The organism is Actinomycetospora termitidis, from assembly GCF_030286555.1.
In the GTDB taxonomy this organism is placed as follows: domain Bacteria; phylum Actinomycetota; class Actinomycetes; order Mycobacteriales; family Pseudonocardiaceae; genus Actinomycetospora; species Actinomycetospora termitidis.
Genome location: NZ_JASVWF010000008.1, coordinates 110,751 through 166,791 on the forward strand (window position 1 = coordinate 110,751; position 56,041 = coordinate 166,791).

Here is a 56,041-nt window from a genome sequence, read left to right on the forward strand (position 1 = left end):
GGGCGGCGCCCCACGAGATGCGGCGCAGGCGGGACAGGTCCCGGGTCGCGAGGTCGGGCAGGGCACAGACCGCCTGCCACTGGGCCGGCACCATGAAGCACGAGGTGACGCCCTCCTCGACCAGGGTCGCCACCGTCGCGGCCGGGTCGAAGCTGCCCGACGGCGGGATCACGACGGTGCCCCCGGTGATCAGCGCCGGCAGCATCCCCGAGAGCCCGGCGATGTGGAACAGCGGCGCCGCGGACATCCACACCCGGTCGTCGCCCTCGAGCCCGAGCGAGGCCATGGAGCAGAAGGCGTGCAGGTAGAGGTTGCGGTGGGTCAGCACCGCGCCCTTCGGAGCACCCGTCGTCCCGGAGGTGTACATGACGTAGGCCGCGTCGTCGTCGGCGACCGGCCGCTCGCGATAGGTGTCCGAGGCCTCGGCGAGCACCCCGGCGAGGTCGTCGCCCAGGGAGACGACGACCCGCACCTCGGGCGCGCTGCGGCGGGCGTCGTCGAGGACCTCGGTGAACGCCTCGTCGCAGAGCACGGCGACCGCCCCGCAGTCGGCGAGGACGTAGGCGATCTCGTCGGCGACCATCCGGAAGTTCACCGGCACCGCGATCCCGCCGATCCGCAGCACCGCGAGCCAGGCCTCCACCACCTCGGTGCTGTTGCGACCGAGCACCGCCACCCGGTCCCCGGGGGCGACGCCCCGTGACAGCAGCGCGTTGCCCAGCCGGGTCACGCGGTCGTCGATCTCCCGGTACGTCCGTCGCGACCAGGCATCGACGAAGGCGAGGACGTCCGGCTGTTGCCGGGCGCCGCGGGCGACCATGTCGCTCATCGTCATCCCGCGCCCGGTGATCGATCCGGTCATCGGTCTCCTCGTCACCGTGTCGTGCGTGCGCTGCCATCCTGCTGCGCCATGGGCCCCGCCGACCAGTGTCAGGGTCGCCGGGCCCGTACGAGCCACGTCGCCGAGTCGAACAGCACCCCGTCCGGGGTGGCGTGGGCCTCGAACAGCACGCGGAGCCGGTCGAGCGCACGACGACGGGTGGCCTCGCCGTACCCGTCGAGCACAGCGGCGTGGTGGGTGACCACGAAGCGCAGGGCATCGTCGGGATCGGCCCCCGACCAGTGCGGGGCCCGCAGGTCCTCGAGGTCGACGTCGACGAAGCCCGCTGCGCCCAGGACGTCATCCTGCCCGGCGAGGAGCGCAGAGGGCGCTCGAGCGTTCCTCAGGCGCCGGGTTCGACCGGCCCGAAGTAGCTCCCGGGACGGGTGGCCCCCGCCTGATAGGCCACCGGACCGCCCGGCCACGCGAGGACCGCGGCCCCGAGCTCGTCATTGCCGGGGGGTGTGACGATCAGGGCCGTCGGGACGTACTCGCCCGCCATGGTGTCGTCGCCACCGGGCAGGTACGTGATCGTCGTGTGCGCCTGCCCGTTCGGGGCGAGGCGGGTCGACGGCGCCGCCCGGTCCTGCTCGCGCAGCGCGTACTGCGTCCCGGACTCCCACTCCTGCTCCGGTGCGGCCTGCAGGATTGCGTGCCCGTAGCCCGACAGGGTGCAGGTGCGGTCGGTCGTGTTGGTCCAGACGACCCGGACGGTGCGCTGCGAGGGCTGTTCCGCGGGGCCCGGTGCCGTCACGGAAGCCCGCAGCAACGCGAGATCGCAGCCGTCCGGGTCGGGCGTCGCGGTGCTCGACGGCTGCACCGCGGACGACGTCGGCGCGCGCACGGGCAGAGACGCCGCGGCGGGAGACGGGACGTCGAGCGGGGCGTCCGAACAACCGGCCGGCAGAGCTGCGACGACGGCGCCGGAGAGCGCCAGGGCGGCGACACGGGCGCGCGAGGTGGAGGACATCGTCTCGCACGCTAGATCCGATCCCGGTCCCGGAACGCTCGGCGTCGATCCGGGGGGACGGCCGGTGGGATCACCGCGGTCGCCGGTCGATGGCGCGCAGTCCTGAGGCGCCCAACCCGACTGGGCCCCATGAGTCGAACTCGCGCCGTCCGGCCGACGAAGGATCTGCATGTCGACCGACTCCGACCGACCGTCCCGGACCGTGGTCTCCGACCGAGCCGCGATCCCTACTCCGCTCGCCGCCGCGATCGGGGTACTCGCGGTGGGGGTGGCGCTCGGATTCGGCGATCTCGTCGCGGCGCTCGCCGCTCCCCCGTCGTCCCCCTTCCTCGCGGTGGGCGACCAGTTCATCCGGCTGACCCCGGAGCCGCTCAAGCAGTTCGCCATCAGTGCCTTCGGGACCTACGACAAGCAGGTCCTGCTGGGGAGCATGGCGGTCGTCATCGTCCTGGTCGCCGTGATCGGCGGGGTCCTCTCGCGCCGCTCCCCGCTCCCGGGGATCGTGCTGGTCGTCGTGCTCGGGCTCGTCGGGGCCTCGTCGACCCTCGCCTCCCCCACGTTCACCGCCGCCTACCTGCTCCCCCCGCTCGCGGCCCTCCTGGGCGGCGTCGCGACGTTCGTCGGTCTCCATCGCCTGGCCCGCCCCTCGAGCGACGGCCCCGGTGCACGGGACCCGCGTCGGCGGGTCGCCCTCGGGCTCGGGGCGGCCCTCGTCGGGGCCGGCGTCACGGGGGTGCTCGGGCGCGTGCTCGCCGCCGCGGGAGGCGCGGAGGCGTCGCGGAGCGCCGTCGGCCCGCTGCGGTCGTCCGCCGGGCAACCGGCGACCTTCCCTCCGCCGGGCGCCGACTTCGCCGCCTCGGGCACACCGACCTGGATCACGCCGAACGCCGACTTCTACCGCATCGACACGGCCCTGCAGGTTCCCCAGGTCTCCGCCTCGGACTACCGCCTGCGCATCCACGGGATGGTCGATCGCGAGCTCACCCTCGACTACGAGCAGCTGCGTGACCGGGCCCTGATCGAAGCGCCGATCACGATGGCCTGCGTCTCCAACGACATCGGCGGGGACCTCATCTCCAACGCGGTCTTCCTCGGCGTGCCGCTGCGGGACCTGCTCGCGGAGGCCGGCGTACGGCCCGGCGCCGACCAGATCGCCTCCACGAGCGTCGACGGCTTCACCACCGGCACGCCGGTCGCGGCCTGCACCGACGGGCGCAACGCGATGCTCGCGCTGGGGATGAACGGGCAACCGCTGCCGGTGGAGCACGGCTTCCCGGTCCGGATGGTCGTGCCCGGGCTCTACGGGTTCGTGTCGGGCTGCAAGTGGATCACCGACATCGAGCTCACCACGTTCGACTCGTTCACGTCCTACTGGGAGCAACGCGGCTGGGCGGAGCAGGCGCCGGTGAAGACCCAGTCCCGGATCGACGTGCCGCGCGCCGACGTGCCGGTCCCCGCCGGCCGGGTGACGGTCGCCGGGACCGCCTGGGCCCAGCACCGCGGGATCTCCCGCGTCGAGGTCCGAGCCGACTCCGGCCCGTGGCAGAACGCGGACCTCGCCACCGACGTCTCGATCGACACCTGGCGGATGTGGCGGACCGCGCTCGACCTGACCCCGGGCCCGCACACGCTCCAGGTCCGCGCGACCGACGCCACCGGTGCGACCCAACCCGAACCCGTCAGCCTCACCATCCCCGACGGCGCGACCGGCTGGCACACCGTGAACGGCATGGCTCGCTAGCTCCCGCCCACGAGCGGAGGCGGGTCGCCCACGGTGCCCGGCGCCGTGACGGTCGTCCGGGCGATGTCGTAGCCGTCGGCCGCGAGGTCGTCGAGATCGGGGACCAGGACGCGACCCCACCGACGGCCGGGCTCGTCGGGCAGCCGGGTGTCGAGTTCACGGAGGGTCGGGACGCCCGCGAAGCTGCCGCCGGGGTCCCGCCCGGTGGTGAGACCGTCCGCGCCCTGGGTCCAGCGTTCCGGGAGGAGGTCGCCGATCGGCCCGACGGCGGCGGTGCGCTCGCCGGGGATCGGGTCGTCCGGCCCCGTGGGGGCCGTGATGAACACGCCGGGGGTCTGTGCCACTCCCCCGTCCACCCGGGGCAGCGGACCGGTGCACGGCCAGGCGAGGGCCACTGCCCAGTCGACGAGCACGGGCCCCCGCCCGTCCAGCCATCGGGCGAGCGGGACGACCTCCACGATCCGGGGCCCGGTGACGGCGACCCACCCGTTCTCGTCGGTGCGGTCGTCCACGGCCACGAGACGGACCCGGTCGGCGCCGTCGGGGACCGAGGGCGGGTCGAGAGTGACGGTGCGCCACGCGGTGCGCGGGTTCGCCCGGTCCTGGAGTCGCGCCTGCTCGGCGTCGGCGGCATAGCCGCGGTAGCCGCGGTCGGGCTCGGCGACCTCGACGACCGGGCGCGTGTCGACCACGCGATCCCCGTCGCCGAACTGCCAGCTCACCGACAGGCCGTCGACGGTCCGCCCGGCCACTCCGACGGCGAGCTCCTGCCCCCCGCGCAGCGCCGGGAGCCCGAACCAGCCGGTGGTCAGGGTGCCGACCGAGCCGTCGCCGTCGGCGCGGCTCCCCCACGTGAAGCGGCCGTCGCGGGTGTCGGGCGTCCCGTCCGACCCGTCGGTCTGACCCGGACGCACCGGCGGCGGGTCGACGGCTCCCCCGCCGGTCACGAACCCCGTCGTCGTGGCGGCCGACCCGACGACCGGCCGCAACGGCCCGTCCGCCGACTCCAGCACCTGCACCTCGTCCTGCAGCCCGCAGACCGTCGTGGGCGACGGGTCCCCGAGTGCGGCCCGGTTCTGGGCCGCGAGCGAGTACCCGGGCCGGTCCCCCGCCGTCCGGAAGGCCGAGACCAGCAGCACCGCCGAGGTGAGCGCGACCGCCAGCGCGACGACCACCGGGACGCCCGGCGCCGCGCCGAGCACCGCCCCCCGCCGATCGGAGCCGAGCCGCCACCGCGCGAGCACGACGACGGCCGCAGCCGACAGCGCCACGACGACCCAGGGCAGCGGGGAGTCGAACGGATGCTGCGGACCGCTCGCACCGGGGACGCCGAAGCCCGAGTAGCCCCACCACGCGTTCGGTCCGGAGAACGCGAACGCCGCGGCCAGCACGAGGCCCACGGTGGTGACTCCGCTGACGCCCGCGACCACAGGGTCGCGGGCCCGCATCGCCCGCCGGAGCGCGACGACGGTGACGACGAGCCCGATCGCGCCGAAGCCCGCGAGCGCCCCGAAGTGGTGCGACCACTTCGACGGAGTCACGGCCAGCAGGGCGAACCCCGACGGAGCGAGTCCCAGCAGCAGCACCGACTCGAGGCCCACGAGCGCGTCCGGTCGCCGGCCGCGGGCGAGGAGCACCAGGCCGGTCACCGCGAGGAGCAGCCCGAGCAGCACCGGCACCCGCTTCGCCGCCGCTCCCCACGAGTCGTCCCCGAACAGGTACCCGTAGCGCAGCCACTCGGCGTACCAGGGTTGATTCGGTCCGAGCTGCTGGTGGATGTCGGTCGCGACCAGGAAGCCGTGCCACGACTGCCGGTCGAAGACGACGGTGACCGCCACGGCGGCGACGCCGGCGATCGCCGCCAGGTGCGCGACGGGCAGGACCGCCCGCGTGCTCCGGGCAGCGCGACCGAACTCCCGGGGCCCCCCTTCCCCGCACACCGCCCGGACCACACGGACCGGGCAGAGCAGGAACGGAGCGGCGGCGAGCAGGCCGGACGGGGCGACCGTGACCGTGAGGCCCGCGACGAGCGCAGCGACCGCGAGGAGCGCGGCGGGATGGGACACCCGTCCCCCGCCGGTCCCCGGTCGCACGGCGCGGAGCACCAGGGCGACGACGGTCGTGGTCCCGAGCGCGACCAGCGGCTCGGGTCGGGCGCCGAGGTCGAAGGGCAGCCACCACACCAGCAGGGCGAGCGCGGCGAGGCAGCGGACCGCGACGGAGCGCCCCGCCGGACCGAGGGCCGGGCCCAGCACTCCGCGGGTCACGACGAACCAGAGAGCCAGGCCCGCGAGCACGCTGGGCGTGCGGAGGGCGACCGGCGAGAGCCCGTCGTCGAGGAACGCCGCGAGCCACCGCTGGCCCGACGAGAACGGCACCTCCGACGCGTCGAACCACCGGTAGTAGTTGCCCACGTCGCCCGCACCGGCCTGGCGTGCGATGACCGCGGCGAACCCGTCGTCGTCGGTCATCGGCCCGACGACCGACCACCAGGCCAGGGTCACCGCGACCACGACGTCGATGACGTACCGGGCCGGCGCCGCCGTGGGACGCACCTGCTCGCGCGCGGCGCGCCGCCACCGCCGCGCCCGGGTCCGGAGGATCGCGAGCCCCCGAGGGCCCGCGAGCTCCGCCACGGCTCGGACCGGCGCCTCGGACGGGGTCAGCAGGCGCGCGAGGACCACCGACAGGAGCGCGATCGAAGCGAGCTGGTGCTGGGTGGTGACGAGCCCGGCCTTCTGCGGGGTCGGGGCGTTGTCGAACCAGGCCGGGGTCCGCGCCGTCAGCGAGAGGCCGGACGCGTCGGCGCCGCGGAGGTCGGTGGTCGCCGCGACGACCTCGGGGACCGCGAGGCCGGGCACGGTCACGGCGGGCGGTCCGTCCGCGGCGCCCACGGAGACGGCCAGCCCTGCGGCATCGGCCCGGATCGTCAGGCCGCAGTCGCTCCCGGGAACGTCCACCGGGACCCGCCGTCCGGACGCGAGGACCTCGATCGCCTCCCGGTCCGACGCGCTCGGCGCGGCCCGGACGGAGAGCCCCTCCGCCGGTCCGCCCACGACGGTCGCCAGGACCGTCGTCGCCTCCGAGCGGGCGCGGGCCGCCGTGATCGCCCGGCAGGGCACCACGACCTCGAGGGTGGCGGGTCGGTAGGGGACGAGGAGGAGCGTGGTGGGCTCCGGCGCCGCACCCGCCCGTGGCCACGAGACGGTCGAGGTGGACGACTCGACGGGTGCCGCGGGGACGAGCGCGGCCAGCACCACGGCTGCCACCCCGGCGACCAGCGCGACGAGGACGACGGCCAGCCGCGCGACCCGACGGGCCCGACCGCGCGCACCCGCCGGCCGGTCGATCTCCCGGACGTCGGGATGGTCAGGGGCGTCGGGCGGCACCGACCGGGGGATCGCCTGGGTCGGCTCGGTCGTGGCCAGGGGACGCTCCCGGGAATCGACGTCGGACGACGACATTCGTCTCGACCGCCGCCACGGTTCGACGTCACCGCGGAGACGCCGGAATTCCTCGCCGAATGTGTGTTCCGCGTGTGTCGCACCAAAATCGTTCCGAACCCCTGAACCGCGGGCTGCGGAGGTCGGGTGATTCCGGCGGAGTGGCCGGATGAATTCCGAGGGAGAAACTCATGAAGCTGCGGACCATCGCCCTGGCCGGTGTCACCGCGCTGACCCTGACCGGGCTCGGCTCGGGGCTCGCCCTGGCACAGTCCGGCCCGCCCCCGGTCGCGTCCATCCCGAGCCTGACCGGGAAGAGCACGTCGGTGAAGCTGGACAGCGGGTTCACCGACGCCCTGTCGTCCCTGCAGGTGACGCCCGCACCGACGGGTTCGGCGACCGTCGAGGACGGCACCGCGTCGTTCCCGATCACGGGCGGAAACGTCACGGTGTACAAGCCGGGCGAGGTCACCCCGTACGTCCAGGGGATGATCATGCACGACGGGTCGGGCCTGTCCCTGACCAAGGGCGACACGAAGGTCACCCTCGAGGACTTCGTGATCGACCCGGGCCAGCCCGCCACGCTCAAGGGCAAGGTCTCCGCGAACGGCGCCACCGTGGCCGACTCGGTCACCCTGTTCGACCTGGACGGCTCGACCCTGAAGCCGATCACCACGGACGCCTCCGCCGGCACGGCCACGCTGACCGGCACGACCGTCAAGCTCTCGACCGACGCCGCGGACGCCCTGAACAAGGCGTTCTCCACCGACGCCCTCAAGGGCGGGACCACCGTCGGGATCGCGACGATCGTGGTGAACCTGCCGGGGTCCGACGGCGGCTCCGGCATGCCGGGCGCCATGCCGAAGGGTGGCGCCGAGACCGGTGGCGGCAGCACCGCGACCGGCGGTGTCGACACCACGCTGATCGCCGGCGGCGTGCTCGCCCTGGCAGTGGCCGGGGGCGCCCTCGTGGTCGTCCGGCGTCGCGCCGGTACCCGTAGCTGATCCCTTCCCGACGACGGGTGCCCCCGGGGCACCCGTCGTCCGCCTCCGGAAGGAGCACACCGTGGCCACTCGCGCGCGTGCCCGGGCCGCCCTCGTCGCCCTGGTCGCCCTGGTCGCTGCGACCGGCGTGGTCCTGGTGGTCCTCGGCCTGACGGCTGGACCCCGAACGGCGGCGCCGGTGGCCGCAGCAGACGTACGCCCGCCGGTCTCCGTCCCGGCGACCCCGACCCCGGGAGCGCCCCCTCTGCCGGCGTCTCCACCGGTCCGGATCTCGATCCCCGCGATCGGCGTGGAGTCCGTGGTGAACCCGAGCGGGCTGAATCCGGACGGCACGCTCGAGGTGCCGGCGCCGGGGCCCCGCTACGACCAGGCGTCCTGGTACACCGGCTCCGCGTCACCCGGGCGGGACGGCCCGTCGGTGATCCTGGGCCACATCGATTCGGCCCGGAACGGGCCCTCGGTGTTCTACCGACTCGGGCAGCTACAGCCGCTCGACGAATTCACCGTGACCCGCGCCGACGGTGTGGCACTCGTCTTCCGTGTCAATTCTGTACAGCAGTATCCGAAGGACGCATTCCCGAGCCGGCAGGTCTACGGACCCACCCCGCGTCCGGAGATGCGACTGATCACGTGCGGTGGACCGTTCGACGACAGTGCCCGGTCCTATCGCGACAACACGGTCGTGTACGCGAGCCCGATCGGTGCGCCGCCTCCCACCGGACCGGCACCATGACGCCGTGGGCACCTCCGACCGGTGCCGCCGAGCCCTGCCCCCTCCCTACGGCGACTCGACGGCCTCCTGCACCAGCGCCCGGGCCGCTCGCCGCGCCGCCGGGACGGCGTCCGGATCCTGGCCGGCGGACAGCACGACGAACGCACCCTCGTGCAGGAGCAGCAACGTCGCGGCCCGCGCCGACGCGTCCGGCACGCTCCCGTCGGCGAGGATCCACTCGAAGCGCTCCCGCAACCACCGTTTCTCCTCGCGGACCAGCCTGCGGGCCGGGTGGTCGGGGTCCGGGATCTCGGCGGTGGCGTTGACGAAGGAGCAGCCGCGTCCGCTGTCGGCCGTCCACTGCGCCAGGACCTCGAAGACGGCGTCCACGCGGGAGAGCGGGTCGGACGGAGCCGCGTCCAGGGCGGCGTCGAGGCGATCGCGCCAGCGACGGTCGCGTTCGGCGAGGTAGGCGAGGACGAGGGCGTCCTTGGACCCGAACCGGTCGTAGAGCGTGCGCTTGGTGACGCCGGACTCGGCGGCGATCGTGTCGACGCCGACCGCGTGGATGCCGCGCTCGTAGAACAGGGTGGCGGCCACGTCGAGGATGCGTCGGGCGCCGGGGGTCAGCGTCACCTCGTCCTTCGTCGGCACGGCCACCTCCTTCACAGACCTGTGTACTCTAGTGCCGGTGCGAGGTTCACCGACCTGTGAAGGGAGTCGCGCGATGCAGGCAGCGGTGCTGACCGGGTTCGGCGGGCCGGAGGTCCTCCGGGTGCGCGAGGTCGCGAAGCCGGCTCCCGGGCGCGGCGAGGTCCTCGTCGAGGTCCGCGCCGCCGCGATGAACAACACCGACCTCTGGACCCGTCAGGGTGCCTACGGCCTGCCCGGCCGCCCCGAGGCCCTCGCCGGATGGCGCGGCCCGATCGCCTTCCCGCGGATCCAGGGCGGCGACATCGCCGGCGTCGTCCGGGAGGTCGGCGACGGGGTCGATCCCGCGTGGCGCGGACGGCGGGTCCTGGTGGACCCGGCGCTGTACGACGGTCCGTCCGACGACGCCCGCCCGGTCGGCCTGCTGGGGAGCGAGGCCGACGGCGGGTTCGCCGAGGCCGTGGTCGTCGGCGCGGAGCGCGTGCACGACATGAGCGACTCCCCGCTGAGCGACGAGGCCCTCGCGTGCCTGCCGATCGCCTACGGCACGGCGACCGGCATGCTCGAACGCGGCCGGATCGGCGCCGGCGAGACGGTGCTGGTCACCGGCGCGTCGGGCGGCGTCGGGCTCGCGCTGGTCCAGCTCGCCGCCGCGCGCGACGCCCACGTGGTCGCGCTGACCACGCCCGACAAGGCCGCCGCGGTCCGCGAGGCGGGAGCGGCCGCGACGGTGGACCGGCGCCGCGATGCGGACGACCTCGCGGCCGCTCTCGCCGAGGTCGCCCCTGGCGGGTTCGACGCCGTGGCCGACGTCGTGGGCGGCGCGGTCCTCCCGGCGGTGCTGCCGCTCGTCCGCGACGACGGACGGTGGGTGATCGCCGGGGCGATGGCCGGCCCGGTCGTCGAGTTCGACCTGCGACGGCTCTACCTGCACAACGTGGCGCTCATCGGGTCGTCCATGCACACCCCGGCGCACTTCGCCCGGCTCGCCGCCGACGCCGTCGCCGGGCGCATCGCGCCGCGGATCGCCGCCCGGTACGCCCTCGCCGACATCCACGCCGCACAGGAGGAGTTCGCGCGATCCGCCCACGTGGGCAAGATCGTCGTCGTGCCGGGCAGCGACCCGACGTCCTGAGGGCGACGGGGAGCGACGCCCTCGACCGTGTGCGTCGCGCACACGGTCGGGGAGGTCGGCGTACCGCCGGCGTGGCGTTGCGTCGCGCACACGGTCGGGGAGGTCGACGTACCGCCGGCGTGGCGTTGCGTCGCGCACACGGTCGGGGAGGTCGGCCTACCGCCAGTGTGGCGTTGCGTCGCGCAACGGGAGTACCGGGGAGTGCGGCCTGCTCCGGCCGTGTGCGTCGCGCAACGGGAGTACCGAGGAGTGCGGCCTGCTCCGGCCGTGTGCGCGGCGCAACGGCGACGTGGAGTTCAACGCGGCGGCGCCGAGGACTCCATGACGCGGACGGCTCCTGGGCCACTCAATCCGCGGTCGTGCGCTCGAGGCGGTGGACACCGAGCGACTCGGCGAGCGGTCCGACGTCCAGGTCGTGGGACAACCGGGCCACATAGCCGTCGGGACGCACGAGGACGAAGCCGTAATCGCCCAGTCCGTAGCGCCGGGCGAATGCCCCGGCGGTGTCGATCACGGCATCGGGCGGGGCATCCGTCAACGAGCTCCGGACGGGGACGACCGCGCCCAGGGCACCGAGCACGTCGCGGAAGTGGTCGAGGTCGCTCTCCTCGGCCCCGACGACCAGCAGGAGATGGCCGGGCCGACGGAGCAGGACGTCGAGGTGGGTCGGGTCGCCGTCGGCGGTGCGCAGATCGGCGACGTCCGGGGCGTGGTCGCCGGCCACGGGCGGCGATCCGGCACCGGGCCGCCCACCGCCGATCCGGTAGCTGACGGTCGTCTCGGTCATGTCGGCCATGAGGCGGCCGCCCAGGCCGGGGAGGTGCCCGAGCAGGCGCAGACCGAGGTCGCGGAGGTGCGCGCCGATCCCGTCGGCGGCGAGCAGGTCGTTCAGCCGGCTGGTCTGGGCGACGACGGCGGCACCGACGGGGTGCCGTTCGGCGTCGTAGGTGTCCAGCAGGTCGTCGTGGGCCCGGCCGGTGCTGACCAGGGCCAGCTTCCACGCCAGGTCGACCGCGTCCTGGATCCCGGTGTTCATGCCCTGACCCGCGGCGGGAGGGTGGATGTGGGCGGCGTCGCCCGCCAGGAGGACCCGCCCGTGGCGGTAGCGGGCGACCTGGGCGTGGTGGCTCTCGAAGTAGGTGAGCCAGTGCGCGGTGCCCAACCGCCAGTGCCCGCCCATCTGCTCGTCGACCAGGCGCTGGACCTCCCCGACCGTCGGGGTGGCCCCGGGCCCGGGGCGCGGGACCCGCGCCGCGATCTTGGCGCGGCCGCCGGCGAGCGGGAACACGCCGCCGCCGCCCCGGGGGTCGACGAACAGGCGCAGGGCCGTCGGCGGGAGCTCGGTCTCCACGTCCACGTCGGCGAGCACGGAGCACTCTCCCTCGAACTCGCCCTCCAGGCGCACGCCGACCGCGGCGCGGACCGCGCTGTGGCCCCCGTCCGCGCCGACGACCCAGCCGTAGCGCCGCCGCTCCCGCCCCTCCGGCGTCGCGAGGGTGACGGTGACGCCGTCGTCGTCCTGGTCCAGGCCCTCGCATCGCGTGCCGTACTCGACGACGACCCCGCGCTCGGCGACGACCTCGCGCAACGCCGTCTCCGTGTCGACCTGCGGCACGTCGAGGATGCGACGGAACCGCGAGTCCACGTCGTCGGTGGTCAGCCGCACGCGCGGCCGGGCCTCCCCGCGGACATGGAACTCCACCGCGGTGATCTCCTGCGCCCGGTCCACGATCCGGTCGAGGACACCCATCGCCGAGAGGTGTTCCTGGGTGCGCGGGTGCACCGTGATCGCACGGAACTCCCCCGACGGACCGTCCAGCGCGTCGACGAGCCGGACCCTCGCGCCCTGACGGGCGAGTTCGGCGGCGGCGGTCAGGCCGACCGGCCCGGCTCCGACGACGAGGACGGTCGTGGGCTCCGAGATGGGCTCCGAGGTGGGCTCCATGGTCTGCTCGCTTCCCGTGGGCGGCCCGGGTCCGGCCGCGGCGGCACGACGGTCGCGTCGACCGGTCCATCGCCGCTCCAAGCCCGCGCCAACGCCGGGGTGCGGCACGATGGGGTGATGGGGAGGCCGGACGGCGCGACGGTGCGCTTCCTGGACCTCGGCGAGCTGATGGTCGAGGTCGGCGGAGCGCTCCGCACCCCGGGTGGTCGCCGTCCGGCCGCCGCCCTCGCCGTGCTGCTGATCCACGCCGACCGGCCGGTCTCCGTCGACACCCTGAGCGACGCGATCTGGGACGACGGCCGGCCCCGCGCCGTGTCGACGCTCGAATCGCACCTGTGGCGCCTGCGTCAGGTGCTCGAGCCGGACCGGAAACCCGGGGAACCGTCGTCGCTCCTGGTCACCGTGCCCGGCGGCTACCGACTGCGCGCCGGGACGGACCAGGTGGACTCGCGGCGCTTCGCCGCCCTTGTCGAGGAGGCCGGGACGCTGCTCGGGCGGGGCGAGCCCGACCGGGCGCTGGAACGGTGCGGATCGGCCCGGGCGCTGTGGCGCGGGCGTCCGTTCGCCGCCGTGGCCGACCGGCCCTGGGCCGCGCCCACCGTGGCGCGACTGGAGGAGCTGGCCGCCCAGCTCGCCGAGCGGCACGTCGACGCGCTGCTCGACCTCGGACGTCCCGAGCAGGCCCTGCTCGAGCTCGAATCGGCACTCGGCGAGCACCCGCTGCGCGAGCGTCTATGGGCGCGGCGGATGCTCGCGGTGTACCGGGCCGGTCGGGTCGACGACGCCCTCGCCACGTACGGCCGGGCGCGCTCGTTGCTCATCGCCGAGCTCGGCACGGAGCCCACCGACGAACTCCGGGACCTGCACCGCCGCATGCTGGACGCCGACCCGTCGTTGCGGTCGGTGACGCCGGTCCCCTCCCCGCGGCACGCACCGGAACCCGACCTGCCCCGCTTCCCGAGTCGGTTGGTGGGGCGGGAGCGCGAACTCGAGCGGCTGACGTCGCTGGTCGGCCGGTCCGCACTCGTCACCGTGCTCGGCCCGGCCGGGGTGGGCAAGACCCGGCTCGCGACCGAGGCCGCACGCCGGCTCACCGACGACTTCCCCGACGGCGTCTGGCTCGTCGACCTCACCGGGGCCCAGGACCGTGACCAGGTCCTCGACGCGATCACCACGGCCCTCTCGCTCGCCGCCCCGGCCACCGACTCGTCGTTGGACGCCCTGCACGCCTTCCTGGGCGACCGCCGCGGTCTGTTGCTGCTCGACGACTGCGAACACCTCCTGGCCGAGGTCGCCGCGCTCATCGAACCGCTGCACCGCAGCGCCCCGCGGCTCGGCGTGATCGTCACCAGCCGCGAGCGGCTCGATCTGGCCGACGAACTCGTCGTGGACCTACCGCCCCTGGTGGTCGACGACGAGGACCACCCCGACGGGACGGCGCTCGACCTGTTCCTGGACCGCTGGGAGGCGGCCGCCGGGCCCACGGACCCCGACGACCTCGAGGACGCGCGCCGGGTCTGCCGCGCCGTCGACGGCGTGCCGCTCGCCCTCGAGCTCGCGGCCGCCCGGGCCGGGACCTTCACGCTCGCCGAGATCGCCGAGCAGACCGAGCAGGACCCGGGCGCCCTCTCCGCGCTCGGGCGCCGGCGGGCCGGGGCCCAGCCCACCGTCTACGCCGCGGTGGAACGCACCCACCGGCTGCTCGACGACGAGACGCGGCGCCTGCACCGGCGACTCGCGGTCCTGCCCGGACCGTTCACCGCCGCCGCGGCGGCCGCGGTCGCCGGGGTCACGCCCGTCGTCGCCGCGGACCTGTTGGCCGACCTAACCCACCGGTCGCTGGTGGTCGCCCGGGGCCCGGCAGGCCCGGGACGCCCGTCGAGGTTCTCGCAGCTGACCATCGTCCGCGCGCACGCCGCCCGGGCCCTGGCCGACGTGGACGACCCCGAGGCGGCCCAGGACCGACGGGACGCCTGGATCGAGCGCGTGGCGACCGGCGGCCGGCCCCGCCTGGGGACGCCCGAGGACCTCGCCCGCACCCGCGCACTCGGCGACGACGCCGCGGCGTTGCGGAGCACGTTGCAGCACACCCTGGTCGACAGCCCGTCACACCGCGGTGCGGCGATCATGGCTGGCCTCGGTGCGCTCTTCTGGTTCCAGCACGACGCGACGCTCGAGGGCACGCGGTGGATCGAGACCGCCCAGGCGCTGTGCAGCACCCTCCCGACCGGGGTCGGCCCGGTGACGTCACTGCAGCTGTCGGTGGGCGCCGCGACGGCACGGGCGTTCGCCCGACGCGTCGAGGATGCCGCACCACTCTGCGACGGGGCGCTCCGGGACATCGGACGGATCGACGTCGGACCCGATGAGGAGCTGGTGGTCGGCGACGCCTTCGTCGTCCTCTCGACGTCCCTCGGCTTCTCGGGCGAGGCGGACCGGGCCGCGGCCGCCCTCGGGGCAGTCGGCGCGATCGTGGCGCGCACCGCGGACCCCACGCTCACGCTGGTCCACCGGGTCCGCGCCCGGATGGCCGAGCTGGGCCACGGCGCCCCCGGCGCCGTCCTCGGCGGCCTCGCCGAGGTGTACCGCGAGGCCGCGACGGTCGACAACTGGTTCGGCGCCTGGGTCGCGAGCGTCATCGCACACATGGCCGCCCTGGCCGCCGGCGACGCGGAGACGGCGTTGCAGTGGTCCGACGCGTGCCTGGCCGTCGTCGACCGCACGGGCCGGCGCCAGGCTCCGCTGCAGCTCGAACTACGCGCCAACACCCTGGCCCTGCTGGGTCGGTACGACGAGGCCCTGCGCGTCTACGGCGCCGCCCGGGCCCAGATCGACCGCGCCGGCCTGCCCTGGCCCACCGCGGTCGGCACCGACGCCCTCCTCGAACGCACCCGTGCCGCGGTCGCGCCGGACGTGGCGGACCGTCTCGCTCGCGGCGCAGCGCGACTGACCGTCGCGGAGCTCCGGAGCCCGCTGGTCGCCGAGGGGCGGCCCGTCGGTCGGTGAGGGTCGTTGGCCCGGTCTTGGAGCCGACGTGGAGTGCCGTTGGAGGTGCCCGGTCCATCGTCCTCGGTGTCGCGGACCCCGCTCCCGGGGACCGCCTCGAGGGAGGGATTCCCGATGCCCGTCTACCAGGTCGTGACCAGCGGTGTGGATCTCACCGAGGAGCAGCGCACCGCGCTCGCCACCCGCTTCACCCACACCCACCACCACGTCACCGGCGCGCCCGACCCGTTCATCCGCGTCGTGTTCCAGCCGATGCCGCTGGGCCTGATGTACACCGCGGGGAGGATCGAGCCGTCGTTCATCCTCAACGCCGTATGTCGCGCGGGACGCTCCGAGCAGACCCGCCACGAGCTGATGGACAAGCTCTACGAGGTCATCCAGGACGTCGTCGACCTGCCGGCCGACCAGGTCGTCGTCGTCGTCAGCGACACCCCCAGCAGCTGGCTCATGGAGGCCGGGATGGTGCTGCCCGAGCCCGTCCACGAGGCCGAGGTGCAGTGGATGAGGAAGATCAACGAGCAGTTCCCCGGCAAGTACCAGCAGTACGTCTGACCGAGGGGGAACCGTGCCACACCTCGGCATCCTCGCCGCCAATCCCGACGGGGCCGCCCGGTGCTTCCTGCGCTACTGCCGCGCGGGGGCCGCGCAGCTGAGCGGCCACACGTACCCCGACGTCAGCCTGGACTACATCGGGTTCGGCCATCACCTGCAGGCCTGGCGGAGGGGAGACCTCGGGGCGGTCGCGACCTCCCTCGCGAGGAGCGTCGACCGTCTGGCTGCGTCGGGCGCGGACTTCTTCGTCTGCCCCGACAACACGGTGCACCTCGTCCTCGACACGATGGGATCCGACCTGGCCCTGCCCGGGATCCACATCGTCCAGGCCGTCGCCGACGAGGCCCGCGCGGCCGGTCGGCGGCGGGTCGGCGTCCTCGGGACGGCCTTCACCACCGGGAGCGACCTCTACCGGGACCGGCTCGGCGCCGCCGGGATCGAGGTCGAGACGCCCGCGCCCGAGGACGCGCAGCGGCTCGACGAGATCATCTTCGGCGAGCTGGTCGACGGCGCTGCGAGCGAGCCGTCCCGAGCCTGGGGCGTCGAGGTCGTGCGCGGTCTGGCCGACCGGGGGTGCGACGCGGTCGCCCTCGCGTCGACGGAGCTCCCGCTCCTCCTCGCACCCGAGGACAGCCCGCTCCCCGTCATCGACTCGACCACGGTGCTCGCCGACCGGGCCCTCGACGTGGCCCTGGCCGAGACTCCGCTGCCCACCTGGCGGGGAGGTCGGCACGCGGGTCTGCGGTCGGCCCCGACCTAGAGCGCGATCCTCGCGGCGGCGCCGGTGGTGCATTGCGTCGCGCACACGGAGGGGGAGGTCGGCGTGCCGCCGGCGTGGCGTTGCGTCACGCAACGAGAGTGTCGGGGCGTGCGACCTGCTCGGACCGTGTGCGCGGCGCAACGGTGTCGCGGGCGTCGGCCGCGGGCGTGGTGGACGGCGGCGCCGAGATCGACGTGACGCACGTGCGCGGGCCCGACGACGGGTCTCACGTAGCGCTCGCGAACGGTCCAGCGGGTGCGCGTTGACGAGAAGCAGAGCGGGCACCTCGGACCGTCCCTCAGGGTGCGTGCTGTACCTCTCGAGCCTCCGCGCCCGGAGTGATGGATCGTCAGCGTCGCGGCAGGGTCGGCTCCGGCGCCGGTCCGCCCGACGGGGTCCAGCCGGGCGGGCCGAGGACGTACCCGAGCCGGTCGCGCCAGCGCTGTGCCGCCCGGACGTCGCGGGCGATGTCGGCGTAGTGGCCGTACTGCAGCGTCATGACGTTGTAGGTCTCGACGGGAGTGGTCAGCCCGTACGTCGGGCGCCGCCGCTCGGCGGCGAAGGTGCCGAACAGCCGGTCCCAGACGATGAGGATGCCGCCGTAATTGCGGTCGAGGTACTCGGGGTCGCGGCCGTGGTGCACGCGGTGGTGGGACGGCGTGTTGAACACGAACTCGACGGGCCGCGGCAGCTTGTCGACGAGCTCGGTGTGCACGAAGAACTGGAAGACCAGATTGACGCCGAACGCCGCATAGAGCGTCCAGGGCGCGAAGCCGAGCAGCGGCAAGGGCAGCCAGAAGAAGAACTCGAACCACGGGTTCCACTTCTGGCGCAGCGCGGTGCCGAAGTTCATGAACTCGCTGGAGTGGTGCGCCTGGTGCCCGGCCCAGGCGATCCGCACCCGGTGGCTGAACCGGTGGTGTCCGTAGTAGCCGAGGTCGACCCCCAGGACGACCAGCACCCAGTACCACCACGTGTCCGTGGGCAGGTGGAACGGGGCGAGGTGGACGTACACGACGCTGAAGGCGAGGAACGTGACCACCTTGAACAGCGTCAGGAAGACCAGCGACACGACGCCCATGGAGATCGACGTCCGCGCGTCGCGCAGGGCGTAGCCGGTGACCGAGTCGTCGTGGTCGAGCCACCGCAGGGCGGCGAGCTCGACGAGGATCGCCAGCACGAAGAACGGGGCCGCGTAGGTGACCGGGTTCTGCATGGGGTCGAGCAGCGCGTCCATCCGCCCCTCCTTCGATATGACCGCTGGGTAAGTTACCTCGTGGTCATATCCGGCGCTAGGGTCTCGCCGTGGCCACCCGACCGAACGCCGGCACGAAGGGGGTCCCTCGCGCCGCGCGGGAGCAGGAGATCGTGCGGGTCGCGTCGATCGCCTTCGGCACCGACGGATTCGCGGGCACCGGCGTGGCGGACGTCGCGCGGGCGGCCGGCATCTCCAAGGCGCTCGTGTACAGCTACTTCGGCTCGAAGGAGGGCCTGCACGCTGCATGCCTCGCCGACGCGGGCGACCTGCTGGCCGGCGAGATCGAGCGGGTCGCGCGCGACGGGAGCACCGGCGTCGAGCGCGGGGTGCGCACGCTGGCGGCGATGTTCGCGGTGCTCGAGGACCGTCGCCACGTCTGGCGCCTCCTGCGTGACCGCACCGCCCCGGCGGACGGCGCCGCGGCCGAGGTCGCCGGGCGCTACGCCGCGCGCATCGAGACCCTCGCCCACGAGGGGGTGCTCGAGCTGCTGGGCGACGCCGGGATCACCGACGACCTCGACGTCTCGGCGATGGTCCGGACGTGGCTGGGCATCGTCGACTCCCTCATGGACTGGTGGGTGGCCCATCCCGACGAGGGCGCCGACGAGATGACGCAGCGGGTCACGCGACTGATCGGCGCGCTGGTGTCCGACCACGTCCGGCGTCGCGACTGACGCCCAATGGGCCCGTTCATCGCACCCGGGTGCTCCCGTGACGTCGTGCGTCACCGGTCGAGCAGGTGGACCTCGCGCTCGAGGTCACCCATCTGATCCCGCTTGGTCGGCTCCGGCAGCGCCGACGGCGCGCCGGCACGACGGTCCCGCAGGCAGGTGGTGAGCCGGTCGACCCGGCGCAGGATGCCGCGGCGGAAGAGGAACCAGGCGAGGAAACGGGTGGCGAGCGCCGCCACCAGCGCGAGCGCGACCGAGACGTAGTCCCGCACCCGGATCGCGTTGATGTCCGAGAGCCGCTCGTCGAGCAGCGCCCGCTGCTCGGCCTGGAAGTCCCCCACCTCCGCGCGGATACGGTCCATCAGCCCCTTCCCGAACTCCAGGTGCCGCCGGATCTCCGGGTCGGCCGGACTCCCTCCGCCGACGACGAACTGCCGCTGGAACGACAGGTCCGCCATCTGCTGCCCGGTCAGGGTCCGCAGTGCCTGCAACCGTGCGGTCATCTCCTCGCGGGGGACCTCCCCCGGCTCCTCGGGCGTCAACGTCGCCAGCCGGCCGAAGGCCGACGGTAGCTCCCGGGAGGCCTGATCGAACGGCTCCAGGAACTCGTCCTGCCCCGTGAGCAGGTAGCCGCGGACGCCGGTCTCGGCGTTGACCATCAACGACGACAGGTCGCCCAGGGCGGCGGTCATCTCGAACTTGCGCTGGATGTCGGTCTCGATGGCGACCCGGGCCAGGTTCCCGTTGAGCGCCAGGACCGCCGAGATCAGCACCGCCACCAACGGCAGGGCCACCGTGATCCGCCCCTGGACGCGGATCGGTATCCGCTCCCACCAGCGCAGGGCCGGGGCGACGAGGGCGCCCAGCCTGTCGGCGAACCCCCGGGCCACCCTCGGACAGTACGACATCGGCGCGCGCCCGGGCGCCGGGTCGGTCGTCCCCGACGTGGCCGCGACCGCGCGGGGAGTGCAGGATTCGGCGCCATGACGGTGGTTCTGGTGCACGGCAACCCGGAGAGCACGGCGTTGTGGGACCCGCTGGTGGCCGAGCTGGCCCGCGCGGGCGTGGACGACGTCGTGCGGCTCGCCCCGCCCGGGTTCGGCGTGCCCCTGCCGGACGACTTCCCCGCGACCGTGACCGCCTACCGCGACTGGCTGATCGGCGAGCTCGAACGCCTCGCCCGGCCCGTCGACGTGCTGGGGCACGACTGGGGCGGAGGCCACGTCGTGAACGCGCTCATGACGCGTCCGGAGCTGGTCCGGAGCTGGGCCAGTGACGCACTGAGCCTCTTCGAGCCGGACTACACCTGGCACGACCTCGCGCAGATCTGGCAGACCCCCGGCGACGGCGAGGCCAACCTCGACGAGATGTTCGGTGGGACCCCCGAGCAGCGGGCCGAACGGATGGAGGGCCTCGGCATCGGACACGCCGAGGCCCTGCAGATCGCGGGCATGCAGGGCGAGGAGATGAAGCGGGCGGTCCTCGCGCTCTACCGTTCCGCCGCCCAGCCGGCCATGGCGGAACTCGGCAAGGGACTGCCGGCCCTCGCGGCGCGTCCGGGCCTCGGCATCATCGCGACGGCGGACCCCTTCGGCGGCACCGAGGAGCTCCGGCGGCGTGCCGCGGAGCGCGCGGGCGCGGAGGTGACGGTGCTCGACGGGCTGGGCCACTGGTGGATGGCCGAGGACCCGGCCCGCGCGGCGCGGGTGCTCACCGCCTTCTGGCGCGCCCGGGCCTGGAGCGCCTGAGTCGGCGCGGGCCGCTCACCCCGGCTTCGCGACGACCAGCACGGCGAGCCGCCAGTCGAACCAGGGCCCCGGTGGAGCGGCCGCGATCGCCCGCGCGAGGTGGTCGTCGAACAGCGCGGTGGCGACGGCGGCGCGCCGGTCCGGGTCCAGACCCTGCAGCAGCGAGGGACCGAACGACACCCGCAGCGCCGCGGCGACGGCGCCCGGGTAGTCCGCACCGGGCGTCTGCTGCCACAGCGGGTCGCCGAGGTCCACGAACCGCAACTCCTCGAGCACGAGGTCTCCCCCGTCGGCGAACGGCGCCGCCCACTCGGCCTCGGTGCGGTACCACGCCGGGATCGTCATCGCGGCCCGCTCGGCCTCGGTGACCACGCCCCGGTCGACCAGCTCCCCCAGCCCCCGGGTGACCTCGTCCATGGCCCGCTCCGCCCCGGAGCGCCGCGTCCGGCCCTCGCCGTGGGCGGCCCCGACGACGACCACGAGCCGCGCCCCGGGCAGCATCTCCTCGGCGCGCGCCGTCAGGAACGCGCTCCAGTCGTCCGCCCCGGCCTGCGCCCAGGCGCGGTACTCCTCGGCGGTCGCGGCGCTGGGCCACACGCCGTCGGCCAGCCCGGGCGCCGTCCGCAGCCAGTGCACGGCGATCGAGCTCCAGCCCAGGGACACCGAGGCGGCGGGGAGCACCTGCTCGTAGAACGACCGGCCGACCGCCGCGGTGTACACGCCGGGGCCGCGGTAGCTCCCCGGGTCGTCGGCCACGGTGGTGAACAGCGACGCGAAGTCGTTGTCGGGGAGATCGGTGTGGACCACCCAGATCGGCCGGTCCGCCCCATGGGCCTCGCGGACCGACGCCACCGCCGCGCTCATCGGCACGAGCGAGTTCCGCCCCTCCGAGGCGCCGTAGTCCGCGATCGTCACCCACCCACCCGGATCGACCGGCGCGCTCGTCGCGGCGGCGCGGACCTGGTCGAGACCGAAGGTCGCCGACGCCGCCTGCGCCGACGCGTGGGCGTTGTAGGCCCCGCCGCCCTCCATCGCCGTGGACACCGCGTCAGGCTAGGACCCGGACCGAACGTGATCACGACCCGACCAGGGCGGCGCCCTCCGCCATCGCCCGCAGCTTCATCTCGGCGACCTGCGCGCCGACGCGGCCGAAGCCGACGAAGGTGCCGAAGCCGCAGTCGGTGCTCGCGATGACGCGTTCGGGCCCGACGACCGCGGCGTAGCGCTCCAGGCGCTGGGCGATGAGCCGCGGGTGCTCGACGATGTTGTTCAGGGTGTCGACGACGCCGGGCATCAGGACCTTGTCGTCGGGGATCGCGAGCCCGTCGAGGTCGGCCCACTCGTGCTCGTGCCGGGGGTTGGCGCCCTCGAACGAGATCATGGTCGGACGGGCGGCGAGCACCGGCGGGAGCAGCTCGGCCAAGGGCGCGTCGAGGTGGTGCGGGCCCTCGTAGTTGCCCCAGCACATGTGCAGGCGCACCCGGGACGGGTCGATCCCCTCCAGCGCCCGGTCGATGGCGGCCACGTGCCGCTCCGCGAACGCCACCAGCCCCCGTCGTCGTACCTCGTCGCGGCACCAGAACGCGGTGTGGGCGGCCATCGGGATGTCCGGGCAGTCCAGCTGGAGCAGCAGACCGGCGTCGACGATCGCGCGGTACTCGACGGCCATCGCGTCGGCCAGGGCGTCGAGATAGCTGTCGTAGTCGGGATAGTGCAGGTTCGGGCTGCCGGTGGCGATGCAGCCCGGGGAGGCGGCCGGGACGAACGCGTCGCGGTGCCCGGTCTTGTCCAGCGCGAGCCGCAGGGTGTCCAGGTCGCGCTGGACGGCCGCGGCGCCGACGTAGCTCACCGGTCCCTCGCAGTTCGCGGGCATGATGTGCGCCCCGGCCTGGCCGCCGTACTGCGCGATCGCCAGCTCGGGCGCGGCCTCGAGGTCGTCGATGCTCCACGACGGGGCCTGCCCGCCGAAGCCCGCGAGGCGCTCGCGCACGTAGTTGACGAACCCGGGCTTGCCCATCTCGCCGTCCGAGACGACGTCGATGCCCGCGCCGTGCTGCATCGCGACGACGTCGTGCACGGCATCGGCGACGGCGGCCTCGAGCTCGGCCTCGTCGCCCTTCCCCTCCTGGTGGAGGTACATCAGGCGGGTCAGTTCCCCGGGGCGCGGGAGACTGCCGACGTGGGTCGTGCGCACGCTGCTCATGGGTGTCCTCAGGGAGTCGTGGCGTCGTCGAACGCCGCGGGGCTGAAGCCCTCGAGCGCGGCGATCTTCGTCAGGACGGTCAACCGGTCCGGGCGCGGGATCGTGGGGTCGAGCTGCTGGTAGACGTTGAGCACGTTCTGGGCGAGGCGGCCGTGCTCGGGCAGGTCGGCGAACCGCCCGAGGTCGATGGACGCGATGGCCTGGTCGACGTCGAGGCCGTCCTCGAACCGCTTCCGGGCCTGGGCCTCGACCGAGACCAGGTACTCCCGCATCGTCGAGACCTCGCTCTTGCCGCTGACCGGACCGTGGCCCGGGACGATCGTCTCGACGTCCATGTCGAGGATCAGGTCCAGGGCTGCGATCCAGCGGTCGATCGGCCCGGCCCAGGCGATCGGGGTGCCGCCCACGAAGAGCACGTCGCCGGCGTAGAGCAGCCGGGCGTCCGGGACGTGCACGAGCGCGTCGCCCGGGGTGTGTGCGGGCCCGACCTGGATCAGCCGGACCTCGCGCCCGCCGACGTCGACGCTCTCCTCCCCGGAGAAGGTGCGGTCCGGGCCGGTCGCGGTGATCCCGTCCAGCTCGAACGGCCCGAAGATGTGCCGGGCGAACTCGCCGAGGGTGCCGTCGAGGTGCTTGACCCGCGCCACCGCGTCGAGGGCCTCCTGGGTCATCAGCTCGGCCGCGGCGGCCGAGGCGACGATCTCGACGTCGGGCGCGGCGACCAGCTCGTTGCCGTTGACGTGGTCGGGGTCCGAGTGCGTGTTGACCAGGGTCCGCAGCGGGTGCTGGTCGAGGACCGGTGAGAGGCCGGCGAGCATCTCCCGGGTCAGGGGCAGGTCGAACAGCGTGTCGACCATGAGCGAGGTGCCGGACCCGGTGATCAAGCCGGAGTTGCTCCACCCCCAGCTCCCGTCGGGCTGCAGCCACGCGTGGCAGCCCTGCCCGAGGTCGTGGTGTCCCTTGCGGTAGTCGAGGGTGCTCATCGGGACCTTCCTCAGTAGCCGGTGCGCAGCGGGGTCATGGGTGCGGCCTCCCGCACCGTCTGGCGGGTCTCCCCCAGCACCTCGGACGACAGGGAGACGACGTCGCCGGGCGCGAGCCAGCCCGTGAACGCGAAGGGGTCCGGGGTGTCGACGTGCTCGAGGAGGCAGCCTCCGGGGACGGTGCCCGAGCCGATGACGTCGCCGGGGCGCAGGTCGGTGCCGCGGGACATGTAGGCGAGCTGCTCGCCCCAGGTCCAGTCCATGCCGGCCAGCGAGCCCTTCGCGATCTCTCGTCCGTTGACCGTCGCCGCGACCTCGAACGCGTACCCATCCGGCCCGCGGTAGGCCTCGAGCTCGTCGACCGTGACCAGCGCCGGGCCGAGGGTGATCGCCATGTCCTTCGCCTTGCCCATGCCGATGCCCTGGGCCATGTCCCGCATCTGGTGGTCGCGCGCGGTCCAGTCGTTGAAGAACGTGAACCCGACGATGTGGTCGGCTGCCGTGTCCGGGTGCAGGTCGCGTCCGGGGCGTCCGACGACGGCGCCGACCTCCAGCTCGAGGTCGAACATGCGCGAGCCGGGCGCGATCGCGACGTCGTCGTGCGGCCCGACGACCGCGGCGGGGTTGCCGAAGTAGAACGCCGGCGCCTGCGACCACGCCGGGTGCAGCTCCGGCGGGCGCCCGAGGGCGCGGTAGCAGCCCCGCAGGTGGTCGAGGAAGGACAACCCGTCGCGGATCGACGGCGGGCGCGGGATCGGGGCGAGGAGCCGGACCTCGTCCGGGGCCCGGACCTCCTCCGGCTCCCGCCGCGCAGTCGCCGCGGCGTCGTCGAGGGCCCCGTCCTCCAGCAGCGACAGCACCGTGGTTCCGGGCGGGAGGCCGCGGATCCCGTCGTCGGTCAGCAGCCCGGCGCGCGGCCCGGACTCGGCCTCGTACGTCACCCACTTCACGGCGGCCTCCACGCTGAATCCGCACCCGAGTACAGCTTCGAGAAGGAAGCTACGGCGAGGTGTGACCCGAATCAAGACTGGAGTACGGCTTCGTCACCTGTGCTTCACTGCTCGTGATGGACCCGCGAGCAGCGACGGCGGGCGTGGTCGACCTCCCGGCGGTCAGCACCCGGACCCGCAAACGCCATGAGCGCCGGGACCGCGTCTACGCGGCCGCCATCGCCCTGTTCGTGGAACGGGGCTTCGACGAGACGTCGATGGACGACATCGCGGCCCGTGCCGGTCTGGCCCGCACGACGGTGTTCAACCACTTCTCCCGCAAGGCGCTGTTCCTCGAGGAGTGGGCCCGCCGCCGTCGGGAACGGGCCGCCCGCGCCCTGGAGGACGCCGCGCCGTCGACCCGTCCGCTGCGCGAGGTCCTCGGGAGCTACTTCTCCGGCCTCGCGGCGGTCAACGCCGGGACGCGGATCGAGACGACGGCGTTGATGTCGCTCTCGCTCAAGGCCAACGACGTGTTCCGCGGCCACACCCTGGGCCACGACCTTGCGGAACTGATCACCGCGAGCGGCGAGCCGCTGCGCCCGGGCACCGACGCCGCCCAGGTCGGGCGACTGCTGGCGCTGGGCTACTACTCCGCGGTCGTGCGCTGGATCGAGGTCGAGCCGGCCCCGTTCGACCTCGACCGGGAGCTCGCCGCGGTGCTGGACACCGTGCTCGTCGGTGCGCTCGCCGGACCGAGCCCGGTGCCGAGGTAGCGGTCAGCGCAGCAGCGCGGGGTGGGCGATCTCGTCGAATAGGCGGTCCGCCCGAGACGCGAGGACCGGCTGGTCACCGAGCCACGCCAGGGCCGCGATGAGCGCGAAGAGGTCCGTGCCGTCCATCCCGGCCCGCGCCACGCCGGCCTCCTGGGCGCGGGCGAGCAGGCGGGCACCCGAGGATCGCAGCGCCACGCACGAGGCGTGCAGGGCGGAGTCGGGCTCCTCGATCGCCGACACCATCACCTCGGTGACGCCCCGGTAGGTCGTGGTGAATCGGACGCAGTCCCGCACCCACGTCAGCAGCGCCTCACCCGGCTCCGCCGACTCCAGCTCGGCCGCCTGCGCGGTCATCTCGTCGAAGCTGCTCCGCAGCAGCGCCTCGAGCAGCGCCTCGCGGGTCGGGAAGTGCCGGTACAGGGTCCCCAGGCCGACCTCGGCGCGGCGGGCGACGTCGCGCAGCGACGCCTCGGCACCCTGCTCGGCCACCACGACCCCCGCGACGGCGACCAGGTGCTCGTAGTTCTTCCGCGCATCCGCCCGCATAGCTCTCCACGTTGACAACCGGGTCACCGCTCCGCTTAAGTGGGGCGGTGCTCCGCTTCACGGTAGCGCACCACGACGAACAGCGAGGAGGACGCGATGGCGCCGACGATGCGAGCGGTCCGGTTGTCCGAGTTCGGGGGCCCTGAGGTCCTGCACACCGACCGGGTGCCGGTGCCGTCGGCCGGCCGCGGGGAGGTGCTCGTGGCGGTGCACGCGGTCGGGCTCAACCCGCCGGACTGGTACCTGCGCGAGGGGATGCCGGACGTCCCCGCCGATCTCCGTCCCCCGATGGACCTGCCGCTGATCCCCGGGACGGACGTCTCCGGCGTGGTCACGGCCCTGGGCGAGGGGGTCACCGATCTCGCCGTCGGTGACGAGGTCTTCGGGATGCTGCGCTTCCCCGAGCCGATGAACGCCGACGCCTACGCGGAGTACGTCGTCGCGCCCGTCGAGGACCTCGCCCGCAAGCCCGCGTCGCTCGACCACGCGCACGCGGCCGCACTGCCGATGGCGGGGCTGACCGCCTGGCAGTTCCTGATCGACCTCGGTCACGACCACCCCTCCCCCTTCCAGGACGCCGCGCACCGGCCCGTCCCCCTGGGACCCGGCACCACCGTGCTGGTCAACGGCGCCGCGGGCGGGGTCGGGCACCTCGCCGTCCAGCTCGCGGTGTGGCAGGGCGCCCACGTGACCGCGGTCGCCTCGGGGCGCCACCGGAGGTTCCTGCTCGACCTCGGCGCCCAGGAGGTCATCGACTACACCGAGCAGCGGCCCGAGGAGGCCGTCGGCGAGGTCGACCTCGTCCTCGACGTCGTCGGGGGCCCGGAGAGCCGCCGCTTCCTGCCCGCGGTCCGGCGGGGCGGCTCGATCTTCCCGGTCTACCTCGCGCGGTACGACACCGACGAGGTCGCGGCCCGCGGGATCACCGCGACCGCCACCCAGGTCCGCGCGAACGGCGCGCAGCTGGCGCAGCTCGCCGGCCTGGTGGACGCCGGGACGGTGCGCCCGGCGATCGACGCCTCCTTCGAGCTCGCCGACGCCGCCGAGGCCCACGCACGGGCGGCGCAGGGCCACATCCAGGGCAAGATCGTGCTCACCGTCGCGGACGGGACCTCGACGTCGTCCCCTTCGACCTGATGCTCCCCCTCGACCGCCGGATCGCCCGCGCGAGCCCGGCGCAGGCCACGCCGCCGAGGACGAACCACGGTTCGATGGCCACGAGCACGGGCGGGGACGTGATACCGGAGCCGAGGAGATCGATCACGAGGCCGGTCAGACCGACCAGCCCGCGGAGGACGAGCAGCACCGCGACGCCCAGGAGCACGCGCGGCCACCACCTCGGGGCGAGGTGTCGACCGGCTGGTCCGAGGGCCGTCGCGAGCCCGACGACCACGCCGGCCAGGGCGAGCACGGCCGTCACCGCGTTGTAGGTCGCGAACCAGCCCGTCGACAGGGCCGCGTCGGCGGCGGCCGTCTCCCCTCCGAGACCGGCTCGGCTCCCGAGCGCCCAGGCGACATGCGGCACGGCGAACACGAGGCACCACACCGCGAGCGCCACACCCCACGCCCGCACGTCCACGGGCCGGCGTTCTCGACGGCGCTGCTGCACGGCCACGAGCATCCTCCTCCGGCCCGCGAGGACGTCACCTCCGGACGTCAGGCGCTCGACCGGTACCGGGCCCGCGCGGCGCGCACGAGGTCCCGGGCCGGACCGCTCGCGTGGTCCACGTTGAGGGGCGGACGCAGGAGCCGGATGACCTCCGCCTCGACCGCCCCCGGCTCCGGGTGCGTGCACCACGTGACGCGGAGGTGTTCGGTCATCCACGCGGACAGCCGCACCTCGTCCTCGTCGACGAGGACCACCCGGTCCGTCCGACGGGTGCGGAACCCGTGCTCGTCGAGCAGCAGGCCCGCCAGCGTGCGACGCAGGGTCGACGTGCCACTCCGGCGCATGTGGTTGCCGTGCAGTCGCGACCGCAGGTTCGTCGCCAGGCCGACGTAGAGCAGCCGGAGGTCCGGCTCGGACGCATGGGCTGCTCCGTCGAATCCGGACAGCACCGAGGGAGAGGCCCACCACGCGTACAGACCGGGCCCGCGCGGCACCTGCTCGGCGAGCACGCCCGGCGTCACGGGGGTGTTCCCCAGAAGCGTCTCGGCCACGGGCGAAGGTGGATCGGCCACCCCGGCAGCCTGCCCTACCGGTCGTCCCGCCTCCGTCAGCGTGCCACGGCCACCGGCGTGCTCGGCTGCTTCAGCGACTCCCGGTACGGGTCGGGCGACAGGAACGCCGTCACGATCGTGATCAGCACCATCGCGGACATGTAGACCGCGATCCAGTCGAAGCCGCCGGTCGCGTCGAGCAGGGCGGTCGCGATCACCGGCGCCAGCCCGCCGGCGAACACGCTCGCGCCCTGCGCGCCGATGGAGGCCCCGCTGTACCGGACCTCGGGCTCGAACAGCTCCGAGAAGTAGGCGGGCTGCGGGGCGTAGACCGCGGAGTTCCCGACGTTCACCGCGATCACCGTCGCGAGCACGATCAGCGGGAGGGAGCGCGTGTCCAGCGCCCAGAAGTACGGCCAGCTCATCGCGAGCAGCACGAACGAGCCCCACAGCACGACCCGGCGTCGTCCGAAGCGGTCGGCGGCCCAGCCGTAGAACGGGATCGTCGCGAGCCCGATCGCGGAGGACACGATGACCGCGATCAGCAGGTCGCCGCGCGCCATCCCCAGCACGACGGTGCCGTAGGTCAGGACGAAGGTGGTGTGGATGTAGAACGTGCTGTTCTCCGCGAAGCGCAGGCCGGCGGCCCGCAGCACGTTCAACGGTTGCCGGCGCAACACCGCGAGCACCGGCTGGCGCTCGATGCGCCCCTCCTGCTTCGCCGCCTCGAACACCGGCGACTCGGCGACCCTGAGCCGGATGACGATGCCGACGACCACCAGCACGATCGAGGCCAGGAACGGGACCCGCCAGCCCCAGGAGATGAAGGCGGACTCGGGCACGAGGGCCGACATCGCGAGCAGCGACACGTTCGCGACCAGCATCCCCGCCGGCACCCCGATCTGCGGGAAGCTGCCGAAGAAGCCACGCCGGTGCGGCGGCGCGTACTCGACCGCCATGACCGCGGCCGCACCCCACTCCCCACCGAGCCCGATGCCCTGGACGATCCGCAGCACCACCAGCAGGATCGGGGCCGCGAGGCCGATGGCCTCGTAGGTGGGCAGCAGACCGACGAGGAACGTGCCGCCGCCCATCATCAGCACCGACAGCACCAGCATCGACTTGCGGCCGATCCGGTCGCCGAAGTGCGCGAAGATCACCCCGCCGAAGGGGCGGGCGACGAAGCCGACCCCGAACGTCGAGAGTGCGAGCAACGTCCCCGTGAGCGGGTTCGCCGTCGGGAAGAAGACCTTGTTGAACACGAGGGCGGCGGCCGCGCCGTAGACGAAGAAGTCGAACCACTCGATCGACGTGCCGATCAGCGTCGCTGCGGCGACGCGGCGCGTCTCCCGGGCCGTCGGTGCGGGTGGAGAGCTCGGGGCAGGGTGCATCGACGAACTCCTGACCGGTGGCGACTCGGCGTGATGTGACGCGCACCATAGGCAAGGGTCGCCCGAGATCGCCAGATTCGTCCCGTTGAGCGAGAGGTGGGCCGCTCAGCCCCCGGTCCGGCCCGTTCCCTTCCTGCGCTCGTCCCTCCCGTTCTCCACCGCGCCCCACGCGAGGACGGCGGCGACCGGCGCGAGGACCAGCGTGGCGAACCGGACGACCGGTCCGAGCGCTCTCCGGGCGAGACCGAGGATGATCATGGCGGGCTCCTGGGATCGGTAGGGTTCGGGAAGATACCCGGTCCGCGACGTCGGCGCGCCGATCGTGCCCGTGCACGTCAGGATCGGACGGGGTACGACCCTCCCCGGCCCGTACAGGGTCCCCGAGGCGAGAGAGGCGGTCCGTCAGTGTCCGAGACGTCCGAACGATCCGGGTTGCAGGTCGACGAGCATCTGCGGGTGTTCGTCGAAGACGAGCTGCTCGCGCAGGTCGACCTCACCCCCGAGGACTTCTGGTCGACCCTGGCCCGGCTGCAGGAGCGGTTCGCGCCGCGGATCGCGACGGCGCTGGCCGAGCGCGACGATCTCCAGGGGAAGATCGACTCGTGGCACGCCGAGCACGGTGCGGGCTCCCGGGACGACTACGAGAAGCTGCTGACCGACCTCGGCTACCTGGCGCCGGAACCGACGAGCGTCCCGACGATCGACGTCGACCGGGTCGACCCCGAGATCGCCGAGATCCCCGGCCCGCAGCTGGTGGTGCCGTCGACGAACGCGCGGTTCGCGCTGAACGCCGCGAACGCCCGCTGGGGTTCGCTGTTCGACGCGTTCTACGGCACCGACGCGCTCCCCCAGGACCACGAGCTCGCGAAGGGGTACGACGAGCGCCGCGGCGCCCAGGTGATCGCGGCCGCGGACGAGCTGCTCGACGAGCTGTTCCCGCTCGAGCGCGGCAGCCACGCCGACGTCACGGCCTACCGCCCCTCCACCGACGGATTCGCCGCCGACACGGCCGACGGCACCGTCGGGCTGGCTCGGCGCGACCAGTTCGCCGGCTTCACCGCCCCGGACGGCGACGGCCGGGGCACCGTCCTGCTCGTGCGCAACGGCCTGCACGTCGACCTCGTGATCGACCCGTCCACCCAGGTGGGCCGCCAGCACCACGCGGACGTCAGCGACGTCGTGCTCGAGTCGGCGGTGACCACGATCGTCGACCTCGAGGACTCGGTCGCGACGGTCGACGGCGAGGACAAGGCCCTGGCCTACCGCACGTGGCTCGGGCTGATGACCGGCGACCTCGTCGCGGAGTTCGCCAAGGGCGGCGAGACCGTCACCCGGCGGGTCAACCCGGACCGCGAGTACACCGGGGCCGACGGTTCATCGCTCGCGCTGCCCGGCCGCTCGCTCATGCTCGTGCGTACCTGCGGGCACCACATGACGACGAACGCGGTGCTCACCGCGGACGGCGCCGAGGTCAACGAGGGTGTCCTCGACGCGCTCGTGTGCGCCGTCGCCGGTCTGTACGACCTGCGCGGGCTCGGACCGCACACCAACTCCCGCGCCGGCAGCGTCTACGTCGTCAAGCCCAAGCAGCACGGGCCCGACGAGGTCGCGCTGACCGTCGAGCTGTTCGCGGCGGTCGAGGAGGCCCTCGGTCTCGACGCGAACACGCTCAAGATCGGCATCATGGACGAGGAGAAGCGGACGACGGTGAACCTGTCGGCCTGCATCGGCGCGGCGGCCGACCGCGTCATCTTCGTCAACACCGGCTTCCTCGACCGGACCGGCGACGAGATCCACACCTGCTTCGCCGCCGGGCCGGTGCTGCGCAAGGGCGACATGAAGTCGACGACCTGGTTGCAGACCTACGAGGACCGCAACGTCGACGTCGCGCTCGCGGCCGGCTTCGAGCACCACGCGCAGGTCGGCAAGGGGATGTGGGCCAAGCCCGCGGCAATGGCCGAGATGCTGGAGCAGAAGATCGGGCACCCGAAGGCCGGCGCGAACACCGCCTGGGTGCCCTCGCCGACCGCCGCGACGCTGCACGCCCTGCACTACCTCCGCACCGATGTGCACGCCGTCCAGGAGGAGATCGCGAAGCGGGACACGGCCGACCGCCGTCACCTGCTGGAACTGCCGCTCTCCGACCCGGGCACCCTGTCCGACGACGACGTGCGCCGGGAGCTGGAGACCAACGCGCAGTCGATCCTCGGCTACGTCGTGCGCTGGGTCGGGATGGGCATCGGCTGCTCCACGGTGCCCGACCTCGACGGGGTCGGGCTGATGGAGGACCGCGCGACGCTGCGCATCTCCAGCCAGCTCATCGCGAACTGGCTCGAGCACGGCGTCGTCGACGCCGACACCGTGCGGGAGACCTTCGCGCGCATGGCCGCCCTGGTCGACGAGCAGAACGAGGGCCAGGACGGCTACCCGCCGATGGCGCCCGACCTCGAGAACAGCGAGTCCTTCCAGGCTGCCCTCGAGCTGGTGTTCACCGGCGGCACCGAGCCCAACGGCTACACCGAGCGCGCCCTCACCCAGTGGCGTCGCCAGGCCAAGGCCCACGCCTGACGACGGGTCGCGCCCCGTCCGCGGACGGGGCGCGGCCTCCGGTGCCGATCAGGCCTGCGCGGTGGCCTCGTCCTTCTGCTCGGCCGCGTACTTGTCGGTCCACGCCTGGATGGCCGCGCCGTTCTTCGCGTCCAGCTCGCCGTGCCGGCTGCGGGCCCACTCCTCGGCGGCGAGCAGCCGGCGCTGGGAGGGCTGGAAGGCCGGGATGACGTGGCGGGCGAACAGCTCGTAGTGCCGCTGCGTCGCCTCCCAGTTCGCCCAGTCATGCTGCATCATCATGTAGCAGCCGAAACCGCCGTCGCTCTGGTCCATGAGCCGCTGGATCTGCGCGATCGCCTGGTCCGGAGTCCCGATGACGCCCAGCCCGGTCTCGTTGATCCAGGCCACGCGCTCCTCGAACGTCTCGCCCTCCGCCCGGAAGGTCGGCAGCGCGAGAGTGCGCTGGGTGTAGTCGCAGAAGGTGTCGAAGCCGTACCGGACGTCCTCGACCGCCTGCTCCTGCGTCTCGGCGATGTGCATCGGGCCGACGAGCCGCCACGACGCGCGGTTCGTCGTCCGACCCGCCTTGGCGGCCTCGGCCTCCACCACGTTCCAGTGGTGGGCGAGCACGTCGAATCCCTCGCGGGTGGTGGCGCCGAGCGAGAGCAGGCCGAGCCCGTGCTTCCCGGCCAGGATCGGGCCGGCGGGCGAGACGGTCGCCGCGACGGCGATGTCGAACACCGGGTCCGAGTAGGGCGCGAGCTGGGTGGCGGCCTCGACGAGGTCGTAGCGATCCGTGTGGTGGGTGACCCGGCCGTCGCCGTGGAGGAGCCGGAGCAGCACCTCGAGGTCCTCGCCGAGGGCGGGTCGGAGCGCGCTGGGCTCCAGTCCGATCATCGCGGCGTCGGTGGGGAGCGACCCCGGCCCGACGCCGAGCATCAGCCGCCCGCGCAGCAGGTGGTCGACGAGGATCGCGCGGTCCGCGGTCCACAGCGGGTGGTGGTAGGGCAGCGAGACGACGCCCGTGCCGAGCTTGATGTTCCGGGTCACCGCCCCGACGTGCGAGATGAAGGTCAGCGGGTCCGCGATGATCTCGGTGCCCGCGCTGTGGTGCTCGCCGACCCAGGCCTCGTCGTAGCCGAGCCGGTCCATCAGCTGGATCGTCTCGATGTTGCGCTGCAACGACGTCGTCGGGTTCTGCGTCGGCGGGGAGTTGAACGGTGGCATGAAGATGCCGAAGCGCAGCTTGTTGACGGGGTTGGACACGGTTCTCCTCCGGACGGGTGTGTCGGGGTGCGGGACGGGATCGTCAGAGGGCGCGGGAGGTGTCCGGCGCCCAGGAGATCCGGTAGCGGCGGAGCTTCTGGTAGAGCGTGGCCCGCGAGATCCCGAGCGTGGCCGCGGCGACGGACTTGTTGCCGCGGCACTCCGCGAGGGTCCGCGCGATCACGTCGGCCTCGGCGGCCTCCAGCGGGCTGGACTCGGGGGTCGGCGGTACCGCGGCCGACGTCGGGTCCGGGTGCAGGGTCAGCAGGGCACCGTCGATCCCGACCAGCGGGTGCACGCGCGCGCGGAGGCCGTCGCGCACCACGACGTCCGCGGCGGGGCCCGCGTGACGCACCAGCTCCCAGACGGTGCGGTGCTCGAGCCCCCAGGCACCGGCGACGTCGTCCGTGAACATCAGGCTGCTGGTCACGGCCACGACGGGCGCGGTGGTGCGGACCCGGCCCGACACGAACGCGTCGAGCAGCGCCCGCTCCTCCCGCGACCCGTGCTCGGCGATGCGGCTCGACACGGTGTCGGCCAGGGACCGGGTCAGGGCGCGCAGGAACTGGTTGGCGTCCTCGGCGAAGCAGGTGACGTTGACGGCGCCATGCACCCGGCCGGTGACCGGGTGCACCACCGGCGCGGCCACGCAGGCCCAGCGGTGGAACGCCTCGACGTAGTGGTCGGGGCCGAACACGGTCGCGAGCTCACGGCTCTCCAGCGACGTCCCGATGCCGTTGGTGCCGACCCGCTGCTCGGCGAAGAACGAGCCGTGCTGCATCCCCTGCGCGTCGAGCGCCCGCCCGATGGCCGGCTCGGAGACCCACCGCCACACGACGTGGCCGTGCGCGTCGGCGAGAGCGAGGCAGGCCGGGCCACCGGTCAGCGAGTCCGCCGCCCGCAGCACCACCGGCGAGGCGATCCGCACGAACTCGCTGTCGGTGTCCACGTCGACGATCGGGATCTCCGTGCGCCCCGGGTCGACACCGCTCCACCGCGAGCGCCGCCATGAGGTCAGCACCTGGCCGGAGACTCCGACGGGCTCGTGGCCCGACTGGAACGCCTCCCACGCACGCCGTGACCGCCTCATCGTCACCTCCCGCCGGGCCCCTGTGACCGCTGACACGGCGAGTATGCAAGCCGACGTCGGCCCGCGGACTGTTCAGTTCCTGAACAGCGCCCCCGGCCACGCACTTCACACCGTCTTGGCGCGGGACGTCCGGTTGTCGATACTTGTCCGCGCCCGAGCGTCCTCTCGGGTGAGGCACCCACCCGGACGCGTCGCTCGTGCAGCGGTGCGGCCGGGCGGGATCGTGTCGGGGAGTGATCGATGAGCGTTCCGGAGAAGGCCCATCCGCAGACCAACGCGTCCGACTCCTCGGACGTCGACGAGTTCGGGTACAAGCCGACCCTGGTCCGTTCCCTCGGCAGCTTCCACACCTTCGCGGCCGGGATCAGCTACATCTCGATCCTGACCGGCACGTTCCAGCTGTTCTACTTCGGCCTGGGGTCCGGCGGCCCGGCCTACTGGTGGTCGTGGCCCATGGTCTTCGTCGGCCAGCTGATGGTCGCGTTGTGCTTCTGCGAGCTCGCGGCCCGTTTCCCGGTGGCCGGCTCGATCTACAACTGGACCAAGCGACTGACCAGCCCGCACGTGTCGTGGCTGGCCGGTTGGACGATGCTGACCGCATCGATCGTCTCGATCGCCGCCGTCGCGCTGGCCCTGCAGGCGACGCTGCCCGAGCTGTGGTCGGGCTTCCAGTTCATCCCGATGGCGGGCGACGACGACACCGGGGCGCAGGCGCTCAACGGCGTCATCCTGGCCGCGCTGCTGATCGTGTTCACCACCGCGATCAACGCGTTCGGCACCAAGCTCATGGCCCAGATCAACGCCGCGGGCGTGTTCATCGAGCTGATCGCGGCGGTGCTGCTGATCGTCCTGCTCGCGATCAACATCGTGCGCGGCCCGCAGATCGTGCTCGACACCGGCGGCATCGACGCGTCCGACCGGCCGCTCGGGTACGCAGGTGCCTTCCTCGTCGCGATGTTCGCCTCGCTCTACGTCATGTACGGGTTCGACACCGCGTCGTCGCTGGCCGAGGAGTCGCACGACCCGCGCCGCAACGCCCCGAAGGCGATCCTGCGGGCCCTGTTCTTCTCGTTCCTGCTCGGCGGGCTCATCCTGCTGTTCGCGCTGATGTCGGCGCCCGATCTGGCCGACCCGGCGTTCAGCTCGCTCGGCGGTCTGCAGGCGCTCATCCTCGCCGTGCTCGGCCCGGTCGGCGGCTCGGTCATCCTCGTCGCCGTCGTCATCGCCGTGGTGGTCTGCGCCCTCGCGGTGCACGCCGCCGCGATCCGCCTCGCCTTCGCGATGAGCCGGGACAACAACCTGCCGGCCGGTGCCAAGCTGTGCTCGATCAGTCCGCGGTTCGGCACGCCGGTGACCGCGTCGGTGGTGATCGGCGTGCTGGCGATCGTCCTGCTGTTCGTCACGTTCAGCCCGCAGATCTACACCGTGGTCACCTCGATCGCGATCATCATGATCTACACGGCGTACCTGCTCGTGACGGTCCCCTTGCTGCTCAAGCGCCTGCGCGGCGACTGGCAGCCGCGCGAGGGCGCGTTCTCGCTGGGCCGCTGGGGCATCCCGGTCAACGTCCTCGCCGTGCTCTGGGGCGGGTTCATGACGGTCAACCTCGCCTGGCCGCGCAACGAGGTCTACAACGCCACCGAGCCCTTCCACTGGTACCTGCAGTGGGGCGGGGTGCTGCTGCCCGGCCTCATCCTCGGCGTCGGCTTCGCGTACTACTGGACCGTCCAGCGGCACAAGACCGGCGTCGTGGCCGAGCACGCCCGCGCCGACGTCGGCGGACCGGCCTGACCCTCACCAGGGGATCGGTCGCCCGTCGCGTGTGAAGGTGCCGGTCGGGCCGTCGGCGGGGAGGTCGACGGCGTACAGCACGCTCGCGGCACCGTCGGCGACGGGCCGTCCGCCGGCGCCGCCCATGTCGGTGGCGACCCAGCCGGGACACACCGCGTTGACCAGGACGCCCCGGGGACGCAGGTCCGCCGCGAGCTTGACGGTGAGCATGTCCAGGGCGGCCTTCGACACCGAGTACGCCGGGACTCCCCCGCCGCCCGCGGTCTCCCCGAACGACCCGGCTCCGCTCGAGACGTTCACGACCCGTGCACCCGGGCGCAACAGGTCCTCGAAGGCCACCACCATCCGCCAGGCGCCGAGGAGGTTCACCTGCATCGCCTCGGCGACGACCTCGAGGTCGGCGTGGGCGGCGTCCTGCCAGGTGTCGTAGTGGATGCCGGCGTTGTTGACCAGGACGTCGACGCCGCCGTGTTCCGCGCGCACCCGGTCGGCCAGCGCCTGCACCGAGCCCGCGTCGGCCACGTCGAGCTCGCGGGGCTCCACCCCGTCGAGTCCCCGTGCGGCCTCCTCGCCGCGCCGCAGGTCGCGGGACCCGAGGATCACCGTCCCGCCGCGCCCGGCCAGGCGGCGGACCACCTCCAGCCCGATCCCCCGGTTCGCGCCGGTCACCACCGCGACCGTGCCCGCTCCGCTCACGACGGCTCGCTCAGCGCGGCAGCTTGACGACCGTCACGAAGAAGTCGTCGATCTGCCGGATGATGTCGATGAACCGCTCGAAGTCGACGGGCTTCGCGACGTACGCGTTGGCGTGCAGGTTGTAGCTGCGCAGGATGTCCTCCTCGGCCTGCGAGGTGGTCAGCACGACGACGGGGATGGCCCGCAGGACCTCGTCGGACTTGATCTCCTCGAGGACCTGCCGGCCGTCCTTCCGCGGCAGGTTGAGGTCCAGCAGGATCAGGCCGGGGCGGGGGGCGTCGGCGTAGGTGCCCTCGCGGCGCAGGAACTGCAGCGCCTCCACGCCGTCCGGGACCACGTGCAGGGTGTTGCGCAGCTTGTGGTGCTCGAACGCCTCGCGGGTCATGAGGACGTCGCCCTCGTCGTCCTCGACCAGCAGCACGTCGATCTCGTCAGGCGGGGTCGTCACGATGGTCCTCCACGGGGCCGGGAACGAGGGCGGGGACGGGCTCGGCGAGCGCCGGCAGGGCGACGACGAAGGTGCTCCCGGTGCCCGTGGTCTCCTCCAGCCAGATCGTCCCACCGTGGTGCTCGACGATCTTGCGGCACATCGCCAGGCCGATTCCGGTGCCCGGGTAGCTCGACTTGCCGTGCAGGCGCTGGAAGATGACGAAGATCTGCTCGGCGTACTCCGGCTCGATGCCGATGCCGTTGTCGGTGAACCGGAGGAGCCATCGGTCGTCGTCCCGGTCGACCGAGACGTGGACCCGGGGCGGTTCTTCGCCACGGAACTTGAGCGCGTTGCCGAGCAGGTTCTGGAAGACGGTGGCGAGCAGGGCCGGCTCGGCGTGCACCCGCGGCAGCTCGTCCCGGGTGACCCCGCCGCCGGACTCCTCCAGGGCGCCGGCGAGGTTGCGGACCGCGCGGTCGAGCAGCTCACCGCTGTCGACCTCCTCGACGGGACCGTCCGCGCGCCCGACCCGGGAGAAGGCCAACAGGTCGTTGATCAGGAACTGCATCCGCTTGGCGCCGTCGACGGCGAACTCGATGTACTGGTCGGCCCGCTCGTCGAGCTGCCCGCCGTAGCGACGCTGCAGGAGCTGGCAGAAGCTGGTGACCTTGCGCAGCGGCTCCTGCAGGTCGTGCGACGCGACGTAGGCGAACTGCTCCAGGTCGGAGTTCGACCGCTCCAGCTCGCGGCCGCGCTCGTCGAGCTCGGCCCGGGCCTCCTCGATGGCGTCCATCTCCGTGAGCAGGGAGCGGCGCATGGCGTCGACGTCGCGGCTCAACGAGGTGATCTCGCGGGGGCCACGGACGCCGATCCGACGCTGGAGGTTCCCGGAGGTGACGTCACGGGCCTCCGCGGCGAGCTGCTCGGTCGGTCGGACGACCGCCCGACGGAGCCACATCAGCAGCCCGACGAGCCCGGCCGCGAGCACCACCAGCGAGGCGAGCCCGACCAGGTCCACCGTCCGTGCGGCGGCGTTCGCCCGCTCCAACGCGACCGGCCCGAGCTGGGGCAGGAGCGCTCGGCGCTCCCGCGCGAGCGCCGCGAGGGCCAGCCCGACGACGAGGCCCACCACCACGAGCAGGACGCCGCCGGCGATCCCCGCGGTGATCAGCAGACGGTGCAGCGAGCGGCGGGCCAGCGGATCGCGCTCCGCCGAGGTCTCCGGCGAGGTCTCCGCCGAGGTCTCCACCGCACTCTCCCCACTCACCGGCCCGACACCACCAGGACCGCCGCGACGTCGTCGGTCCGTTCGTCGGTCAGCGCCCGCACCTGCGACATCACCCGGTCCAGCATCCGCTCCGAGGAGAACCCGTCCTCCGCCTCCTCGCGCAGGCACCGCTCGAGGACCGCGAGCAGCCCGTCCGTGCCGAGGACGTCGTCGCCCTCGGACACCGCCGACGGCACGGGGCGGCCCTCCACCAGGCCGTCGGTGTACAGCAGCATCGCCCAGCCCTCCGGCAACGGGATCTCCAGGTCCTCCCACCGGTCGTCGGGGACGATCCCGATCGGCCGCCCGAGCCGCGTGACCGGCAGGGGGGCGGCTCCCCCGGCCAGCGGCATCAGGACGGGCGGCGGATGACCGGCGAGCCGCAGGCGGGCCCGGCGTCGGTCGGGGTCCACGGTCAGCACGGCGAGGGTCGCGAAGATCCCCGTTCGGGCCCGTTCGTGCACGAGCAGCCGCCCGAGCGTCGGCAGCATCTGGGTGTCCGACGTCTCGGCGAGCACGACGGTCCGCCAGGCGATGCGGAGGTTCACCCCGAGGGCGGCCTCGTCCGGGCCGTGGCCGCAGACGTCGCCGATCACCACGTGCAGCGTGCCGTCCGGCCCCTCCACCGCGTCGTAGAAGTCCCCGCCCAGCAGGCGCCGTCCACCGCCGGGCTCGTAGCGCACGGCGATCGCGATGTCGGGGTCGGTGACCAGCGGGGTCGGCAGCAGGCCCCGTTCCAGGCGGACGTTCTCCTCGGCGCGGGCGTGGGCGTCCCAGAGCTGCTGGCGGACCCGCTCGCCGCGCACCCGCTCCACCGCGTAGCGCAGGGCCCGGGACAACGAGGGGCCGTCGACGTGGTGCTTGAGCAGGTAGTCCTGGGCCCCCGCAGCGACCGCCCGGGCGCCCAGCTCGTGGTCGTGCCGTCCGGTCAGGACGACGACGGCCGGTCCGCCGCGTTCGCGCAGGACGCGCCGGAGGGCGTCGAGCCCCTCGGCGTCGGGCAGGGCCAGGTCGAGCAGGACGCACTCCACGTCGTCCACCTGCCGCTCGGCGTCGGCGACGGTGTGGGCCCGGTGCAGCATCACGCGGAACCCGCCCGCGACCTCGGCGTCGGCGAGGTGCTCGGCGACCAGCATCGCGTCCCCGTCGTCGTCCTCGACCAGGAGCACCGCGAGCGGGGCGGAGCCGTCGAGGGTGCCGGACACCGCACCCTCCTCCCACAGCACGGCCGACGCGCCACGGGCTCGGCGCGCTCGCCTGCGGGAAAGCCTAGATGTCGGCCATCCGGGGCGAGCAGGCCGCCCGGGTGCTGCGCGGGTCGAGCCCGGAGAGCCCGTGGCCGGTGCTCGTCGTCCCGCCCACGTCCCGGGCGTCCCGCCAGCTCAGCGCGGCGTCCACGAAGTGACGCACCGCGGGCGCGGTGTTCCCCCGCCGCCACGCCACCTGCAGCGCGACCTCGGGCGCGGGCACCGCGAGCGACCGGAACGTGACGCCGACCGGCCGCAGGTTCGCGTAGAACGACGGCTGCAGCGAGACCCCGACGCCGGCCGCGACCAGGCTGAGCTGGGTCTCGATGTCCGGCCCCTCGGCCACGATGTGCGGGCTGAAGCCGTGCTCACGGCAGTAGCCGGTGATGGTGTCGAAGAAGGCGGCCCCGAGCGGGCGGGGCCAGAGCACGAACGGCTGGTCGGCCAGGTCCCGCGGGTGCACGTGCTCCGCGGCGGCGAGGGGGTGGTCGTCGGGGAGGGCGACGAGCAGGGGTTCCGCCGTCAGGTGCTCCACCTGGATCTGCCGGCTCTCCTCGACCGCCCGCACCAGCCCGACGTCGAGGGTGCGGTCGGCGATCGCGAGGAGCTGGGCCGCGGTGTCGTACTGGGCCAGCTCCAGGTGCAGGTCGGGGTAGCGCGCCCGCATCGTCCGCAGCAGCGGAGGTGCGATGGACGCCAGCGCGGTGCCCACCGAGCCGATCATCAACCGACCGGCGGCACCGGCCGCGGCCTCCGCGACGAGATCGACGGTCTTGTCGGCCTCGCGCAGCACCCGCGGAGCCGCGTCGAGCAGCACCCGGCCGGCCGGCGTCAGGACGGTGACCCGGCTGGTCCGCTCGAACAACGGGGTCCCGAGCTGCCGCTCCAGCCCGCGCACCTGCTGGGAGAGCGCCGACTGACTGATGTGCAGCCGCTCGGCGGCCCGACTGAAGTGCAGTTCCTGCGCGAGCACGAGGAACACCCGGAGGTGACGCAGGTCCAGGGTCACGTCCGTCTCCACGCCCACCATCCTGCGCCCGCGATCGACCCCCGGACGGATCGATCGTCGTTCCCGCTGCACGGATAAGCGGCGCCGATGGATGAGTCCGCACTTCTGGGACGTCCGCCGGTCCGCATCGTCGGAATCTTTTCCCGACGGTGCCCGCGGCGCCACGGTGGGAACGTCACCGACGCAGGGAGTTCTCGGCGTGAACACCGATCATCAGGTCGTCGTCATCGGGTGCGGGGGCCTCGGATCCGCGGCCCTCTACTGGCTGGCCCGCGAACGGGGGCCGGCCGTCCTCGGGCTGGAGCGGCACGAACTCGGCCACTCCCGCGGCGCGAGCCAGGACCACAGCCGCATCATCCGCTACGCCCAGCACCAGGACGCCTACGCCGACCTCGCGCCCGCGGCCTACGCCACGTGGCGCGCGGTCGAGGAGGCCTCGGACCAACGCCTGGTCACCGAGACCGGCGGCCTCGTCGTCGAGGACGTCGAGGCCCGCCGCGGCCTGGCCACCGGCACCCGCACCATCGACGGATACGCCGAGGTCGCGCGCCGTCACGACGTGCCGGTCGAGGTGCTCGACGCCGCCGAGGTCATGGCGCGCTGGCCGCAGTTCCGGCTCGCCGGCAGCGAGCGGGCCCTCTACCAGCGGCGATCGGGGATCGTCGACGCCGCCCGCGCGAACGCGACGCACATCGCCCTCGCCCGCGGTCTCGGCGCCCAGGTGCGGGAGCACTCCCCGGTGCGGGCGCTGCACCCCGTGTCCGGCGGGGTCGAGGTCGTCACCGACGACGAGACCTACCGGGCCGACCACGTCGTCGTGACGGCGGACGCGCGGACCAACGAGGTCCTCGGCGGCCTGGTCCGGCTCCCCCTGACGGTCACCCAGGAGCAGGTGACCTACTACGCGACCCCGCACCTGCGGACGTTCTCCCCGGCGCACTTCCCGGTGTTCATGTGGCACGGCGCGGAGAACTACTACGGATTCCCCGTGTACGGAGAGGTGGCGACCAAACTCGGACAGCACATGGGCGGCCACGAGGTCACGGCCGATTCCCGCACCTTCGAGCCCGATCCGCTCCGCCGGAAACGGCAGCAGGAATTCCTCGCCGAGCACCTGCCCGAATTCGGCGGGCCGGAGCTGTACACGAAGACGTGCCTCTACACGATTCCGCCGGATCAGCACTTCGTCCTCGACCGCGTCCCGGACGCCCCCGCCATCACGGTCGGTGTCGGCGCCGGGCACGCCTTCAAGTTCGCGTCGCTTCTCGGCCGGCTGCTGGGCGAGCTCAGCCTGCACGGCCGGACCAGCCTCCCCGTCGACACCTTCTCCCTGACCCGCCGGGCACTCGTCGACCCGACCTTCGAACGGACCTTCCATGTCTGAGACGGACCTGCGTCCGCCGTTCCTGCCCGCCGACGACGACCCGGCCTGGGAGGTCGTGCGCGAACCGGGCCTCTCGCTGCCGCAGGCCGCCTACACCGACCCCGAGGTGTACCGCGCCGACCTCGAGCGGATCTTCCACGCCGGGTGGCTCTTCGCGACGCACTCCTGCGAGGTCCGCGACCCCGGGCAGTACGTCACCGTGACGGTCGGTCGCGAGTCCGTGATCGTCGTGCGCGACCGCTCCGGCGAGCTCCGGGCGCACCACAACGTCTGCGCCCACCGCGGCTCGCGGATCACGACCGACGAGCGCGGCTGCGCGAAGCTGCTCGTCTGCCCGTACCACCAGTGGACCTACGACCTGGACGGCCGGCTGCGCAGCGCGCGCCTCATGGGCGAGGACTTCGCGCGCGCCGAGCACCGGCTCGTCCCCGTCGCCGTCCGCGAGGTCGCCGGGCTGGTGTTCCTCTGCCTCGCGGACGACCCGCCGCCGATCGACCGCTTCGTCGCGGACCTCGTGCCCCAGCTCGGCCCGCACCGGCTCGACGCGACCCGCGTCCTCGCCCGCGACCACTACCGGGTGCGGGCGAACTGGAAGACGCTCGTGGAGAACAACCGCGAGTGCTACCACTGCCGCGGCAACCACCCCGAGTTCTCGCTGTCGAACTTCGAGTACGGGACCCATGGCGACGTGCGCGTCGATCCCCGGTACGACGCGGCCGTCGACGCGGCCCACCGGCGCTGGGAGTCTCTCGGCCTCGCGCCGCGGGAGGTCAGCTTCCCCGGCGGCTCGTGGTACCGCATCAGCCGGTTGCCGCTGCGGCCCGGCTTCGTCACCGAGAGCCTCGACGGCCGACCGGTGGCGCCGTTGCTGGGCGACCTGACCGACCCCGACGTCGGGAGCCTGCGTCTGGTCGGGCTGCCCAACCTGTGGGCGCACGCCAACGGCGACTACGCCATGACGACCCGCCTCACCCCCGTCGACGCCGCGACCACGGACGTCGAGGTCACGTTCCTGGTCCGCGACGACGCTCCCGCGGACCTCGACCCCGACGCCGTCGCGGCGGTGTGGCGGGCGACCTCGGAGCAGGACTGGGAGCTCTGCGAGAACAACGCGGCCGGCATCGCCTCCCGCGGCTACCGTCCGGGCCCGCTGTCGACCGTCATCGAAGGGTCCGTCGGGGCCTTCCTGGACTGGTACGTCGAGGCGATGTTCCGGCCGGGCGGGCGTTCCCGACGACGGGCCGGGTGACGAGCCGCTGGACGGCGCACGTCACGGCGCAGGATGCTCCACGGGGTGACCACCAGCCCGGACCGGGACCTCGTCGGACGCGACGAGGAGCTGCGGTCCCTGGTGGGGCGGCTGGACGCCGTCCACGAGGGCGGCGTGGTCCTCGGGCTGGTGGGCGAACCCGGCGTCGGGAAGAGCGCGCTGCTGACCGCTCTTGCCGAGCACGCGCGGGCGTCGGGGTTCCGGGTCCTCACGGCGCGGGGTGCGCCGTCCGAGGCGCACCTGCCCTACGCGGCCCTGCACCAGCTCCTGCGGCCCCTGCTCTCCCGCGCGGACCGGCTGCCCGAGCGCCAGCGGGAGTCGCTCCTCGCGGGCTTCGCGATGGCCGACCCGGGCGCGGTCAACCCGTTCTTCACCGCGCTCGCGGTCCTCGAGCTCCTCGTCGACGCGGCCGCCGACGCACCGGTGCTCGTCGGACTCGACGACGTCCACCGGATGGATCCGCCGTCGGTCGACGCGCTCGCCTTCGTCGCGCGGCGCATCGGCACGGAGCGGATCGCCCTGGTGCGGACCGCCCGTCCCGGGTCCCTGTCCGCCGACGACGAGACCGGGACCTGGATCGAGGTCCGGGGGCTGGACGAGGACGCGTCGAGGACGCTGCTCGCCACGCGCGCCCCGGACCTGGCGCCGGCGATCCGCGACCGCATCGTGCGGCATGCGGACGGCAACCCCCTCGCGCTGCTCGAGCTGGCCGTCGCGCTCGAGCACGGACGGCCTGCCGATCCCGACGACGACCTGCCGATGACCGCGCGCCTGGAACGGACGTTCGTGGCGCGGGCGGACGAGCTCGACGGGGCCGCGCGGGTGGTCCTGGACATGGCGGTCCTGCACGACGGCGACGACCTCGACGAGGTCCTCGCGGCGGCCGCGATCGTGCTGCCCGCGGCCGGACACGCGACCGCCGCACGGCCGGCGTCCGACCTCGGTCTGCTGACCGTGCACGGCGGGACCTACCAGGTCGCCCACCCCCTGATCGGGTCCGCGCTGCGTCGGGCCATGCCCGCCGACGCCCGCCGGAGCGCGCACCTCGCCCTGGCCCGCGTCGTGGCCGCCGACCCCGACCGCGCCGTCCTCCACCGGGCCGCCGCGGCTCCCGGCCCCGACGAGACGCTCGCGGTCGAGCTCGAACGGACGGCCGGCCACGCCCACCGGCGCGGCGCGGTGTCCACCGCCCTCGACCGCCTCCAGCGGGCGGCCGCCCTGAGCGAGGACCCGGGTCGGCGGGCCGCGCGGCTGATCGGCGCGGCCGAGCTCGGGTACGAGCTCGGGCGCTTCGCGCAGGTCGAGCAGATCACGGCACAGGTCGCCCGCTCGGGCCTCGCGGTCCGGGAGCGGTCCCGGCTCGCCCGCCTCGAGGGGGTCTTCCACGACGGGTCCAGGAGCGAGCCCGCGGACATCCGGCACCTGGTCGGGCTGGCCCGGCGCGCGACGACCGACGACGACGTCGATCTGGCACTGCAGTTGCTCTTCGGGGCGGCCCGGCGGGTGTGGTGGCGCGACCCCGGCCCGGCCGTCCGGGACGACATCCTCCGCGCCGCCCACGAGGTGACGCTGCCGGCCGACGACCCTCGTGTCCTCGCGGTGCTCGGGCTCTCGGAGTCCCTCACGGTCGCGCCGGCGGTCGTGCACGGCCTGGAGCAGTGGCCCGCGGACGCGCACGGCCGCCCCGACCTCGCCGCGCTCCTCGGTGTCGCCGCGTTCTGCGTCGGGGACTTCGGCCGGGCCGACACCTTCCTCTCCGCCGCGGTCGGGGAGCTCCGCGAGCAGGGCCGGCTGGGTCTGCTGGCCGAGACGCTCGCCCTGCGCTCCTGGGCCGAGATCAACACGGGTGTCTTCGACGTGTCCCGGTCCGCCGACGAGGCCCGACGCCTCGCCGAGGAGACCGGGCAGGCGGTGTGGGCCGCGACCGCCGGCGTCGCCGTCGCCGTGGTCGAGGCGCTGGGCGGCGGTTGGGACGTCCACCACCCCCTGCTGGGCGAGGCCGAGGACACGGCGTCGCGCACCCCGAACGCGAGCTCGTCGCTGCTCGCGGGCGCGCAGCTCGCGCGGGGTGTCGCCGCCCTCGGCGCGGAGCGCCCCGAGCCGGCCTACGGCGAGCTGCACCGGGTCTTCGTCCACGCCGACCCGTCCTGTCATCGGGTGCAGCAGCTGTGGACGATCAGCTACCTCGCCGACGCCGCCGTCCACGCCGGCCGCCGCGAGGAGGCCACGGCCCTGCTGCGCTCGTCCGAACGGCTCGCCGGCGACTCCCCCGCGGTCGGGTCGTCGGTCGCGCTGGAGTACTCCCGGGCGGTGCTGGCCGACCCGACGTCGGCCGAGGACCTCTTCGCGACGGCGCTGGACGGTGCCGGTCGGGCGTACCCGTGGCACCACGCCCGCCTCCAGCTCGCCCACGGGTCGTGGCTGCGGCGGCAACGGCGCACCGCCGAGTCGCGGGCGCCGCTGCGCGCGGCCCGCGCCCACTTCGACGCGTCCGGGATCCACACCTGGGCGCGGCGGGCCGACCGCGAGCTCCGGGCCACCGGTGAGCGGGGGTGGCGGCCGGCGACCCGACCCCGCGAACGGCTCTCCCCGCAGGAGGCGCAGATCGCCGAGCTGGCGGCCCGGGGGCTGTCGAACCGGGAGATCGGCCAGCGCCTGTTCCTGTCCCACCGGACGGTCGGCTCGCACCTCTACCGGGTGTTCCCCAAGCTCGGGATCACCGGCCGCGGCCAGCTCGCGGCAGCACTGGAGCCGCAGGCGTTGAGTCGTCGCGACTGAAGCCGCCCGGACCTCCGTCGTCCTACGTTCGGTGCCTCAGCGGTGCACCGGCGAGCAGGGCCGGAACCGCCCGGCGAAGGAGACGACGGTGGCGACACCCGTGCTCTTCATCCATGGTCTGTGGCTGCACGCGACGTCGTGGGGGCCGTGGATCGAGACCTTCCGTGAGGCGGGCTACGACCCGCAGGCCCCGGGGTGGCCCGGCGACCACGACACCGTCGAGGAGTCCCGGCGCGACCCGGACGCGATCGCGGACCACGGCATCGACGCCGTGGTGGACCACTTCGCGGCGATCGTCGACACGCTCCCCTCCGCCCCGATCCTCGTCGGGCACTCCTTCGGTGGCCTCATCGCCCAGAAGCTCCTGGGGCAGGACCGCGCCCGCGCCGCCGTCGCGATCGACGCGGCGCAGATCAAGGGCGTGCTCCCGGTCCCGCTCTCGGCACTGCGCGCGACCCTGCCGGTCTTCCGGAACCCGGCCAACCGGCACCGCTCCGTGTCGCTGACCGCCGAGCAGTTCCGCTACGCGTTCGCGAATGCGGTGTCGGAGGAGGAATCCGATCGGCTCCACGAGCGCTGGACGATCCCGGCCCCGGGGCGCCCCCTGTTCGAGGCGGCGTCGGCGAACTTCGACCCGCACTCCCCGGCGAAGGTCGACACCGGGAACGAGGGCCGCGGGCCGCTCCTGCTGATCGCCAGCGGGAAGGACCACACCGTCCCCGAGTCCGTGACGCGCTCGACCCTCAAGCAGTACCGGCACTCCTCCGCCGTCACCGACATCCAGACCCTCCCCGACCGCGGCCACTCGCTGATCATCGACTCCGGATGGCCCGCGGTCGCCGAGCTCTGCCTGACCTGGCTGAAGGAACACGAGCTGTGAAGCTCGACCTCGCCGGGCGGACCGCGGTGGTGACGGGCGCGAGCCGGGGCATCGGGCTGGAGGTCACGCGGGCGCTCGTCCGCGAAGGCGTCCGGATCGCGGCCGGTGCCCGGCACGCCTCGGCGGAGCTGACCGCCCTCTCCGACGACGGCGACGTGCTCGTCGTCCTCGACGACCTGACCTCCTCCGACGGCAGCCGCGCCCTCGTCGAGCAGGCCGTCGAGCGCTTCGGCGGCGTCGACCTGCTGATCAACAACGTCGGGGGTGTCCGCCCCCGCACCGCCGGATTCGTCGAGGTGGGCGACGCCGACTGGCAGTGGGCGCTGGAGGTGAACCTGCTGTCCGCCGTCCGCGCGACCCGCGCGGCCGTGCCCCACCTCGTCCGCCGGGCGCCGTCGGCGATCGTCACCGTCTGCTCGGTCAACGCGACGCTGCCCGACCCCGGGGTGATCGACTACAGCGCGGCCAAGGCCGCCCTGCGGAGCTTCTGCAAGTCGCTGTCGAAGGAGCTCGGGCCGTCGGGGGTCCGCGTCAACACGGTGAGCCCGGGCCCCGTCGAGACCGATCTCTGGCTCGGGGCCGGTGGGGTGGCCGAGACGATCGGGCAGGCCCAGGGGGCCGACCCCGCGAGCATCCGGGCGGCCGCGGTCGCCGGGACCCCGACGGGTCGGTTCTCCCGCCCGTCGGAGGTCGCGCAGGTCGTGCTGCTCCTCGCCTCCGAGACCGCCGGCAACGTCACGGGCACGGACGTCGTCATCGACGGCGGGATGGTGACCACCGTCTGACCAGCCTCAGGGCCTGTTGATCACACCAGGTGGGTCGGCGCGGCGGGCCCGGTCAGAGTCGTCCGGCGGGCACGGGCTCGACGAACGCGGTGTCGGCGAAGGGGTCGAGCACGGTCATGCCCTCCTCGACGCGCGGCACGAACGCGGTCTCGGCGAGCGACGGGTCGATGGGCGCCGCTGCGAAGCGTGTGACGTCCTCCGCGTGCTGCGCCGCCGGCACGACGGCGGGTGCGGGCGGCGCCGGGACCGGTGCCGGCGCGGGCTGCGCGTCGGTCATCCGGCGGTGCAGCATCCGGTACCGGATCGCCGCGGCCGCGGCCGCTCCGACCCCGAGGGCACCGAGCACCAGCGGGACGTCCGAGGGGGCGTCGCCGGTGTCCGGGCGGCCGTCCGCCGCCCGGGTCACCGCGGCCGACGGGTCGCCGACGACGGGCGGGAGCACCGCGCCGGGCGCCGGTGCCGGAGCGACGCCGGGAGCCATCGTGGGCAGGGACCCGAGGGCCGCCCCGGGCGCGGCGGCCGGGACACCCCCCGGGGTGAGCAGGGCGCGCTGGCCGGCCGAGGGCGCGGCGGCGGGGGCGGTCCGGAGCGCGGGGGCGGGAGCGACGGGCGCCACCGGCGCGGTCGGCGGCAGCGCGCCCGCCGCCGGCACCGTGCCGGCGGCCGGGGCCAGGGGCACGACCGCTGCCGGAGCGGCCGCGGCGACCGGACGCTGCACGACGTTCACGCGCACCTCGCACAGCACGCCGGCGCGCCAGACCTGCGAGGAGGGCGACTTCGCGGTCACGGGGACGTCGTACGGCTTGCCCGTCCGCGACGAGATGCGGACCGTGTCCCCCGGGCTGGCCGTGACGGCGTCCCCGCACGAGGCGGGAATCGTCTGCCCGGCGACCGGCGCGGGGGCGGGCGCGGCGAGGGCCGCTGCACCCGTGCCGAGCAGGCCCGCCGCCACGGAACCGGCGAGGACGAGGTGGCGGGCGATCCCGCGGGTCGGGACGGACATGGCCGTGCCCCCTCTCCTGCGACGACGGGGGTCGTCGCGGACGTCGTTGCCCGGTGAACGACGGGACACGCACGAGGGTGACGCCTCGACGCTCAGACCCCGGGCGCCCGCATCAGCGCGAGCAGGGCCTGCGTCACCGCAGTGGCGGCCTCGTCGGGGAGCTGCTCCGCGATCCGGTCGTCGATCGCCGCGAGGATTCCGCGCCCGACGCCCCGCAGGCGCTCGCCCTCGTCGGTGACGTGCAGTTCGGCCCTCCGACCCCGGCCCGGATGGGTGACCCGCACGACGGCGCCGCGTGCCTCGAGGGCGTTCAGCGTCGCCTGCATGCTCTGCGGGGTCACGCCCGCCCGCCGGGCCAGCTCGCTGTAGGAGAGCCCCGGCCCGGAGGCGAGATGACCGAGCGCGGACAGGTGGCGCAGCGACATGGCCTCCGCCCGCAGGCCCGCCTCGACCTCGTCCCGGACGCGACGACCGAGGGTCATCAGCAGGAACGCGGCGCTGACGGGAGGGCCGTCCTCACGCGCCACGAGCTCCCCCTTCCGCCGGGTTGCAGTCCGACTGTACGTTGTTTCAGTCACACTGAAACCGAGGAGGGACGACCATGCGCGTGCAGATCGTGCTGTTCGACGGCTTCGACCCCCTGGACGTACTCGGGCCCTACGAGGTCCTCACGGTCGGGGGCGGGATGAGCGGCGGCGGGGTGACCGTCGAGTTCGCGGGCGTCGACGGGCCGCGCCTCGTCCCGAGCGGCCTGCCGGCGATCTCGTTGGCGGCGACCGCGACGTTGGACCCCGCCGTCGACGTCGTCGTGGTGCCGGGGGTGGCGGGCTCGCTGTCCCTGGACCCGCAGGAGGAGGGGAGCGTCGGAGCCCTCCTCACCCGCGCGATCGGCCCCCTGGCCGGGCCCCTGCGCGCGGCCCTCGACCACGACGGGACGACCGTCGCCACGGTATGCGGCGGGTCGCTGCTGGTGGCCTGGAGCGGGCTCGCGGACGGGCGGCCGCTGGTCACCCACGAGCGCGGGGCGGATCTGACGGGGACGGCCCCGGTCCCGGTGGACGCCCGCGTCGTCGACGACGGCGACCTCGTGAGCGCCGGCAACGTGACGTGCGGGATCGACCTCGCGCTGCACCTCCTCGAGCGGGAGGTCGGGCCGCAGGTCGCGCACGCGGTCGAGCGGGTCATCCGCTTCGAGCGCCGCGGCACGGTGTGGCGGGCGAGCGGGACGCCGGTCCGGGCGTGAACGCGGTCCTGCTCTCGGTCCACGTCCTGGCCGCGATCGTGGCCGTCGGTCCGGTGTGCGTCGCGGCGAGCATGTTCCCGCCGGAGGCGCGGCGGGCGCTCGCTGACCCGCAGGAGGTCGGCCGGCTGGCGGTCCTCGCCCGCGTCTGCCGGACCTACGCCCTCGTCGGAATCGCCGTGCCGGTGTTCGGCCTGGCCACCGCGTCGTCGATGGGGGTGCTCACCGAGGCGTGGGTGCTGGTGTCGATCGTGCTGACCCTCGCCGCCGTCGTCGTGCTGGCCGTCGGGGTCCTCCCGCGGCAACGCACCCTGCTCGGCGCCGTCACCGGCGAGGTACCGCACCCCTCCCCCGCCACGCTCGTCGGCGGTCTCGCCGGCACGACGGGCGTGTTCAACCTGCTGTGGGCGACGGTCACGGTGCTGATGATCCTGCGGCCCGGCTCGACGACCGGAGTGTGACCTCGGTGCGGCACCATCGCTTCCATGTGCCGCAACATCCGGGTCCTGCACAACTTCGAGCCGCCGGCGACCGAGCACGAGGTGCACGACGCCGCCCTGCAGTACGTCCGCAAGATCAGCGGTGCGGCGAAGCCGTCGAAGGCCAACGAGGAGGCCTTCGCCCGGGCGGTCGCCGAGATCACGGCGACCACCCGCACCCTGCTCGACGAGCTGGTGACGACCGCTCCCCCGAAGGACCGCGAGGTCGAGGCGTTCAAGGCGCGGGAGCGGGCCCGCGAGCGCTACGCCCGCTGACCCGCCCCGCGGTCGATCAGAAGTACGTCTTGCGCCCGCCGACGCCCCGGCCGACCGCGCCGAGCACGGTGAGGACCAGGCCGACCACCAGCAGGATCCAGCCGATGGTGGCGACGAACGCGGGGACGGGGGCCAGGTAGCCCAGGACGATGAGGATGATGCCGAGGATGATCACGAGTTTGCCTCCGAGGTGGGGAGCTTCCGGACGCCGGTGAGGTTCCCGTGAGATGTCCTCGCCGACAGCCGGGACAACGACCCCCGGACGAACCACGGTTCTCCCGCAGGACCGATCGGGGCGAAGTTGCGCCGCTCGCGTTCCATTCCATCGCGTCCGGCCCAGCGCCGTCCTCCCCGTCCTCGGCGAACGGTCGCACTCAGGCCGCCGACACGGCGGCTGCGTCGTCCCCCTCGGCACGCGCGAGGTCGAGGACCGCACCGAGCCGACGGACCGCCTCCGCGATCCTCTCCGGCGGGCACGCCGAGAAGCTCAGCCGCACCGTGTCCCGGGGCGGGTCGCCGACGTGGAAGCCGGCTCCGGGGACGAAGGCGACGGGGCCGCCGTCACGCGGGGCGAGCGCCTCGTGGAGGAGCCGAGCGGTGTCGAGACCGCCGGTCGTCAGCCAGACGAAGAAGCCCCCGCCGGGCACCCGGAGGCACGCCGCCTCCCCCAGCCGGGTCGCGCAGGCGGCGACCATCGCGTCGCGCCGCGCACGGTAGACGTCCCGGACGCGCTCGAGGTGTCCGGCGAGGAAGCCCGGTTCGCGCAGGAGGTCGGCGACCGCGAGCTGCGCCGCCCCGGCGCTCGCGAGATCCGAGCGTTCCTTCAGGTGGTGGAGGGGGCGTACCAGCTCGGGAGCGGCTGCGATCCATCCCAGCCGCAGCCCGGGCGCGAGCATCTTCGAGAACGTGCCGAGGTGGATCACCAGGCCACTGGTGTCCAGCGCGGCGAACGTCTCGGCGTCCCCGGCGCCGTCCACGTCGTCGTAGCGCAGCGAGCCGTACGCGTCGTCCTCGACGATGGGCAGCCGGTGGCGCTCGCACACCTCGAGGATCTCGAGACGCCGTCGGCGGCTCGTCACGGCGCCGGTCGGGTTCGCGAAGGTCGGCACGAGGTAGAGCATCCGGAGGCGGTTCGGTCCCCCCGGTCCGCGGTCCCGGCGCAGGGCCTCGGACAGGGCGGCGGGCAGGAGGCCCTCGGCGTCCGAGGCGAGCGGGTACACGCGCGGCTGGTACTGCCGGAAGGTCTCCAGCGCGCCGAGGTAGGACGGGTTCTCGACGACGACCCCCGCGCCCGGGTCGAGCAGCAACCGGGCCACGAGATCCAGGCCCTGCTGCGATCCGTTCGTGACGAGGAGTCGGTCGGGTCCTGCGGCCGCGCGCGGGATCAGCTCGGCGATCGCCGTCCGCAGCTCCACGCATCCCTCGGTGGAGCCATAGGCCAGCGCGTCGACGGGCGTGTCGGTGAGACGGCGGTGCAGCGCTGCGCGGTACTCGTCGACCGGGAAGGTCTCGGGAGCGGGCAGGCCTCCGGCCAGCGAGATCGTGTCCGCGCGCAGGGGGCGGTCCAGGGCGCGGCGGATGGCGGTCGTCGTCATGCCGTGCATGCGCGTCGCGAGCGGGATCGTCATGCCGGGCCTGCCGGGTGGGCGTGGTCCAGGTGCGGCAGGAGGACGACGCTCTCCTGCTCGTTGGGGTCGGTGCGCGCCAGGACGGCGCGGACCGGACGCTCCGTCGATCGGTTGACCGGGCGGTGCGGCACGTTGGCGGGGATGTAGAGGAACTGACCCGCGCGGACGGTCACGCACTCGGCGAGGTCCGGTCCGAACCAGGTGTCGGCCTCGCCCTCGAGCACGAACAGGGCGGTCTCGTGCGCGTCGTGGCGGTGCGCGTCCCCCGCCGCTCCCGGCGGGATGGTCACGAGGTGCATGCACAGACCGCGGGACCCGACCGTGCCGGCCGCGACCCCCTCGAACAGCTGGGCGCGCTGCTTGCCCTCCGCCATGTCACCCGCATCGACGACACGGCATCGCGGCGTCTCGGTCGTGGTCACGGTGTCCCCCAAGATCGGTGGCTCGAACTCGAGCCCGTTCACCTGTCCGGGCCACTCTGGCGAGGATCTTGTCACGCTGCGAAGTCGTATTGGGCACAATCACTCCGCTGGCGCCTCCGGACCACTCGTCCGTCGCATCCCGGGCAGCGGCGGTCGCCACCCGGGTGAACGGGCGGCGCGATGCAGGTCCCGGACCGATCCAGGACGGTCGGCCGTGTTTCGAGTGCTCGGGCCGGGGCCACTCCCCGCGCACGGAGTTCGGGACGGCGTTCGGGGACGGCGTCACGGGTTCCGCACCGAAGGAGGGTCCCGCTCCCGCCGCTGGGGAGCGGGCGGGAGCGGGACCCCGTCCTCGACATCGGCGACCACATCCTGGTCTGATCACCGGACGTGAGCCCACCCGCCGTCGAGACCCCCCGGGGCGGACGGACGTCCGGCGGCCTGGCGATCGCGCTGCTGTCCGGGTTCTCGTTCGGCCTCGCCGGTCCGTTCGCCGCCTCGCTGCTCGCCGTCGGGTGGTCCCCGATCGCGGTCGTGCTGGGCCGGCTCGGGGGCACTGCACTCCTGCTCGCCGTGCCCCTGGTGGTCGTCGTGGCCCGCGGGTTCCGGCCGGCGGCGCGCGATCTGCGCGCCGTCGCCGTCTACGGCGTGGTCCCCCTCGCCGGGGCACAGGTCTGCTACTTCAGCGCCGTCGACCGGCTGTCGGTGGGCGTCGCCCTGCTCATCGAGTACACCGCCCCGGTCCTGTTGCTGGCGTGGACATGGACCCGGAACGCCGAGCGACCGCGCCCGGCCACCCTGGGCGGCGCGGCCCTCGCGATCGCGGGCCTCGTGCTCGTCCTGGAGGTGTGGCGGGCCGCGGAGGTCGACGTCGTCGGGGTGCTCTGGGGTCTCGGTGCCGCGGTCTGCCTGGCGGCCTACTTCCGTCTCTCGGCTGCGGCCGGGGAGGCGGACGGACCACCCGCCCTCGTCCTGACCGCCGGCGGGGCGGTGGTGGGCAGCGTCGTCGTCGTGCTCGTGGGGCTCGTGGGTCTCCTGCCGCTGACGGCGACGACGGCGTCGATCGACCTGGCGGGTTCGACCGCGCCGTGGTGGGTCGGGGTCGTGCTCGTGGCGGCGTTCTCGACGACGCTGGCCTACCTGGCGGGGATCGCGGCGGTCGCGCGCCTGGGGTCGCGGCTCGCGTCGTTCGTCGGCCTGAGCGAGGTGCTGTTCGCGGTGCTCGGCGCATGGTGGCTCGTCTCCCAGCGACCGACGGCACCGCAGATCGCCGGGGGCGTGCTCATCGTCGCGGCGATCGCCCTGATCCGGTGGGCCGAACCGCCCGGGGTCGATGATCGTCCGGCGGGCCCGGAGAGCTAGCCGTACCGTCCGGGCGGGGGTGGTTCCGGTGCCGCAGCTCGATCCTGCTCCGCTGTTCGACCTGGTCACGGGCTTCCCGCCGGACGACGCGATCGACGTGACGATCCCGATGCCGCTCTCGCTGGCGATCTACATGACGATGCTGGAGTCCACCGGCCACGCGTCCGAGGTCGCGGCGCTGCGCAAGGTCTACATCGACGAGGCCCGCGAGACGGCGCGTGCCCTGCAGTCCGGGTCGGACCGGCTGCGGATCACGCACATCGTCGAGGAGCGGGTCCGCCGCATCAACGGGCTCCGGCCGCACGTGCACTTCTTCGTCGGCACGACCGTCCGGGACGCGGACGGTGCGCAACGCCCGGTCGACGTCGAGTCGCTGGAGAACCGGGCGTCGGAGGAGGTCCTCCCCGACCACCGCGACCGCCTCGTCGCCGCCACCACGCACGGGTGCGGGCTGACCTGGGGGCCGACCTCGTGGTCGTCCGCCGAGGTCCTCGAGCCCCCGTGGCTGGTGGACCGCGCGTCGGAGGCGCGGGAGGAACCGCCGTGCCCGGGTCCGTGGCCGCGCCGTCAGATCCTCGTCGGCCGGGCCTCGTCGTGACGGCCTTCTTCGTTCCGGGCACCGACCCCGACACGGCCGAGTCCCGCTATGCCGAGCTCGCGGAGCTCGCCGGGGCCGCGGTGGGCCACCCGGCCGACCGGGTGCGCTCGGTCCGGTTCGTCCGCGGTGCCGAGGAGTGGACGGCCGCGGTCGGCGAGCACCTCTCGGGCCGGCTCGCGGCGCGGACCGACCGCCGGACCGCCCGAGGCTCCGCGCCCACCCGCCGCGTCTCCGATCCCGCGACCGTGCAGGCCGTCTTCCACACCGGCCACGGGTACGTGCTGGTGATCGACACCCCGCCGGTCGGGACCGTCGACGACTCGGTGTGGGACAACCCGGTCACGATCGCCGAGCACGACGCTCGCGACGTCGTCCTCTTCGACGGCTGACCGGGCCCCGTCAGGGGACGACGAGCTCGGTGTCGTGGCCGTCGGTGATCGCCATGTGGCCGGGCGCGTGGCAGATCGCCAGGGGCGGACGGCTCGCCATCACCGCGGCCTGCGGGGTGACCCCGCAGGCCCAGAAGACCGGGAGCTCGCCGTCGGGAATCTCGACCGGGTCGCCGAAGTCGGGCCGGTCGAGGTCGTCGATGCCCAGGGCGGACGGGTCGCCGACGTGCACCGGGGCGCCGTGGACCGCGGGGTAGCGCGAGGTGACGCGCACCGCCGTCGCGACGAGGTCGGGAGCGACGGGGCGCATCGACACCACGAGGGGCCCGGCGAGGTCGCCCGCACTCCGGCAGGCGCGGTCCGTCCGGTACATCGGGACGTTGCGGCCCTGCTCGACGTGGCGGATCGGGACCCCGGCCGCGGCCAGGGCGTCCTCGAACGTGAACGAGCAGCCGATCAGGAAGGCGACCAGGTCGTCGCGCCAGTGCTCGCGGACGTCGTCGACCTCGTCGGCGTACTTCCCGTCCACGTAGACGCGATAGGCGGGCAGGTCGGTGCGCAGGTCGCCGTCGAAGACCGTCGTCGACGTCGCGCCGGGCTCGGAGACGTCGAGGACGGGACACGGCTTCGGGTTGCGCTGCGCGAACAGCAGCACCTCGTAGGCGTAGTCGCGCGGGACGGCGATCAGGTTCGCCTGGGTCCTGCCCGTGCACCATCCCGCGGTCGGCGTGCGGAGCCCG

At 73.9% G+C, this 56,041-nt stretch carries 54 protein-coding genes (2 of these 54 only partly in view); 24 read left to right on the forward strand and 30 right to left on the reverse strand.

Translation table 11 applies throughout. The features are described 5' to 3' along the window. The 3 genes from QRT03_RS27435 to QRT03_RS27445 form a co-directional block, all read right to left on the reverse strand. Nucleotides 1-862: the 5' portion of a long-chain-fatty-acid--CoA ligase gene (locus tag QRT03_RS27435; protein WP_286056334.1), read on the reverse strand. It extends 695 nt beyond the left edge of the window; 862 of the gene's 1,557 nt are visible here — the first part of the coding sequence; it begins with the start codon at nt 860-862; its stop codon lies beyond the left edge, outside the window. 68 nt (nt 863-930) lie between these two features. Continuing rightward, on the reverse strand, nt 931-1,086 hold the full coding sequence (locus QRT03_RS27440) for a hypothetical protein (RefSeq protein ID WP_286056335.1): 156 nt from the start codon (nt 1,084-1,086) through the stop codon (nt 931-933). A gap of 137 nt (nt 1,087-1,223) precedes the next feature. Beyond that, nucleotides 1,224-1,850 carry a DUF4232 domain-containing protein gene (locus tag QRT03_RS27445; RefSeq protein ID WP_286056336.1) on the reverse strand — a complete coding sequence of 209 codons (627 nt, stop codon included), beginning with the start codon at nt 1,848-1,850 and terminating at the stop codon, nt 1,224-1,226. Between the two features lie 169 nt (nt 1,851-2,019). Here QRT03_RS27445 and QRT03_RS27450 point away from each other — a divergent pair, with 169 nt between their 5' ends. Continuing rightward, complete coding sequence (locus QRT03_RS27450; protein WP_425604915.1) at nt 2,020-3,591, forward strand: molybdopterin-dependent oxidoreductase; 1,572 nt, start codon at nt 2,020-2,022, stop codon at nt 3,589-3,591. Here QRT03_RS27450 and QRT03_RS27455 read toward each other — a convergent pair. Next, nucleotides 3,588-7,055 carry an arabinosyltransferase domain-containing protein gene (locus QRT03_RS27455; protein ID WP_286056338.1) on the reverse strand — a complete coding sequence of 1,156 codons (3,468 nt, stop codon included), beginning with the start codon at nt 7,053-7,055 and terminating at the stop codon, nt 3,588-3,590. The two genes, QRT03_RS27450 and QRT03_RS27455, sit on opposite strands and share 4 nt — an antisense overlap. A 170-nt stretch (nt 7,056-7,225) precedes the next feature. Here QRT03_RS27455 and QRT03_RS27460 point away from each other — a divergent pair, with 170 nt between their 5' ends. Further along, nucleotides 7,226-8,038, forward strand: coding sequence for a hypothetical protein (locus QRT03_RS27460; RefSeq protein WP_286056339.1), 813 nt, complete (start codon nt 7,226-7,228; stop codon nt 8,036-8,038). A 178-nt stretch (nt 8,039-8,216) separates the two neighbouring features. Beyond that, a complete protein-coding gene (locus QRT03_RS27465; RefSeq protein ID WP_286056538.1) occupies nt 8,217-8,771 on the forward strand; it encodes a class F sortase in 555 nt (184 codons plus the stop codon). A gap of 45 nt (nt 8,772-8,816) precedes the next feature. On the opposite strand, the gene QRT03_RS27470 is transcribed toward QRT03_RS27465, so the two are convergent. Next, nucleotides 8,817-9,404, reverse strand: a complete 588-nt coding sequence (locus QRT03_RS27470) for a TetR/AcrR family transcriptional regulator (RefSeq protein WP_286056340.1) — start codon at nt 9,402-9,404, stop codon at nt 8,817-8,819. A 73-nt stretch (nt 9,405-9,477) separates the two neighbouring features. Between QRT03_RS27470 and QRT03_RS27475 the strand changes: the two genes are divergently transcribed. Next, nucleotides 9,478-10,536 (forward strand): zinc-binding dehydrogenase, encoded by a 1,059-nt coding sequence (locus QRT03_RS27475; RefSeq protein ID WP_286056341.1) that lies wholly within the window; start codon nt 9,478-9,480, stop codon nt 10,534-10,536. Nucleotides 10,537-10,882: 346 nt separating this feature from the next. Here QRT03_RS27475 and QRT03_RS27480 read toward each other — a convergent pair whose 3' ends face one another. Next, entirely contained in the window at nt 10,883-12,481 is a 1,599-nt protein-coding gene (locus QRT03_RS27480; RefSeq protein ID WP_286056342.1) for an FAD-dependent monooxygenase, read from the reverse strand. A 117-nt stretch (nt 12,482-12,598) separates the two neighbouring features. Between QRT03_RS27480 and QRT03_RS27485 the strand changes: the two genes are divergently transcribed. The 3 genes from QRT03_RS27485 to QRT03_RS27495 all read left to right on the forward strand — a co-directional run bounded on the left by QRT03_RS27485 (nt 12,599) and on the right by QRT03_RS27495 (nt 16,799). Beyond that, nucleotides 12,599-15,487: an AfsR/SARP family transcriptional regulator gene (locus QRT03_RS27485; RefSeq protein ID WP_286056343.1), complete on the forward strand. Its 2,889-nt coding sequence runs from the start codon at nt 12,599-12,601 to the stop codon at nt 15,485-15,487. Nucleotides 15,488-15,601: 114 nt separating this feature from the next. Then, entirely contained in the window at nt 15,602-16,039 is a 438-nt protein-coding gene (locus tag QRT03_RS27490) for a tautomerase family protein (RefSeq protein WP_286056344.1), read from the forward strand. Nucleotides 16,040-16,052: 13 nt separating this feature from the next. After that, nucleotides 16,053-16,799, forward strand: a complete 747-nt coding sequence (locus QRT03_RS27495; RefSeq protein ID WP_286056345.1) for an aspartate/glutamate racemase family protein — start codon at nt 16,053-16,055, stop codon at nt 16,797-16,799. 349 nt (nt 16,800-17,148) lie between these two features. Here the strand turns inward: QRT03_RS27495 and QRT03_RS27500 are convergent, their stop codons facing one another. Then, complete coding sequence (locus QRT03_RS27500) at nt 17,149-18,036, reverse strand: sterol desaturase family protein (protein ID WP_286056346.1); 888 nt, start codon at nt 18,034-18,036, stop codon at nt 17,149-17,151. A gap of 68 nt (nt 18,037-18,104) precedes the next feature. Between QRT03_RS27500 and QRT03_RS27505 the strand changes: the two genes are divergently transcribed. After that, nucleotides 18,105-18,731 carry a TetR/AcrR family transcriptional regulator gene (locus QRT03_RS27505; protein ID WP_286056347.1) on the forward strand — a complete coding sequence of 209 codons (627 nt, stop codon included), beginning with the start codon at nt 18,105-18,107 and terminating at the stop codon, nt 18,729-18,731. Between the two features lie 50 nt (nt 18,732-18,781). On the opposite strand, the gene QRT03_RS27510 is transcribed toward QRT03_RS27505, so the two are convergent. After that, nucleotides 18,782-19,618 carry a CHASE3 domain-containing protein gene (locus QRT03_RS27510; RefSeq protein WP_286056348.1) on the reverse strand — a complete coding sequence of 279 codons (837 nt, stop codon included), beginning with the start codon at nt 19,616-19,618 and terminating at the stop codon, nt 18,782-18,784. Between the two features lie 93 nt (nt 19,619-19,711). On the opposite strand from QRT03_RS27510, the gene QRT03_RS27515 reads away from it, so the two are divergent. Beyond that, nucleotides 19,712-20,476 (forward strand): alpha/beta fold hydrolase, encoded by a 765-nt coding sequence (locus tag QRT03_RS27515; RefSeq protein ID WP_286056349.1) that lies wholly within the window; start codon nt 19,712-19,714, stop codon nt 20,474-20,476. A 15-nt stretch (nt 20,477-20,491) separates the two neighbouring features. Here the strand turns inward: QRT03_RS27515 and QRT03_RS27520 are convergent, their stop codons facing one another. The 4 genes from QRT03_RS27520 to QRT03_RS27535 are packed head-to-tail and all read right to left on the reverse strand — an operon-like array spanning nt 20,492 to nt 24,612. Continuing rightward, entirely contained in the window at nt 20,492-21,520 is a 1,029-nt protein-coding gene (locus tag QRT03_RS27520) for a class I SAM-dependent methyltransferase (RefSeq protein ID WP_286056350.1), read from the reverse strand. Between the two features lie 31 nt (nt 21,521-21,551). Continuing rightward, nucleotides 21,552-22,679, reverse strand: a complete 1,128-nt coding sequence (locus QRT03_RS27525; protein WP_286056351.1) for a cobalamin-independent methionine synthase II family protein — start codon at nt 22,677-22,679, stop codon at nt 21,552-21,554. 8 nt (nt 22,680-22,687) lie between these two features. Then, complete coding sequence (locus QRT03_RS27530; RefSeq protein WP_286056352.1) at nt 22,688-23,662, reverse strand: MBL fold metallo-hydrolase; 975 nt, start codon at nt 23,660-23,662, stop codon at nt 22,688-22,690. An 11-nt stretch (nt 23,663-23,673) separates the two neighbouring features. Then, on the reverse strand, nt 23,674-24,612 hold the full coding sequence (locus tag QRT03_RS27535; protein ID WP_286056353.1) for a fumarylacetoacetate hydrolase family protein: 939 nt from the start codon (nt 24,610-24,612) through the stop codon (nt 23,674-23,676). Between the two features lie 116 nt (nt 24,613-24,728). On the opposite strand from QRT03_RS27535, the gene QRT03_RS27540 reads away from it, so the two are divergent. Continuing rightward, nucleotides 24,729-25,367 carry a TetR/AcrR family transcriptional regulator gene (locus QRT03_RS27540; RefSeq protein WP_286056354.1) on the forward strand — a complete coding sequence of 213 codons (639 nt, stop codon included), beginning with the start codon at nt 24,729-24,731 and terminating at the stop codon, nt 25,365-25,367. A gap of 3 nt (nt 25,368-25,370) precedes the next feature. Here QRT03_RS27540 and QRT03_RS27545 read toward each other — a convergent pair whose 3' ends face one another. Continuing rightward, the gene (locus tag QRT03_RS27545; RefSeq protein WP_286056355.1) at nt 25,371-25,913 is read right to left on the reverse strand and encodes a TetR/AcrR family transcriptional regulator; all 543 of its coding nucleotides are present in this window, start codon (nt 25,911-25,913) and stop codon (nt 25,371-25,373) included. A 96-nt stretch (nt 25,914-26,009) separates the two neighbouring features. Here QRT03_RS27545 and QRT03_RS27550 point away from each other — a divergent pair, with 96 nt between their 5' ends. Next, nucleotides 26,010-27,050 carry an NADP-dependent oxidoreductase gene (locus QRT03_RS27550; RefSeq protein ID WP_286056356.1) on the forward strand — a complete coding sequence of 347 codons (1,041 nt, stop codon included), beginning with the start codon at nt 26,010-26,012 and terminating at the stop codon, nt 27,048-27,050. On the opposite strand, the gene QRT03_RS27555 is transcribed toward QRT03_RS27550, so the two are convergent. The 4 genes from QRT03_RS27555 to QRT03_RS27570 all read right to left on the reverse strand — a co-directional run bounded on the left by QRT03_RS27555 (nt 27,007) and on the right by QRT03_RS27570 (nt 29,722). After that, nucleotides 27,007-27,528, reverse strand: coding sequence for a hypothetical protein (locus QRT03_RS27555; RefSeq protein WP_286056357.1), 522 nt, complete (start codon nt 27,526-27,528; stop codon nt 27,007-27,009). The genes QRT03_RS27550 and QRT03_RS27555 overlap by 44 nt on opposite strands. Nucleotides 27,529-27,569: 41 nt before the next feature. Continuing rightward, nucleotides 27,570-28,073, reverse strand: a complete 504-nt coding sequence (locus tag QRT03_RS27560; protein ID WP_286056358.1) for a GIY-YIG nuclease family protein — start codon at nt 28,071-28,073, stop codon at nt 27,570-27,572. 56 nt (nt 28,074-28,129) lie between these two features. Further along, nucleotides 28,130-29,464, reverse strand: coding sequence for an MFS transporter (locus QRT03_RS27565; protein WP_286056359.1), 1,335 nt, complete (start codon nt 29,462-29,464; stop codon nt 28,130-28,132). A 105-nt stretch (nt 29,465-29,569) separates the two neighbouring features. Then, entirely contained in the window at nt 29,570-29,722 is a 153-nt protein-coding gene (locus tag QRT03_RS27570; protein WP_286056360.1) for a hypothetical protein, read from the reverse strand. A 147-nt stretch (nt 29,723-29,869) separates the two neighbouring features. On the opposite strand from QRT03_RS27570, the gene QRT03_RS27575 reads away from it, so the two are divergent. Then, nucleotides 29,870-32,032, forward strand: a complete 2,163-nt coding sequence (locus QRT03_RS27575) for a malate synthase G (protein ID WP_286056361.1) — start codon at nt 29,870-29,872, stop codon at nt 32,030-32,032. A gap of 48 nt (nt 32,033-32,080) precedes the next feature. On the opposite strand, the gene QRT03_RS27580 is transcribed toward QRT03_RS27575, so the two are convergent. Both QRT03_RS27580 and QRT03_RS27585 read right to left on the reverse strand, forming a co-directional pair. After that, on the reverse strand, nt 32,081-33,277 hold the full coding sequence (locus QRT03_RS27580; RefSeq protein WP_286056362.1) for an LLM class flavin-dependent oxidoreductase: 1,197 nt from the start codon (nt 33,275-33,277) through the stop codon (nt 32,081-32,083). A 43-nt stretch (nt 33,278-33,320) separates the two neighbouring features. Then, nucleotides 33,321-34,367, reverse strand: coding sequence for a helix-turn-helix domain-containing protein (locus QRT03_RS27585; protein ID WP_286056363.1), 1,047 nt, complete (start codon nt 34,365-34,367; stop codon nt 33,321-33,323). A 240-nt stretch (nt 34,368-34,607) separates the two neighbouring features. On the opposite strand from QRT03_RS27585, the gene QRT03_RS27590 reads away from it, so the two are divergent. After that, nucleotides 34,608-36,158 (forward strand): APC family permease, encoded by a 1,551-nt coding sequence (locus QRT03_RS27590; protein WP_286056364.1) that lies wholly within the window; start codon nt 34,608-34,610, stop codon nt 36,156-36,158. Between the two features lie 3 nt (nt 36,159-36,161). Here the strand turns inward: QRT03_RS27590 and QRT03_RS27595 are convergent, their stop codons facing one another. The 5 genes from QRT03_RS27595 to QRT03_RS27615 form a co-directional block, all read right to left on the reverse strand. After that, nucleotides 36,162-36,854, reverse strand: coding sequence for an SDR family NAD(P)-dependent oxidoreductase (locus tag QRT03_RS27595; RefSeq protein WP_286056365.1), 693 nt, complete (start codon nt 36,852-36,854; stop codon nt 36,162-36,164). Between the two features lie 10 nt (nt 36,855-36,864). After that, complete coding sequence (locus tag QRT03_RS27600; protein WP_286056366.1) at nt 36,865-37,302, reverse strand: response regulator; 438 nt, start codon at nt 37,300-37,302, stop codon at nt 36,865-36,867. Continuing rightward, entirely contained in the window at nt 37,286-38,551 is a 1,266-nt protein-coding gene (locus QRT03_RS27605; RefSeq protein WP_286056367.1) for a sensor histidine kinase, read from the reverse strand. The genes QRT03_RS27600 and QRT03_RS27605 overlap by 17 nt, the downstream gene beginning before the upstream one ends. Beyond that, entirely contained in the window at nt 38,548-39,756 is a 1,209-nt protein-coding gene (locus QRT03_RS27610; protein ID WP_286056368.1) for a PP2C family protein-serine/threonine phosphatase, read from the reverse strand. Before QRT03_RS27610 ends, QRT03_RS27605 begins: the two co-directional genes overlap by 4 nt. 64 nt (nt 39,757-39,820) lie before the next feature. Then, nucleotides 39,821-40,819, reverse strand: coding sequence for a LysR family transcriptional regulator (locus QRT03_RS27615; protein WP_286056369.1), 999 nt, complete (start codon nt 40,817-40,819; stop codon nt 39,821-39,823). A gap of 187 nt (nt 40,820-41,006) precedes the next feature. Here QRT03_RS27615 and solA point away from each other — a divergent pair, with 187 nt between their 5' ends. The 5 genes from solA to QRT03_RS27640 all read left to right on the forward strand — a co-directional run bounded on the left by solA (nt 41,007) and on the right by QRT03_RS27640 (nt 47,904). Then, on the forward strand, nt 41,007-42,191 hold the full coding sequence (gene solA, locus QRT03_RS27620; RefSeq protein WP_286056370.1) for an N-methyl-L-tryptophan oxidase: 1,185 nt from the start codon (nt 41,007-41,009) through the stop codon (nt 42,189-42,191). Then, entirely contained in the window at nt 42,184-43,440 is a 1,257-nt protein-coding gene (locus tag QRT03_RS27625) for an aromatic ring-hydroxylating oxygenase subunit alpha (protein WP_286056371.1), read from the forward strand. Before solA ends, QRT03_RS27625 begins: the two co-directional genes overlap by 8 nt. Before the next feature lie 45 nt (nt 43,441-43,485). Continuing rightward, nucleotides 43,486-46,239 carry an ATP-binding protein gene (locus QRT03_RS27630; protein ID WP_286056372.1) on the forward strand — a complete coding sequence of 918 codons (2,754 nt, stop codon included), beginning with the start codon at nt 43,486-43,488 and terminating at the stop codon, nt 46,237-46,239. 88 nt (nt 46,240-46,327) lie between these two features. Continuing rightward, complete coding sequence (locus tag QRT03_RS27635; RefSeq protein ID WP_286056373.1) at nt 46,328-47,119, forward strand: alpha/beta hydrolase; 792 nt, start codon at nt 46,328-46,330, stop codon at nt 47,117-47,119. After that, complete coding sequence (locus tag QRT03_RS27640; protein WP_286056374.1) at nt 47,116-47,904, forward strand: SDR family NAD(P)-dependent oxidoreductase; 789 nt, start codon at nt 47,116-47,118, stop codon at nt 47,902-47,904. The genes QRT03_RS27635 and QRT03_RS27640 overlap by 4 nt, the downstream gene beginning before the upstream one ends. Nucleotides 47,905-47,956: 52 nt before the next feature. On the opposite strand, the gene QRT03_RS27645 is transcribed toward QRT03_RS27640, so the two are convergent. Together QRT03_RS27645 and QRT03_RS27650 are read right to left on the reverse strand one after the other, a co-directional pair. Beyond that, the gene (locus QRT03_RS27645) at nt 47,957-48,907 is read right to left on the reverse strand and encodes a hypothetical protein (protein WP_286056375.1); all 951 of its coding nucleotides are present in this window, start codon (nt 48,905-48,907) and stop codon (nt 47,957-47,959) included. A 92-nt stretch (nt 48,908-48,999) separates the two neighbouring features. Continuing rightward, entirely contained in the window at nt 49,000-49,434 is a 435-nt protein-coding gene (locus QRT03_RS27650; protein ID WP_286056376.1) for a MarR family winged helix-turn-helix transcriptional regulator, read from the reverse strand. A 74-nt stretch (nt 49,435-49,508) separates the two neighbouring features. Here QRT03_RS27650 and QRT03_RS27655 point away from each other — a divergent pair, with 74 nt between their 5' ends. Genes QRT03_RS27655 through QRT03_RS27665 form a run of 3 tightly spaced genes read left to right on the forward strand, consistent with a single transcriptional unit; the run spans nt 49,509 to nt 50,902 of the window. Continuing rightward, nucleotides 49,509-50,150 (forward strand): type 1 glutamine amidotransferase family protein, encoded by a 642-nt coding sequence (locus QRT03_RS27655; RefSeq protein WP_286056377.1) that lies wholly within the window; start codon nt 49,509-49,511, stop codon nt 50,148-50,150. Then, the gene (locus QRT03_RS27660) at nt 50,147-50,608 is read left to right on the forward strand and encodes a DUF2269 family protein (protein ID WP_286056378.1); all 462 of its coding nucleotides are present in this window, start codon (nt 50,147-50,149) and stop codon (nt 50,606-50,608) included. Before QRT03_RS27655 ends, QRT03_RS27660 begins: the two co-directional genes overlap by 4 nt. 24 nt (nt 50,609-50,632) lie before the next feature. After that, complete coding sequence (locus tag QRT03_RS27665) at nt 50,633-50,902, forward strand: DUF2277 domain-containing protein (RefSeq protein WP_286056379.1); 270 nt, start codon at nt 50,633-50,635, stop codon at nt 50,900-50,902. Between the two features lie 16 nt (nt 50,903-50,918). Here the strand turns inward: QRT03_RS27665 and QRT03_RS27670 are convergent, their stop codons facing one another. From QRT03_RS27670 to QRT03_RS27680, 3 genes are all read right to left on the reverse strand, one after another. Next, a complete protein-coding gene (locus tag QRT03_RS27670; RefSeq protein WP_286056380.1) occupies nt 50,919-51,077 on the reverse strand; it encodes a DUF6131 family protein in 159 nt (52 codons plus the stop codon). Between the two features lie 199 nt (nt 51,078-51,276). Then, on the reverse strand, nt 51,277-52,530 hold the full coding sequence (locus QRT03_RS27675; RefSeq protein ID WP_286056381.1) for an aminotransferase-like domain-containing protein: 1,254 nt from the start codon (nt 52,528-52,530) through the stop codon (nt 51,277-51,279). Continuing rightward, entirely contained in the window at nt 52,527-52,952 is a 426-nt protein-coding gene (locus QRT03_RS27680; protein WP_286056382.1) for a cupin domain-containing protein, read from the reverse strand. The genes QRT03_RS27675 and QRT03_RS27680 overlap by 4 nt, the downstream gene beginning before the upstream one ends. Before the next feature lie 390 nt (nt 52,953-53,342). Between QRT03_RS27680 and QRT03_RS27685 the strand changes: the two genes are divergently transcribed. From QRT03_RS27685 to QRT03_RS27695, 3 genes are read left to right on the forward strand one after another with little or no spacing between them, the layout of a single operon-like run. After that, entirely contained in the window at nt 53,343-54,314 is a 972-nt protein-coding gene (locus QRT03_RS27685; protein WP_286056383.1) for an EamA family transporter, read from the forward strand. 28 nt (nt 54,315-54,342) lie between these two features. Beyond that, complete coding sequence (locus QRT03_RS27690) at nt 54,343-54,912, forward strand: hypothetical protein (protein WP_286056384.1); 570 nt, start codon at nt 54,343-54,345, stop codon at nt 54,910-54,912. Next, complete coding sequence (locus QRT03_RS27695; RefSeq protein WP_286056385.1) at nt 54,909-55,301, forward strand: hypothetical protein; 393 nt, start codon at nt 54,909-54,911, stop codon at nt 55,299-55,301. Before QRT03_RS27690 ends, QRT03_RS27695 begins: the two co-directional genes overlap by 4 nt. A gap of 10 nt (nt 55,302-55,311) precedes the next feature. On the opposite strand, the gene QRT03_RS27700 is transcribed toward QRT03_RS27695, so the two are convergent. Then, nucleotides 55,312-56,041: the 3' portion of a putative hydro-lyase gene (locus QRT03_RS27700; protein ID WP_286056386.1), read on the reverse strand. It continues 56 nt past the right edge of the window; the window shows 730 of its 786 coding nt (coding positions 57-786); the start codon falls outside the window, past its right edge; it ends in the stop codon at nt 55,312-55,314.

What these genes read in the sequence shown, in the direction of transcription:
- QRT03_RS27585 (WP_286056363.1), bottom strand. Translation starts at nt 34,367, where the DNA reads ATGAGGCGGTCACGGCGTGCGTGGGAGGCGTTCCAGTCGGGCCACGAG.
- QRT03_RS27625 (WP_286056371.1), top strand. Translation starts at nt 42,184, where the DNA reads ATGTCTGAGACGGACCTGCGTCCGCCGTTCCTGCCCGCCGACGACGAC.
- QRT03_RS27525 (WP_286056351.1), bottom strand. Translation starts at nt 22,679, where the DNA reads ATGAGCAGCGTGCGCACGACCCACGTCGGCAGTCTCCCGCGCCCCGGG.
- QRT03_RS27540 (WP_286056354.1), top strand. Translation starts at nt 24,729, where the DNA reads ATGGACCCGCGAGCAGCGACGGCGGGCGTGGTCGACCTCCCGGCGGTC.
- QRT03_RS27570 (WP_286056360.1), bottom strand. Translation starts at nt 29,722, where the DNA reads ATGATCATCCTCGGTCTCGCCCGGAGAGCGCTCGGACCGGTCGTCCGG.
- QRT03_RS27655 (WP_286056377.1), top strand. Translation starts at nt 49,509, where the DNA reads ATGCGCGTGCAGATCGTGCTGTTCGACGGCTTCGACCCCCTGGACGTA.
- QRT03_RS27645 (WP_286056375.1), bottom strand. Translation starts at nt 48,907, where the DNA reads ATGTCCGTCCCGACCCGCGGGATCGCCCGCCACCTCGTCCTCGCCGGT.
- QRT03_RS27455 (WP_286056338.1), bottom strand. Translation starts at nt 7,055, where the DNA reads ATGTCGTCGTCCGACGTCGATTCCCGGGAGCGTCCCCTGGCCACGACC.
- QRT03_RS27490 (WP_286056344.1), top strand. Translation starts at nt 15,602, where the DNA reads ATGCCCGTCTACCAGGTCGTGACCAGCGGTGTGGATCTCACCGAGGAG.
- QRT03_RS27550 (WP_286056356.1), top strand. Translation starts at nt 26,010, where the DNA reads ATGGCGCCGACGATGCGAGCGGTCCGGTTGTCCGAGTTCGGGGGCCCT.
- QRT03_RS27475 (WP_286056341.1), top strand. Translation starts at nt 9,478, where the DNA reads ATGCAGGCAGCGGTGCTGACCGGGTTCGGCGGGCCGGAGGTCCTCCGG.
- QRT03_RS27665 (WP_286056379.1), top strand. Translation starts at nt 50,633, where the DNA reads ATGTGCCGCAACATCCGGGTCCTGCACAACTTCGAGCCGCCGGCGACC.
- QRT03_RS27545 (WP_286056355.1), bottom strand. Translation starts at nt 25,913, where the DNA reads ATGCGGGCGGATGCGCGGAAGAACTACGAGCACCTGGTCGCCGTCGCG.
- QRT03_RS27675 (WP_286056381.1), bottom strand. Translation starts at nt 52,530, where the DNA reads ATGACGATCCCGCTCGCGACGCGCATGCACGGCATGACGACGACCGCC.
- QRT03_RS27500 (WP_286056346.1), bottom strand. Translation starts at nt 18,036, where the DNA reads ATGGACGCGCTGCTCGACCCCATGCAGAACCCGGTCACCTACGCGGCC.
- QRT03_RS27485 (WP_286056343.1), top strand. Translation starts at nt 12,599, where the DNA reads ATGGGGAGGCCGGACGGCGCGACGGTGCGCTTCCTGGACCTCGGCGAG.
- QRT03_RS27565 (WP_286056359.1), bottom strand. Translation starts at nt 29,464, where the DNA reads ATGCACCCTGCCCCGAGCTCTCCACCCGCACCGACGGCCCGGGAGACG.
- QRT03_RS27450 (WP_425604915.1), top strand. Translation starts at nt 2,020, where the DNA reads ATGTCGACCGACTCCGACCGACCGTCCCGGACCGTGGTCTCCGACCGA.
- QRT03_RS27460 (WP_286056339.1), top strand. Translation starts at nt 7,226, where the DNA reads ATGAAGCTGCGGACCATCGCCCTGGCCGGTGTCACCGCGCTGACCCTG.
- QRT03_RS27590 (WP_286056364.1), top strand. Translation starts at nt 34,608, where the DNA reads ATGAGCGTTCCGGAGAAGGCCCATCCGCAGACCAACGCGTCCGACTCC.
- QRT03_RS27480 (WP_286056342.1), bottom strand. Translation starts at nt 12,481, where the DNA reads ATGGAGCCCACCTCGGAGCCCATCTCGGAGCCCACGACCGTCCTCGTC.
- QRT03_RS27445 (WP_286056336.1), bottom strand. Translation starts at nt 1,850, where the DNA reads ATGTCCTCCACCTCGCGCGCCCGTGTCGCCGCCCTGGCGCTCTCCGGC.
- QRT03_RS27515 (WP_286056349.1), top strand. Translation starts at nt 19,712, where the DNA reads ATGACGGTGGTTCTGGTGCACGGCAACCCGGAGAGCACGGCGTTGTGG.
- QRT03_RS27530 (WP_286056352.1), bottom strand. Translation starts at nt 23,662, where the DNA reads ATGAGCACCCTCGACTACCGCAAGGGACACCACGACCTCGGGCAGGGC.